This is a genomic window from Mesorhizobium sp. B2-4-18 (assembly GCF_006441385.1).
In the GTDB taxonomy this organism is placed as follows: Bacteria; Pseudomonadota; Alphaproteobacteria; order Rhizobiales; family Rhizobiaceae; genus Mesorhizobium; species Mesorhizobium australicum.
Genome location: NZ_VFUW01000003.1, coordinates 110,632 through 164,577, shown reverse-complemented (window position 1 = coordinate 164,577; position 53,946 = coordinate 110,632). Strand labels below are relative to the sequence as shown.

At 63.6% G+C, this 53,946-nt stretch carries 60 protein-coding genes (2 of these 60 cut by a window edge); 26 read left to right on the top strand and 34 right to left on the bottom strand.

Features of this window, described 5'->3' with window-relative positions; translation table 11 throughout:
• Positions 1 to 724, bottom strand: partial view of an RNA polymerase factor sigma-32 gene (locus FJ527_RS07910; protein ID WP_015315297.1) — the 5' portion only. Its footprint begins 140 nt before the window's first position; 724 of the gene's 864 nt are visible here — the first part of the coding sequence; its start codon is at positions 722 to 724; its stop codon lies beyond the left edge, outside the window.
• 301 nt (positions 725 to 1,025) lie between these two features.
• On the opposite strand from FJ527_RS07910, the gene FJ527_RS07905 reads away from it, so the two are divergent.
• From FJ527_RS07905 to FJ527_RS07895, 3 genes are all read left to right on the top strand, one after another.
• Positions 1,026 to 1,799 carry an amino acid ABC transporter substrate-binding protein gene (locus FJ527_RS07905; RefSeq protein ID WP_140822547.1) on the top strand — a complete coding sequence of 258 codons (774 nt, stop codon included), beginning with the start codon at positions 1,026 to 1,028 and terminating at the stop codon, positions 1,797 to 1,799.
• A gap of 138 nt (positions 1,800 to 1,937) precedes the next feature.
• On the top strand, positions 1,938 to 2,618 hold the full coding sequence (locus FJ527_RS07900) for an amino acid ABC transporter permease (RefSeq protein ID WP_023773921.1): 681 nt from the start codon (positions 1,938 to 1,940) through the stop codon (positions 2,616 to 2,618).
• On the top strand, positions 2,615 to 3,385 hold the full coding sequence (locus tag FJ527_RS07895; RefSeq protein WP_015315300.1) for an amino acid ABC transporter ATP-binding protein: 771 nt from the start codon (positions 2,615 to 2,617) through the stop codon (positions 3,383 to 3,385). The genes FJ527_RS07900 and FJ527_RS07895 overlap by 4 nt, the downstream gene beginning before the upstream one ends.
• A 78-nt stretch (positions 3,386 to 3,463) precedes the next feature.
• On the opposite strand, the gene FJ527_RS07890 is transcribed toward FJ527_RS07895, so the two are convergent.
• The 7 genes from FJ527_RS07890 to FJ527_RS07860 form a co-directional block, all read right to left on the bottom strand.
• Positions 3,464 to 4,045 carry a CarD family transcriptional regulator gene (locus FJ527_RS07890; RefSeq protein WP_015315301.1) on the bottom strand — a complete coding sequence of 194 codons (582 nt, stop codon included), beginning with the start codon at positions 4,043 to 4,045 and terminating at the stop codon, positions 3,464 to 3,466.
• Positions 4,046 to 4,413: 368 nt separating this feature from the next.
• On the bottom strand, positions 4,414 to 4,752 hold the full coding sequence (gene fdxA, locus FJ527_RS07885) for a ferredoxin FdxA (protein ID WP_015315302.1): 339 nt from the start codon (positions 4,750 to 4,752) through the stop codon (positions 4,414 to 4,416).
• A 229-nt stretch (positions 4,753 to 4,981) separates the two neighbouring features.
• Positions 4,982 to 5,368 (bottom strand): RNA-binding S4 domain-containing protein, encoded by a 387-nt coding sequence (locus tag FJ527_RS07880; RefSeq protein WP_140616658.1) that lies wholly within the window; start codon positions 5,366 to 5,368, stop codon positions 4,982 to 4,984.
• Between the two features lie 10 nt (positions 5,369 to 5,378).
• Positions 5,379 to 8,735 carry a helicase-related protein gene (locus FJ527_RS07875; protein WP_140822545.1) on the bottom strand — a complete coding sequence of 1,119 codons (3,357 nt, stop codon included), beginning with the start codon at positions 8,733 to 8,735 and terminating at the stop codon, positions 5,379 to 5,381.
• Positions 8,736 to 8,967: 232 nt separating this feature from the next.
• On the bottom strand, positions 8,968 to 9,270 hold the full coding sequence (locus FJ527_RS07870) for a hypothetical protein (protein WP_140822543.1): 303 nt from the start codon (positions 9,268 to 9,270) through the stop codon (positions 8,968 to 8,970).
• Positions 9,271 to 9,466: 196 nt separating this feature from the next.
• Entirely contained in the window at positions 9,467 to 10,192 is a 726-nt protein-coding gene (phbB, locus tag FJ527_RS07865; RefSeq protein WP_015315305.1) for an acetoacetyl-CoA reductase, read from the bottom strand.
• A 106-nt stretch (positions 10,193 to 10,298) separates the two neighbouring features.
• Entirely contained in the window at positions 10,299 to 11,477 is a 1,179-nt protein-coding gene (locus FJ527_RS07860; protein WP_015315306.1) for an acetyl-CoA C-acetyltransferase, read from the bottom strand.
• Between FJ527_RS07860 and FJ527_RS07855 the strand changes: the two genes are divergently transcribed.
• Entirely contained in the window at positions 11,464 to 11,691 is a 228-nt protein-coding gene (locus tag FJ527_RS07855) for a hypothetical protein (RefSeq protein ID WP_140616661.1), read from the top strand. The genes FJ527_RS07860 and FJ527_RS07855 overlap by 14 nt on opposite strands.
• An 81-nt stretch (positions 11,692 to 11,772) precedes the next feature.
• Positions 11,773 to 12,381 carry a polyhydroxyalkanoate synthesis repressor PhaR gene (phaR, locus tag FJ527_RS07850; RefSeq protein WP_140822541.1) on the top strand — a complete coding sequence of 203 codons (609 nt, stop codon included), beginning with the start codon at positions 11,773 to 11,775 and terminating at the stop codon, positions 12,379 to 12,381.
• A 20-nt stretch (positions 12,382 to 12,401) separates the two neighbouring features.
• On the opposite strand, the gene FJ527_RS07845 is transcribed toward phaR, so the two are convergent.
• Positions 12,402 to 13,544: a citrate synthase gene (locus FJ527_RS07845; protein WP_140822539.1), complete on the bottom strand. Its 1,143-nt coding sequence runs from the start codon at positions 13,542 to 13,544 to the stop codon at positions 12,402 to 12,404.
• A gap of 93 nt (positions 13,545 to 13,637) precedes the next feature.
• Here FJ527_RS07845 and FJ527_RS07840 point away from each other — a divergent pair, with 93 nt between their 5' ends.
• From FJ527_RS07840 to FJ527_RS07820, 5 genes are all read left to right on the top strand, one after another.
• Entirely contained in the window at positions 13,638 to 14,726 is a 1,089-nt protein-coding gene (locus tag FJ527_RS07840; protein ID WP_140822538.1) for a citrate synthase/methylcitrate synthase, read from the top strand.
• 218 nt (positions 14,727 to 14,944) lie between these two features.
• On the top strand, positions 14,945 to 16,075 hold the full coding sequence (locus FJ527_RS07835; RefSeq protein ID WP_140822536.1) for a patatin-like phospholipase family protein: 1,131 nt from the start codon (positions 14,945 to 14,947) through the stop codon (positions 16,073 to 16,075).
• A gap of 805 nt (positions 16,076 to 16,880) precedes the next feature.
• Entirely contained in the window at positions 16,881 to 18,056 is a 1,176-nt protein-coding gene (locus tag FJ527_RS07830; protein ID WP_140720041.1) for an efflux RND transporter periplasmic adaptor subunit, read from the top strand.
• Between the two features lie 80 nt (positions 18,057 to 18,136).
• On the top strand, positions 18,137 to 21,313 hold the full coding sequence (locus FJ527_RS07825) for an efflux RND transporter permease subunit (RefSeq protein ID WP_140822534.1): 3,177 nt from the start codon (positions 18,137 to 18,139) through the stop codon (positions 21,311 to 21,313).
• A gap of 95 nt (positions 21,314 to 21,408) precedes the next feature.
• Positions 21,409 to 21,567 carry a DUF3309 family protein gene (locus tag FJ527_RS07820; protein ID WP_015315312.1) on the top strand — a complete coding sequence of 53 codons (159 nt, stop codon included), beginning with the start codon at positions 21,409 to 21,411 and terminating at the stop codon, positions 21,565 to 21,567.
• A 64-nt stretch (positions 21,568 to 21,631) separates the two neighbouring features.
• Here the strand turns inward: FJ527_RS07820 and FJ527_RS07815 are convergent, their stop codons facing one another.
• Both FJ527_RS07815 and FJ527_RS07810 read right to left on the bottom strand, forming a co-directional pair.
• Complete coding sequence (locus FJ527_RS07815; protein WP_140822532.1) at positions 21,632 to 22,591, bottom strand: SDR family oxidoreductase; 960 nt, start codon at positions 22,589 to 22,591, stop codon at positions 21,632 to 21,634.
• An 89-nt stretch (positions 22,592 to 22,680) separates the two neighbouring features.
• Positions 22,681 to 22,890, bottom strand: a complete 210-nt coding sequence (locus FJ527_RS07810) for a DUF680 domain-containing protein (RefSeq protein WP_140720047.1) — start codon at positions 22,888 to 22,890, stop codon at positions 22,681 to 22,683.
• A 114-nt stretch (positions 22,891 to 23,004) separates the two neighbouring features.
• On the opposite strand from FJ527_RS07810, the gene FJ527_RS07805 reads away from it, so the two are divergent.
• The gene (locus FJ527_RS07805; RefSeq protein WP_140822530.1) at positions 23,005 to 23,919 is read left to right on the top strand and encodes a LysR family transcriptional regulator; all 915 of its coding nucleotides are present in this window, start codon (positions 23,005 to 23,007) and stop codon (positions 23,917 to 23,919) included.
• Here the strand turns inward: FJ527_RS07805 and FJ527_RS07800 are convergent.
• The 3 genes from FJ527_RS07800 to FJ527_RS07790 all read right to left on the bottom strand — a co-directional run bounded on the left by FJ527_RS07800 (position 23,877) and on the right by FJ527_RS07790 (position 26,274).
• Complete coding sequence (locus FJ527_RS07800; RefSeq protein ID WP_015315316.1) at positions 23,877 to 25,058, bottom strand: MFS transporter; 1,182 nt, start codon at positions 25,056 to 25,058, stop codon at positions 23,877 to 23,879. The genes FJ527_RS07805 and FJ527_RS07800 overlap by 43 nt on opposite strands.
• 98 nt (positions 25,059 to 25,156) lie before the next feature.
• Positions 25,157 to 25,465, bottom strand: a complete 309-nt coding sequence (locus FJ527_RS07795) for a DUF1244 domain-containing protein (RefSeq protein WP_140822528.1) — start codon at positions 25,463 to 25,465, stop codon at positions 25,157 to 25,159.
• 11 nt (positions 25,466 to 25,476) lie between these two features.
• Positions 25,477 to 26,274, bottom strand: coding sequence for an N-formylglutamate amidohydrolase (locus FJ527_RS07790; RefSeq protein WP_140662695.1), 798 nt, complete (start codon positions 26,272 to 26,274; stop codon positions 25,477 to 25,479).
• 244 nt (positions 26,275 to 26,518) lie between these two features.
• On the opposite strand from FJ527_RS07790, the gene FJ527_RS07785 reads away from it, so the two are divergent.
• The gene (locus tag FJ527_RS07785; protein ID WP_140822526.1) at positions 26,519 to 27,007 is read left to right on the top strand and encodes a DUF1036 domain-containing protein; all 489 of its coding nucleotides are present in this window, start codon (positions 26,519 to 26,521) and stop codon (positions 27,005 to 27,007) included.
• Positions 27,004 to 28,437 carry a pyruvate kinase gene (pyk, locus tag FJ527_RS07780; protein WP_140616672.1) on the top strand — a complete coding sequence of 478 codons (1,434 nt, stop codon included), beginning with the start codon at positions 27,004 to 27,006 and terminating at the stop codon, positions 28,435 to 28,437. The genes FJ527_RS07785 and pyk overlap by 4 nt, the downstream gene beginning before the upstream one ends.
• On the opposite strand, the gene FJ527_RS07775 is transcribed toward pyk, so the two are convergent.
• The 4 genes from FJ527_RS07775 to ykgO all read right to left on the bottom strand — a co-directional run bounded on the left by FJ527_RS07775 (position 28,352) and on the right by ykgO (position 31,004).
• Entirely contained in the window at positions 28,352 to 28,909 is a 558-nt protein-coding gene (locus tag FJ527_RS07775; protein ID WP_246677693.1) for a hypothetical protein, read from the bottom strand. The two genes, pyk and FJ527_RS07775, sit on opposite strands and share 86 nt — an antisense overlap.
• A 51-nt stretch (positions 28,910 to 28,960) precedes the next feature.
• Positions 28,961 to 30,028 carry an alpha/beta hydrolase gene (locus FJ527_RS07770; protein WP_140822524.1) on the bottom strand — a complete coding sequence of 356 codons (1,068 nt, stop codon included), beginning with the start codon at positions 30,026 to 30,028 and terminating at the stop codon, positions 28,961 to 28,963.
• A 92-nt stretch (positions 30,029 to 30,120) separates the two neighbouring features.
• The gene (locus tag FJ527_RS07765) at positions 30,121 to 30,768 is read right to left on the bottom strand and encodes a hypothetical protein (RefSeq protein WP_140822522.1); all 648 of its coding nucleotides are present in this window, start codon (positions 30,766 to 30,768) and stop codon (positions 30,121 to 30,123) included.
• A 110-nt stretch (positions 30,769 to 30,878) separates the two neighbouring features.
• Positions 30,879 to 31,004, bottom strand: coding sequence for a type B 50S ribosomal protein L36 (ykgO, locus tag FJ527_RS07760; RefSeq protein ID WP_006327841.1), 126 nt, complete (start codon positions 31,002 to 31,004; stop codon positions 30,879 to 30,881).
• Between the two features lie 242 nt (positions 31,005 to 31,246).
• On the opposite strand from ykgO, the gene FJ527_RS07755 reads away from it, so the two are divergent.
• On the top strand, positions 31,247 to 31,666 hold the full coding sequence (locus FJ527_RS07755) for a lysozyme inhibitor LprI family protein (protein ID WP_015315324.1): 420 nt from the start codon (positions 31,247 to 31,249) through the stop codon (positions 31,664 to 31,666).
• 12 nt (positions 31,667 to 31,678) lie between these two features.
• Here FJ527_RS07755 and FJ527_RS07750 read toward each other — a convergent pair whose 3' ends face one another.
• From FJ527_RS07750 to FJ527_RS07705, 10 genes are all read right to left on the bottom strand, one after another.
• A complete protein-coding gene (locus FJ527_RS07750; RefSeq protein WP_140822519.1) occupies positions 31,679 to 32,755 on the bottom strand; it encodes a 5-(carboxyamino)imidazole ribonucleotide synthase in 1,077 nt (358 codons plus the stop codon).
• Positions 32,752 to 33,249, bottom strand: coding sequence for a 5-(carboxyamino)imidazole ribonucleotide mutase (gene purE, locus FJ527_RS07745; protein ID WP_023773946.1), 498 nt, complete (start codon positions 33,247 to 33,249; stop codon positions 32,752 to 32,754). The genes FJ527_RS07750 and purE overlap by 4 nt, the downstream gene beginning before the upstream one ends.
• Positions 33,250 to 33,348: 99 nt before the next feature.
• On the bottom strand, positions 33,349 to 34,260 hold the full coding sequence (locus tag FJ527_RS07740) for an anti-sigma factor (protein ID WP_015315327.1): 912 nt from the start codon (positions 34,258 to 34,260) through the stop codon (positions 33,349 to 33,351).
• Positions 34,257 to 34,796 (bottom strand): sigma-70 family RNA polymerase sigma factor, encoded by a 540-nt coding sequence (locus FJ527_RS07735; RefSeq protein ID WP_041163301.1) that lies wholly within the window; start codon positions 34,794 to 34,796, stop codon positions 34,257 to 34,259. The genes FJ527_RS07740 and FJ527_RS07735 overlap by 4 nt, the downstream gene beginning before the upstream one ends.
• Positions 34,797 to 35,213: 417 nt before the next feature.
• Positions 35,214 to 36,419: an aminotransferase class V-fold PLP-dependent enzyme gene (locus FJ527_RS07730; protein ID WP_140822518.1), complete on the bottom strand. Its 1,206-nt coding sequence runs from the start codon at positions 36,417 to 36,419 to the stop codon at positions 35,214 to 35,216.
• A gap of 25 nt (positions 36,420 to 36,444) precedes the next feature.
• Positions 36,445 to 36,906, bottom strand: a complete 462-nt coding sequence (locus FJ527_RS07725) for a RidA family protein (protein ID WP_015315331.1) — start codon at positions 36,904 to 36,906, stop codon at positions 36,445 to 36,447.
• Between the two features lie 37 nt (positions 36,907 to 36,943).
• The gene (locus tag FJ527_RS07720; protein WP_140822516.1) at positions 36,944 to 37,738 is read right to left on the bottom strand and encodes an amino acid ABC transporter ATP-binding protein; all 795 of its coding nucleotides are present in this window, start codon (positions 37,736 to 37,738) and stop codon (positions 36,944 to 36,946) included.
• 5 nt (positions 37,739 to 37,743) lie between these two features.
• Positions 37,744 to 38,394, bottom strand: a complete 651-nt coding sequence (locus FJ527_RS07715; protein WP_140822514.1) for an amino acid ABC transporter permease — start codon at positions 38,392 to 38,394, stop codon at positions 37,744 to 37,746.
• A gap of 1 nt (position 38,395) precedes the next feature.
• Positions 38,396 to 39,061, bottom strand: coding sequence for an amino acid ABC transporter permease (locus FJ527_RS07710; protein ID WP_140822512.1), 666 nt, complete (start codon positions 39,059 to 39,061; stop codon positions 38,396 to 38,398).
• Positions 39,062 to 39,134: 73 nt separating this feature from the next.
• The gene (locus FJ527_RS07705) at positions 39,135 to 39,965 is read right to left on the bottom strand and encodes a transporter substrate-binding domain-containing protein (RefSeq protein WP_174361987.1); all 831 of its coding nucleotides are present in this window, start codon (positions 39,963 to 39,965) and stop codon (positions 39,135 to 39,137) included.
• A gap of 170 nt (positions 39,966 to 40,135) precedes the next feature.
• Between FJ527_RS07705 and FJ527_RS07700 the strand changes: the two genes are divergently transcribed.
• A complete protein-coding gene (locus FJ527_RS07700) occupies positions 40,136 to 40,924 on the top strand; it encodes an IclR family transcriptional regulator (RefSeq protein WP_140712663.1) in 789 nt (262 codons plus the stop codon).
• 29 nt (positions 40,925 to 40,953) lie between these two features.
• Here the strand turns inward: FJ527_RS07700 and FJ527_RS07695 are convergent, their stop codons facing one another.
• Positions 40,954 to 41,157, bottom strand: a complete 204-nt coding sequence (locus tag FJ527_RS07695; protein WP_015315337.1) for a YdcH family protein — start codon at positions 41,155 to 41,157, stop codon at positions 40,954 to 40,956.
• Positions 41,158 to 41,395: 238 nt separating this feature from the next.
• Here FJ527_RS07695 and FJ527_RS07690 point away from each other — a divergent pair, with 238 nt between their 5' ends.
• The 4 genes from FJ527_RS07690 (at position 41,396) to FJ527_RS07675 (ending at position 44,901) form a co-directional block, all read left to right on the top strand.
• Entirely contained in the window at positions 41,396 to 41,575 is a 180-nt protein-coding gene (locus FJ527_RS07690) for a YdcH family protein (protein ID WP_015315338.1), read from the top strand.
• A gap of 333 nt (positions 41,576 to 41,908) precedes the next feature.
• On the top strand, positions 41,909 to 43,162 hold the full coding sequence (ispG, locus tag FJ527_RS07685) for a flavodoxin-dependent (E)-4-hydroxy-3-methylbut-2-enyl-diphosphate synthase (protein ID WP_140616683.1): 1,254 nt from the start codon (positions 41,909 to 41,911) through the stop codon (positions 43,160 to 43,162).
• A gap of 5 nt (positions 43,163 to 43,167) precedes the next feature.
• Positions 43,168 to 44,022: a lytic transglycosylase domain-containing protein gene (locus tag FJ527_RS07680; protein WP_140792673.1), complete on the top strand. Its 855-nt coding sequence runs from the start codon at positions 43,168 to 43,170 to the stop codon at positions 44,020 to 44,022.
• A gap of 126 nt (positions 44,023 to 44,148) precedes the next feature.
• Entirely contained in the window at positions 44,149 to 44,901 is a 753-nt protein-coding gene (locus tag FJ527_RS07675; protein WP_015315341.1) for a Stf0 family sulfotransferase, read from the top strand.
• A 13-nt stretch (positions 44,902 to 44,914) separates the two neighbouring features.
• Here the strand turns inward: FJ527_RS07675 and FJ527_RS07670 are convergent, their stop codons facing one another.
• Both FJ527_RS07670 and FJ527_RS07665 read right to left on the bottom strand, forming a co-directional pair.
• Positions 44,915 to 47,254: a response regulator gene (locus FJ527_RS07670; protein WP_140822510.1), complete on the bottom strand. Its 2,340-nt coding sequence runs from the start codon at positions 47,252 to 47,254 to the stop codon at positions 44,915 to 44,917.
• A 111-nt stretch (positions 47,255 to 47,365) separates the two neighbouring features.
• Positions 47,366 to 48,283: a polyprenyl synthetase family protein gene (locus FJ527_RS07665; protein ID WP_140822508.1), complete on the bottom strand. Its 918-nt coding sequence runs from the start codon at positions 48,281 to 48,283 to the stop codon at positions 47,366 to 47,368.
• A gap of 222 nt (positions 48,284 to 48,505) precedes the next feature.
• On the opposite strand from FJ527_RS07665, the gene FJ527_RS07660 reads away from it, so the two are divergent.
• From FJ527_RS07660 to FJ527_RS07650, 3 genes are all read left to right on the top strand, one after another.
• Positions 48,506 to 49,267 (top strand): transglycosylase domain-containing protein, encoded by a 762-nt coding sequence (locus FJ527_RS07660; protein ID WP_140822505.1) that lies wholly within the window; start codon positions 48,506 to 48,508, stop codon positions 49,265 to 49,267.
• Positions 49,268 to 49,408: 141 nt separating this feature from the next.
• Positions 49,409 to 49,591 (top strand): 50S ribosomal protein L32, encoded by a 183-nt coding sequence (rpmF, locus tag FJ527_RS07655; protein ID WP_008834724.1) that lies wholly within the window; start codon positions 49,409 to 49,411, stop codon positions 49,589 to 49,591.
• A 251-nt stretch (positions 49,592 to 49,842) separates the two neighbouring features.
• Positions 49,843 to 50,244, top strand: coding sequence for a hypothetical protein (locus tag FJ527_RS07650; RefSeq protein WP_140822503.1), 402 nt, complete (start codon positions 49,843 to 49,845; stop codon positions 50,242 to 50,244).
• A gap of 9 nt (positions 50,245 to 50,253) precedes the next feature.
• Here FJ527_RS07650 and FJ527_RS07645 read toward each other — a convergent pair whose 3' ends face one another.
• The 3 genes from FJ527_RS07645 to FJ527_RS07635 form a co-directional block, all read right to left on the bottom strand.
• Positions 50,254 to 50,685 carry a heme-binding protein gene (locus FJ527_RS07645; RefSeq protein WP_015315346.1) on the bottom strand — a complete coding sequence of 144 codons (432 nt, stop codon included), beginning with the start codon at positions 50,683 to 50,685 and terminating at the stop codon, positions 50,254 to 50,256.
• A gap of 161 nt (positions 50,686 to 50,846) precedes the next feature.
• Positions 50,847 to 51,080, bottom strand: a complete 234-nt coding sequence (locus tag FJ527_RS07640; RefSeq protein ID WP_023773965.1) for a hypothetical protein — start codon at positions 51,078 to 51,080, stop codon at positions 50,847 to 50,849.
• 76 nt (positions 51,081 to 51,156) lie between these two features.
• Positions 51,157 to 51,678, bottom strand: a complete 522-nt coding sequence (locus FJ527_RS07635) for a helix-turn-helix domain-containing protein (protein ID WP_140822501.1) — start codon at positions 51,676 to 51,678, stop codon at positions 51,157 to 51,159.
• Positions 51,679 to 51,770: 92 nt separating this feature from the next.
• Here FJ527_RS07635 and FJ527_RS07630 point away from each other — a divergent pair, with 92 nt between their 5' ends.
• The 4 genes in view from FJ527_RS07630 to FJ527_RS07615 are tightly spaced (at most 45 nt apart) and all read left to right on the top strand, a layout consistent with a single transcriptional unit that may run on beyond the window.
• On the top strand, positions 51,771 to 52,649 hold the full coding sequence (locus FJ527_RS07630) for an alpha/beta hydrolase (protein WP_140822499.1): 879 nt from the start codon (positions 51,771 to 51,773) through the stop codon (positions 52,647 to 52,649).
• Positions 52,650 to 52,694: 45 nt separating this feature from the next.
• On the top strand, positions 52,695 to 53,351 hold the full coding sequence (locus FJ527_RS07625; RefSeq protein ID WP_140822497.1) for a glutathione S-transferase family protein: 657 nt from the start codon (positions 52,695 to 52,697) through the stop codon (positions 53,349 to 53,351).
• A gap of 5 nt (positions 53,352 to 53,356) precedes the next feature.
• Entirely contained in the window at positions 53,357 to 53,680 is a 324-nt protein-coding gene (locus tag FJ527_RS07620; protein ID WP_015315351.1) for a metalloregulator ArsR/SmtB family transcription factor, read from the top strand.
• A 13-nt stretch (positions 53,681 to 53,693) separates the two neighbouring features.
• Positions 53,694 to 53,946, top strand: partial view of a nuclear transport factor 2 family protein gene (locus tag FJ527_RS07615; RefSeq protein ID WP_140712677.1) — the 5' portion only. The gene runs 119 nt beyond the window's last position; 253 of the gene's 372 nt are visible here — the first part of the coding sequence; it begins with the start codon at positions 53,694 to 53,696; its stop codon lies beyond the right edge, outside the window.

The window sequence follows — 53,946 nt, the reverse complement described above, 5'->3', positions numbered from 1 at the left end:
CGTCATTCAGCCGGCGTTCCTCGATGATCCTGAGTTCACGCGCGTTGAGTGCGTGAAGCGCTTCCTTCAGCCAGAGCGAGCGGCGCGCGACATCGATCTTGTCGCCGACAATTTCGTCCGGCAAGGGATCGTCCGAGACCAGGAAATCCATCCGCTCGGTGCCGCCCGCATCGTCGGCCAGCGGCACGTTCAGCGAAGAATCCGGAGCCGACAGCCGTGAATCCATCATCGCCACATCAGCCTCGGATACACCAAGCGCAACCGAAACCTCGCGGTAGAGATTTGTGTTGGAGAGCGGCTCGGCGCCGTTCGCGAGACGCGCACGCAAGCGTCTGAGATTGAAGAACAGGGCCTTTTGCGCCGAACTGGTGCCACCACGCACAATCGACCAGTTGCGCAGGATGTAGTCCTGCATCGAGGCGCGGATCCACCACGTCGCGTAGGTCGAGAACCGCACCTCGCGCTCCGGTTCGAAACGGGCGGCGGCCTCGAGCAGTCCGACATGGCCCTCCTGAACCAGATCGCCGAGCGGCAGTCCGTAATGGCGGAATTTCGAGGCCATGGAAATGACCAGCCGCATGTGGGCGACGGTGATGCTGTGCAGCGCGTTCTGGTCGTTGTCTTCCTTCCAGAGCAATGCCAGCCGATGCTCCTCCTCGCGCTCGAGATAGGGTGCCTTCATTGCCGCGCGGACCATGATCCGTCCTGCCGTGTCTTCCATCATAAGGCGCTCCGTGGCTCGGCGAGGCAAATGGCAGACACCGGCTTGAAATGACGGCGGCGTGCCCTACAACAGCCAAAACTGTCATGCGCGAGAAAGGTTCCGCCGGTGCGGGCAGGGCGAGCGCTAGCGTCCGCGCAGCTGCCTGCAACTTCCGAGCCTGCGAATGAATTCCTTCCGGAGAATTTGATTTCTGGAAGACGCTCTCTTTGAAATTTCATTCCTTATTTTTTCGACCTGCATCTGTCATTTTCCAGCCCTCACAACATGCCGGGTTACCGGCCAAGGACGGGATCACAGAAAAATGAAATGGCTCAAGTCACTCATCATCGCCGGAACGTTGCAGGCCCTGGCCGTCGCATCGGGCCACGCCGGCGCCAATCTCGACCAGATCAAGCAGGCCGGAATCATCAAGGTCGGTACGGAGGGCACCTACGCTCCCTTCACCTACCATGACGCTTCCGGCGCGCTGGTTGGCTTCGATGTCGAGATCGCGAAGGCGATCGCCGATAAGCTCGGCGTCAAGGCTGAGTTCCTCGAAGGCAAGTGGGACGGGCTGATCGCCGGCCTCGACGTCAACCGTTATGATGCCGTCATCAACGAAGTCGGCATCACCGACGCCCGCAAGGCCAAGTACGACTTTTCCGATCCCTATATCGCCTCCAAGGCAGTGCTGATCGTGCGCGGCGACAACACCGACATCAAGACCTTCGCCGACCTCAAGGGCAAGAAGTCGGCGCAGTCGCTGACATCCAATTTCGGCAAGCTGGCCGAGTCCAATGGCGCCGAACTGGTCGGCACCGACGGCTTCGACCAGTCGATCCAGCTGCTTTTGACCGGCCGTGCGGACGCTACCATCAATGACAGCCTGTCGTTCCTCGACTTCAAGAAGCACAAGCCCGACGCCAATGTGAAGATCGCCGCCCAGGAAGAGAATGCCGATTACTCCGGCGTCATCGTGCGCAAGGGCGATCCGGAGCTGGTCGCGGCCATCAACAAGGCGCTGGCCGACATCAAGGCGGACGGCACCTACCAGAAGATCGCCGACACCTATTTCGGCCAGGACGTCTCGAAGTAATTCACCAAGCGGGGCCGGCTGTCGCCCTGTGACGTAACCAGCGGCGAGCCGTCTTTTGACGGCTCGCCGCTTTTGTCGTGATATGGCTGGCGCATTCGCGCTTCGATGACGTTCCCCGTCCATTCCGGAGGATCTTTCGTGCCGCACTGGCTGCAACTGATGCTGGACTCGCTGCCCTCGCTGCTGTGGGCAGCGTTGATCTTTACCGTGCCGCTGACGTTGCTGTCCTTCGTGCTCGGCCTGACGGTAGGGCTGGGCGCGGCGCTCGGCAGGCTGTTCGGCCCGAAGCCGCTGGTGGCGCTCGTGCGCTTCTATGTCTGGATCTTCCGCGGCACGCCGCTCCTGGTGCAGCTCTTCCTGATCTTCTACGGCCTGCCGTCGGTCGGCATCCTGCTTGACGCCTTCACGGCGGCGCTGATCGGCTTCACGCTCAACATCGGGGCCTACACGTCGGAAATCATCCGGGCGGCCATCGGCTCGGTGCCCAAGGGCCAGTGGGAGGCCGCCTATTCGATCGGGATGACCTGGGGGCAGGCGATGCGGCGCACCATTCTGCCGCAAGCCGGACGGGTGGCGGTGCCGCCGCTCTCCAACACCTTCATCTCGCTGGTCAAGGACACGTCGCTGGCCGCCGCCATCACCGTTCCAGAGATGTTCCAGGCGGCGCAACGCATCGTCGCCACCACCTATGAGCCGCTCATCCTCTATGTCGAGGCGGCGATCCTCTATCTGGCGATGAGTTCGGTACTGTCGGCCTTGCAGACGCGACTGGAGGAGCGGCTCAACCGCTATGGCGGCTTCCTGGAGGCACGCTCATGATCAGCCTCACCAACATCGAAAAGCGTTTCGGCGACAATCTCGTGCTGAAGGGGGTGACTGTCGCCATCGCCGAAGGCAGCGTCACCGCGCTTGTCGGCCCTTCCGGCGGGGGGAAAAGCACGCTGCTGCGCTGCATCAACCTGCTGGAGATCCCAACTTCGGGCACGGTGCGGATCGGCGACGAGACGCTTGAGTTCCGCCCGGGCGGGAAGGTGCCGGCGGCGGACATAAGGCGTCTGCGCCTGCAGACCGGCATGGTGTTCCAGAATTTCCAGTTGTTTCCGCATCGCACCGCCATCGAAAATGTCATGGAAGGCTTGGTTACGGTGCTCAAATGGTCGCCGCAGAAGGCACATGAGCGGGCACTCGCGCTGCTGGAGAAGGTCGGCATGGTGCATAAGGCCGATGCCTGGCCGGCGACGCTGTCGGGCGGCCAGCAGCAGCGCGTGGCGATCGCCCGTGCGCTGGCGCCGTCGCCGAAGGTGCTGCTGTGCGACGAACCGACTTCGGCGCTCGACCCGGAGCTGGCGCAGGAGGTGGTCGATGTGCTGGGTCAGCTCGCCAGCGAGGGAACGACCATGGTGATGGCGACGCATGATTTGCGCCTGGCCTCCAAGATCGCCCAGGAGGCGGTGTTCCTCGACGCCGGCGTCATCGTCGAGCAGGGGGCATCCGCCAAGCTGTTCGGCAATCCGGAGCGCGAACGCACCAAGCGGTTTATCGCCACGCTGAAGCAGGAGGCGGCGGAGGAAGAGGGAGGCGCATAGGCGCGACAATCGCGGCCTTCCCCAAAAACAAAAACCCGGCGCGAGGCCGGGTTTTCGTCAACTTGAATGCGAAAAAGCTCAGGCAGCTTCTTCCTGCTCGGCTTCCTCATTGTCGGCCTTGGCGCCACGCTTGGGGCCTTTGTTGAGGTTGACCTCGATCAGGCGCACGGCTTCGGTTTCCGACATGCGGTTGACGGCCGCGATCTCGCGGGCCATGCGGTCGAGTGCCGCCTCGTAGAGCTGGCGTTCGGAATAGGACTGCTCCGGCTGGTTGTCGGCGCGATAGAGGTCGCGCACGACTTCCGAGATCGAGATCAGGTCGCCCGAATTGATCTTGGCATCATATTCCTGGGCGCGGCGCGACCACATGGTGCGCTTGACGCGGGCGCGGCCCTGCACGACCTTCAGCGCGCGCTCGACATAATCCTCTTCCGACAGCTTACGCATGCCGATAGAGGTCGCCTTGGCGACCGGCACTTTCAGGCGCATCTTGTCCTTCTGGAAGTCGATGACGAACAGTTCCAGCTTGTGGCCGGCCACTTCCTGCTCGTCGATCGAGACGATCTGGCCGACGCCATGCGCCGGATAGACGATAAACTCGCCGGTCTTGAAACCGTGACGTGCAGCTGTGGACTTCTTCTGCGGGGTGATCGTTGCCATTACGCCCTGAACTCCTTGTTGTGGGCCGGCGGCGGTGCCGGCTGAACTCACGTGATCGGGGTCACCGATCATTAGCCGCACAACAGATGACCCACCGGAAAAGCCGGGACCGGCAAACCGCAAGAATTGCGACCGCCTGGCCCAGATCGCTCTGGTCCGGAATGGGATTTTCACCTTTCAGTGATTTGGGGCGTCTGCGCCATAAATCGACGTTGTGTCACCGGCATGTTTCGCTGATGTAACACAAAAAGTCGGAAGAATCAAGGTTTTGCTGCGTAAGCGAAGGCCACAACCAATCGCCGCCTGTCAAGGCGGTTAATCCGGCGTGCCTGTTACGCTGCGTCATACAAGCCTTTACAGCGGTGTTGTCAATCGCCTTCGCCGGGCTCGGCGGAGAAGTATTTCTCGAATTTGCCGGCCTCGCCGTCGAAGCTCTTGGCGTCGGCCGGCGGCTCCTTCTTGGCGGTGATGTTGGGCCATTTATCGGCATATTCGGTGTTGATCTGCAGCCATTTGTCGAGGCCGGACTCGGTGTCGGGCTTGATCGCGTCGGCCGGGCATTCCGGCTCGCAGACGCCGCAGTCGATGCACTCGTCGGGATGGATGACGAGCATGTTCTCGCCTTCGTAGAAACAGTCGACCGGACAGACCTCGATGCAGTCCATATATTTGCATTTGATGCAGTTGTCGGTCACGACATAGGTCATCGGTCGGCTCCGGGACGTCCCGTTTTTGTTGGCTTTTTCCGTGAGGTAACGCCTTTATGGGCTGCTTGCAAGGGTAGCCATTCCCGGCGGCGCCAGAGTTTGGGAAATTGAATTTCAGATCGGCGGTGCCAGGACGGTCCCACATCCCTTACCGACGTTGGTTTGCCGGTGCAAAATCTGTTTTGGTTGCCGTTGCCGCGGGAGAGCACATCCGCATTGATCGGCAGGCTCAATCTTCGTCGCGCAATCGGTCGGTCTGGCGACGCTCTTTTTTGGTCGGTCGGCCGCTGCCTGCTTGGCGCAGCGCCGGGATAGCATCGGGCGGGGCGTCGCCCTTCGGTGCGGGCGGAGGCGACATGTCTTGATAAAGAGTGCGGGCTTCCTCGGACGGGCCGCGCCGCGCGCCAGCGCCGAGCACCTTCCAGACGAAAATACGCCGGTCGAGCGTGATGGTCAGCACGTCGCCTGGCTTGACCAGATCGGAGGCCTGCGCTGCTTTGTCGCGATTGATGCGCACGCGGCCGGCGACCACCAATTTGGCCGCCAGCGAGCGCGATTTCACCGCGCGCGAGAAGAACAGCCATTTGTCGATGCGCTGACGGCCTTCAGCAACCATCGAAGCGAGTTTACTTCTTCAATTGGTCGCGCAAGGCGGCGAGCTTGGCGAAGGGCGAGTCCGGATCGAAACGCACCGGGCGCTCCTCCCGGGGCTTGGGCTGGAAAGCGGGCTTTCCGCCGCGATCGGCACCCTTGCCTTCCGGCCTGCCGCCCTTCCAGTCTGGCCGGCCTTCTCGGCGCTCGGGACGCTCGCCCTGCGGGCGGCCGTCGCGGCGCTCAGCGCCCTCAGCTTGCGGCTTGGGCTTGAACTTCGAGCGGTCGAAGCGCGGCTTTCCGGCGCCGTCGCGGCGCCCTTCGTGCGCGGGACGGTCCGCGGGCGCGGCTGCTGCCTGTTCGCCGCCGGCCGGCGCGTTGCTTCGGCCGCGCGCCTGTCCGTTTTGCGGCCGGTTGTTGCGGCCGTCGCGATGACGCGGACGCTGGTCGAAGCGACCTTGGCGCCACAGCAGGATCGGCTTTGGCGCTTCGGCTTCCGGCACGGGTTCGCCGGCGGCTTCCGCCACTGCAGCCGGTTCGGCGGCTTCCGTCGACGCGGAGGCTTCGACGGCGGGCTCCGCCGCTGCGGTTTCCTCGGTGGGCTCGGCAGTTTCAGGTTCGGCCCGCTGCTCAACCGGCGCCGGCTCGGCGGCTTCAACAGCGGCTTCGGCTACAGGTTCCTCCGCAACTTCAGCGGTGGCTTCCGCCTGCTCTTGCGCGACAGCTTCCACCGGCGCGTCGGCGGCGACTTCGGCTGGAACCTCCGTCTCCACGTCGGTTGCCGCATCCGGCACCAGTTCGGCTCCCTCGGCGGCCGACTCTTCCGCCGCCTTGGCTTGTTCCGCGCGGGCTGCTTCTTCGGCTGCCTGCCTGGCCGCGGCGGCTTCCCGCGCGGCATTGTCCTGCGCTTCCAGCCGTGCCTTGACTTCCGCGGCCGACTTCGGCTCGGCGCGATAGCCAAGCCCCTTGAGGATCTCTTCCATGTCGTCGGCGGTGGCGCCAAGGATCGACATCATCGGCGGCGTCACCATGAAGGACTGGCCGTCATAGGCGCCGTCCGGACGCTGGCCAAGGCCGGGCTTCCAGTTGGTCGCCGGGCGGATCAGGTCGGCCAGCCGCTCCAGAATGTCGATGCGCACGGCGCGGCGGCCGAGATTGCGGTAGCCAGCGAGCTTGTAGAAGGCCTTGTCGAAGGCCGGGTCGATGACAACAGAGGTGCGGCCCGACGCCAGCGCGTGGACGACGTCGCCGAAGCCTGGCTTGTCCTTGCCGTCGTTCTTCAACGCCCACAGCAGCGTCACCAGCCCGGCGGGTGCCGGCTTGATCAGCGCCGGCACGAACACGTGGTAGGCGCCGAAGCGGACGCCAAGCCGGCGCAGCGCCGCGCGGCCTTCCTGGTCCAAGGATTTCATCTCTTCGGCGATGTCACGACGGTTGATGAGGCCGAAATTCTCGACCAGCTGGAAAGCGATGCCACGGCCGATGCCGGAAATCTGCTCGGCGTTCTTCAGATCGACCAGCGGCTTCAACAACGACTCGATCTGGAAATTGACGAAGCGTTCGGCGCGCGCCGCGACCTTGTCGCGCGCCGGGCCCGTCAGCTGTTCGTCAGCCAGCAACACCAGGCGCGGCTTCAGCGCGTCTTCGCCCGAGACCAGCGTGCCTATCGGCGCGCCGATCCAGCGCAGCGTGCCGTCCGAACCGAGCGCGAGATCGCCATTGGCGCAGGCGCCGAAGCGCTCCGCGCGTGCCTCGAACTCGGCGGCAAGCGCCTTTTGCGCGGCAGTGCGCACGGCCTTGGCGTCTTCGCCGCCGGCGGTCTGGTCGGCGGTGAAGCGGAACCCTTGCAACTCGCCGACATGATGGCCTTCGACAAGGACGGTTCCGGTAGGACTGATTTCGGCTTCAGGCATGGTATTTTCTCTAAGGCGCCGCATGAGGACGGAAGTCCTGCGGTCTACGAAGCGTTTCGTCAACCGCTCATGCAGCGCATCCGACAATCTGTCTTCGATTTCGCGCGTCTTTTCCTGCCAGTGTGCCTGATCGGCCAGCCAGCCGGGCCGGTTCGACACGAATGTCCAGGTGCGGATCTGGGCGATGCGGTGCGACAGCGTGTCGATGTCGCCCTCGGTGGTGTCGGCGCGGCGCACCTGTTCGGCCATGTAGTTCTCGTCGACATGGCCCTGCCGGGCGAGGTCCATGTAGATCGAGGCGATGAGGTCGGCATGCTGGGCAGGCGCGATCTTGCGATAGTCGGGCAGGGCGCAGGCTTCCCACAGCAGCGCCACGCGCTTGGCGTTGGTGGCGAGCGCGCGGATGTCTTCGTCGCGGGAGAGATGTTCGAGCGCTTGCGCATCGACGGCCGGCAGCGCGCGTGTCAGACCCTCGACCGGGGCGTTGGTTTCGATCGAGCGCTTCAGCGCATCGAGGCTGGCGAAATCGAATTGGGCGGTGCGCCACTGCAGCACCTTCACCGGGTCGAAGTCATGGCCCTCGATCTTCTGGACGAGGTCCTCGTCCAGCGGATCGACCTGGCCGGTGACGCCGAACGTCCCGTCGCGCAGATGCCGGCCGGCGCGGCCGGCGATCTGGCCGAGTTCGGCCGCCGTCAGATTGCGGTACTGGTAGCCGTCGAACTTGCGGTTCTGGGCGAAGGCGACATGGTCGAGGTCGAGGTTGAGCCCCATGCCGATCGCGTCGGTGGCAATGAGATAGTCGACATCGCCCGACTGGAACAGCGCCACCTGGGCATTGCGGGTGCGGGGCGACAGCGCCCCGAGCACGACGGCCGCACCACCCTGCTGGCGGCGGATGAGTTCGGCGATGGCATAGACCTCGTCGGCGGAGAAGGCGACGATCGCGGTGCGCCGTGGCAGGCGGGTCAGTTTCTTGGAGCCGGCATAGGCCAGATGCGACAGCCGCGGCCGCGTCACCACGGAGATGCCTTTCAGCAGCCGCTGGAGAATGCCGTGCATGGTGGCCGCGCCAAGCAGCAGCGTCTCCTGGCGGCCGCGCAGATGCAGGATGCGGTCGGTGAAGATATGGCCGCGCTCGAGGTCGCCGGCCAGTTGCACCTCGTCGATGGCAACAAAGGCGGCGTCGGTTTCACGCGGCATGGCTTCGACGGTGCAGACCGAATATCTGGCGCCCGGCGGCTGGATCTTCTCCTCGCCGGTGATCAGCGCCACTTTGTTGGCACCGACCTTTTCGCAGACGCGCGTGTAGACCTCGCGGGCCAGCAGCCTCAGCGGCAGGCCGATGACACCGGTTTCGTGCGCCACCATGCGCTCGATGGCGAGATGGGTCTTGCCGGTGTTGGTCGGCCCAAGCACGGCGGTCACGTCGCGGCCCGACAGGATCAGCGGCTCGGTGTGTTTCGGCTGGATGTTCATCGGCTCGGAAATAAGGCTTTCTGGCCTCTCGTGGTCGGGAGCGTGCCAGGACGGCGCGTATGACAGCCGACACATAGGGATTTCGGGCGCGAAGCGAAAGCAGAATGTTCCGGCAGGGTTCCGGAGACGCCCGTCTCACTCCGCAAATCAGCCCCTGCTTAACAGTTGGAACGAGTCTGGAACGAATCAGCGACGAATCGGCGACTCCGTCAGATTCAGCTTTTGTTCACGGCTAGATATGGATTTTGTTTCCACGAGTCTCACCACATGCTGAATCGCCGAACTGGCCCGTTTTATGCTGGGCGGGTCCTTCCGTTAACTTTCGCCGGGAACGATGAGGGCGATACGGTGCGCGCCCCGTTAAACTTATGAAACTGTTAATCTTTCTAAACTCGACGTTAAAGAATAGCAGCTTATCGCGGCCATTAATCTTAACATTGGGCTCAAAGCCGGAACGAATCGGCGACAAAGCAGCGCCGGCCGTATTTTCTCTTTTTGTTCCCCCAATATCTTGTGTTGTGAACAGCTTATCCACCGAGAATCCACAGGCTTGATCACAGGGTTCGCACAGACGCGCTTATCGGCATTAAGCTTTGCGTGCCGGATTGGGGCATTGCGTCACAGCGATGTCTTCCAAGAGTCAGGCGCCATTTGGAAGCGGACCGATTTTCCGGTCCGCTTATCGCAGGGTACGCATGAATCCGCAGCGTTGGACTGCGCGAGCAGACGTCTCAGACGAAGTACTGGCCGCCATTGGCGGTGAGGGTCGAGCCGGTGATGAAACCGGCATCTTGCGAAGCGAGGAAGACCACGCAGCGCGCGATCTCTTCCGGTTCGCCAAGGCGACCCACGGGGATTTGCGGAATGATGCGCTCGTTGAGCACCTTTTCGTCGATTGCCTTGACCATCTCGGTGGCGATGTAGCCAGGGCAGATGACGTTGACGGTGATGCCCGCGCGGGCGCCTTCCTGGGCGAGCGCCTTCGAGAAGCCGATGTCGCCGGCCTTGGCGGCGGAGTAATTGACCTGACCGGCCTGGCCCTTCTGGCCGTTGATCGAGGAGATGGTGATGACGCGGCCGAACTTGCGGTCGCGCATGCCGCCCCACAGCGGATGGGTCATGTTGAAGACACCGGACAGATTGGTATCGATCACCTCTTTCCACTGCTCGCGGGTGATCTTGTGGAACATGGCGTCGCGGGTGATGCCGGCATTGTTGACCAGCACCGAGACAGGGCCGAGGTCGGCCTCGACTTGTTTGATACCGGCCGCGCAAGCGTCATAGTCGGCGACCGACCATTTGTAGACCGGAATGCCGGTCTGCGCCTTGAACTTCGCCGCCGCCTCGTCATTGCCGGCGTAGTTCGCGGCAACCGAATAGCCGGCGTTCTTCAAAGCGATCGAGATCGCCGCGCCGATGCCACGCGATCCACCCGTGACGATTGCAACCTTGGTCATGCATTTCCCCTTTTGAAATCGCCCTGTTGTCGGGCTTGGCAGGCACTGGATTTACGACAGGCACCACATGTGAAACGGGCGGCTTGCGCCGCCCGTCCAAAGTCTATCAGAAAGCCTCCACGCACATGGCGACGCCCATGCCGCCGCCGATGCATAGGGTGGCCAGCCCCTTCTTGGCGCCGCGTCGGCGCATTTCGAAGACCAGCGTGTTGAAGATGCGGGCGCCCGAGGCGCCGATCGGGTGGCCGATGGCGATGGCGCCGCCATTGACGTTGACGATCGAGGGATCCCAGCCCATGTCCTTGTTGACGGCGCAGGCCTGTGCGGCGAACGCCTCATTGGCCTCGACAAGGTCGAGATCCCCTGCCGACCAACCGGCCCGTTCCAAGGCCTTGCGTGAAGCGGGAATGGGTCCGGTGCCCATGATCGCCGGATCGACGCCGGCGGTCGCCCAGGAGGCGATGCGCGCCAGCGGGGTGATGCCACGCCTTGCGGCTTCCGCTTCGCTCATCAGCAGCGCGCCGGCGGCACCGTCATTGATGCCGGAGGCATTGGCGGCGGTCACCGTGCCATCCTTGTCGAAGGCCGGCTTCAGCTTGGTCATGGCATCGATCGTGGCGCCGTGGCGGATGTATTCGTCCTGATCGACAACCGTATCGCCCTTCTTGCCCTTGATGGTGAAGGCGACGATCTCGTCCTTGAACTTGCCCGCCTTCTGCGCGGCCTCGGCCTTGTTCTGCGAGGCCAGTGCGAACTGGTCCTGGTCGTCGCGGGTGATCTGGAACTGGCGGGCGACGTTCTCGGCGGTGTTGCCCATGTGGTAGCCATTGAAGGCGTCCCACAGCCCGTCCTTGATCATGGTGTCGATCATCTTGTAGTCGCCCATCTTGACGCCGGCGCGCAGGTGCTCGGCGTGCGGCGACAGCGACATCGATTCCTGGCCGCCGGCAATGATCACCTTGGCGTCGCCGGTGGCGATCTGCTGCATGCCGAGCGCGATGGCGCGCAGGCCCGAACCGCAAACCTGGTTGAGGCCCCAGGCGGTGGTCTCCTTGGGCAGTCCGGCAAGGATCGAGGCCTGGCGGGCCGGGTTCTGGCCTTGCGCCGCGGTCAGCACCTGGCCGAGGATGACCTCGTCGATCTCGGCCGGTTCGACCCCGGCACGCGCCAAAAGTTCCTGCACGACGACGGCGCCGAGCTCATGCGCGGGCGTGGCGGCGAAGGCGCCGTTGAAGGAGCCTACAGCCGTGCGCGCGGCGCTGGCAATGACGATGGAAGCGGACATTTTCTTCTCCAGACTTCAAGGGTGTTGTTGTGCCGTTGAGGACTTTTTTGCCCTTTCCCACCCCCAAGTCAAACCGGAAATCGGCATGGCGCCGATGCGCCGCAAGCGGGCCGCGCATCGCGGTGTCGGCGGTCCGGTCGCTGCCGCGCAGCATATTTTGCCTGCTATGCAGCATTATATGATCCCGCAGTGCACAAACTGCTTGGAATTGTAGGGCTTTTGCGCATATCCTCAAAAAGGGCGCAATCGTTACCGGCTGCTTACTCAGGCGTGCCGGTGTCCGGGGAGGATGCAGATGGCCGCAAAAGACGACCCTATCATTATCAAGAAATACGCCAATCGCCGCCTCTATAATACGGGGACGAGTACGTATGTGACGCTCGAGGATCTGGCCGAGATGGTCAAGAAGGGCGAGGAGTTCACCGTCCAGGACGCCAAGACCGGCGACGACATCACGCATCCGGTGCTGACCCAGATCATCTTCGAGCTGGAGAACAAGGACGGGCAGAACATGCTGCCGATCCCGTTCCTGCGCCAGCTGATAGCCTTCTACGGCGACCAGATGCAAATGATCGTGCCGAGTTTCCTCGAGCAATCGATGATCGCCTTTTCCAAGGAACAAGAGCGGTTCCGCGAGCAGATGAAGGGCGCCATCGGCAAGTCGCCACTGGACGTGATGAAGATGGCGACGCCGATCAAGGCGCTGGAAGAACAGACGCGCCGAAACATGGAAATGTTCCAGAACGCGATGCGGCTGTTCACGCCTTTTCCGCCCGCGGGCCCGGCACCGGCAGCGGCCCCCGCCGAGCCGGCCAGGAAGGAAGCGCCGGAGAAGTCCGACGATCTGCAGCAGTTGAAGGACCAGATCGCGGCCATGCAGCGCAAGCTCGACACGATGTCATGAGCGCATAGCGCTCACGCGATTTACGGCAGCAATCCCTCATAGCGGCCGCGCGGCCGGATGATGCTGCCGCTCACGATCTGTTCGACCAGATGTGCCGCCCAGCCGACGCTGCGTCCAAGCGCGAAGAGGTGGAACGGTGCATCGCGCGGCAAGCCAAGGCCGCGCGCCAGCACGGCCAAGGCAAAATCGATATTCGGTTGGGCGCCGGTCGCCGCCATGGCGGCGGTTTCCAGCGACCGCAATGTTTCATCGGTGTTGTCGAAGGCCGCCAGAAGCGCCGTGGCCCGGGGATCGCCCTCGGGATAGAGCTGGTGGCCGAATCCCGGCAGTGGCCGGTCGTGGCCAAGCCAGCGCCGGATCGCGGCATCGGCACCATGCCGTCCCGCGTCTTCGGCGAGTTGCATTACCGCTTCGCCGGCGCCGCCGTGGCGGGGACCTGACAGTGTCGCCAGGCCGGCCAGCAGACAAGCGGCGGGCGAGGCTCCGGTCGAGGCGGCGACGCGGGCCGCGAAGGTCGACGCGTTGAGTTCGTGATCGGCAAGCAGCACAAGCGCACGCCGGATCGCATCCGCGCCTTCATCGTCCACCGACCAGCCCCGCGCCAATCGCTGGTGCACCGGTTCCGGCCCTGCCTCGGCACCGAGAGCGCTGGCCAGCACACCGATCGCGCGTGCGGCATCAGTGCACAGCGAGGCAGCATTTCGTCCAAGCGAAGACCGCGCCTGGCCGGCAAGCAAAGCGAGTTGCACGAACGCCTGGGCGCGGCCGGTCGGGCGCGGCGCATCTGGTGGCGACGCTTCGAAATGGACCGGGCCGGACAGAGCCCAGAGCAGTCCAGCGGTTTCTTCCAGCGTGGCATGGTCGGACAGCGCAACGGCATCCCGGCCCCGATAGATGAGGTTGCCGTGCGAGATGGTCGAGATCGCGGTGACGAGCGACGGCTCGCCCCAGGCGATCGCGCTTTCGGCAATGGCCGAGGGGCTGCGCCCGCGCGCCCTTCGCGTTGCCAGCGCCGCGATGTCGTCGGCGCGGTACTGGCTGCGGCGCGGATCGGCCCGATCCGGGCGCATGCCGATGCGACCGCGGCTGACATAGGCATAGAGCGTCTGCGGCCTCACCCGGAGCCTTTCCAGCGCCTCTTCCCGCGACAACCATTCGGACATATCGAGCTCAGATATTGATTCTATTGATCAAGATTGATGCTTATGGCGCCCATCCTTATCTCCCACCGGGAAAAGCTTCAAGGAGACAAGACCATGGCGAATGGGCTCGATGATGTGGTGGCGGCCGAAACCGTGCTGTCCGACGTGGATGGCCTGGGCGGCCACCTGACGATCCGAGGCCATTCGCTTGGGGACTTGGCTGGACAATGGAGTTACGCCCGGGTCGTCCGCCTACTGCTGGACGGCTTCTTCGACGATCTGCCCGGTGACGCCGAACTGGCGGCAAGGTTGGGCGGGGCACGCACCGAGGTCTTCGACCGGCTCGCGCCTTCGCTGCGCCTGCTGGCGCCGCTCGAAATCTACAGCGCCATGCGCGCCGGCATGGCCTTGCTGCCGGATGGCGAAACGCTGGCGGACGCCTTGCGGCTGATCGCTGCGCCCGCTGTGCTGACGCCGGCCTTGCTGCGCCTGCGGCGCGGCGAGCAGCCGATCGCACCCGACGGCAAGGCGGATCATGCCACCGACATGTTGCGGATGCTCAGGGGATCGGTCCCGTCGCCGGCATTGGCAAACGCGCTCGACACGTATCTGGTGACCGTTTGCGATCATGGCCTCAATGCCTCGACCTTCGCCACCCGCGTCGTCGCTTCGACCCTGGCGGGCCTGACATCGTCGGTGCTAGCCGGGCTTGGCGCGCTCAAGGGGCCGCTGCATGGCGGCGCGCCCGGCCCGGTCATCGAGATGCTCGACGCCATCGCCGCGCATGGCGATGCGGCCACCTGGCTGCGCGACGAGATCGCGCATGGCGAACGCATCATGGGCTTCGGTCACCGCATCTACCGCGTGCGCGATCCGCGTGCCGATGTCCTGAAAGCGGTGGTGCGCAAGCTTGGCGGTGAGGGCGACACCGGCAGGCGGCTGGCTTTCGCCGAGACGGTCGAGCAAACCGCGCTCGACGTGCTCCGGGTCGTCAAGCCGCAGCGTTCGCTGCAGACCAATGTCGAATTCTACACCGCACTGGTGTTGGAAGCGGCAGGGTTTCAGCCCGAGGCGTTCAGCAATGTCTTCGCAGCCGGACGCGTCGCCGGCTGGGTCGCGCACGCGCGCGAGCAGCAGACCACCGGACGGCTGATCCGTCCGCAGTCACGCTATATCGGGCCTGTGCCGGACCTCGTCGCCTAGCTCCCATTTGCCTGGCTTCATGTCTGTTTCGAAAGCCGCGTCTCTCCCCGTGCAGCGGATTGGCTTTCGCATGACCGAAATTTCATGTGATCACGCGAGCGTGTTCGTGTTCTTGCCTTGGTCCATCCTTATATGCTGCACTGCAACATAAGCTGGCGATAGCTGCTTCCTTCGAACGATGTCGGGGCAGGCCGGCGAATCAGGATGACAGGAACGCCATGACGAAGAACGGCAAGGCGGAGGAAAAGAAGAAGATCAACATCGCTCTCCAGGGCGGCGGCTCGCATGGCGCCTTTTCCTGGGGCGTGCTCGACCGGCTGCTGGAGGATGGCAGGCTGGAGATATCGGCGGTGTCCGGTACTAGTGCCGGCGCGATGAATGCTGTGGCGCTGGCTGACGGTTTTGTCAGAGGCGGGGTCGAGGGCGCGCGCAAGAAGCTGGACGATTTCTGGCACGCGGTGGCGGCGAAGGGACGGTTCAGCCCGGTGCAACGCATGCCGTGGGATGTCGCCTGGGGCAATTGGTCGATCGAGAACACGCCGGGTTATGTCTTCTTCGACACCATGTCGCGGGTATTCTCGCCCTATGTCGCCAACCCGCTCGGCCTCAATCCGCTGCGCGACGTGGTCGCGCGGGAGATCGATTTCGGGAATGTCCATGCCTGCAAGCCGATGGAACTGTTCATCTCCGCCACCAATGTCGAGACAGGGCAGTTGCGAGTGTTTTCCGATGGCGAGATCGATCTCGACACAGTGATGGCCTCGGCCTGCCTGCCGCAACTGTTCCGTGCTGTCGAGATCAAGGGCGTGCCCTATTGGGATGGCGGCTATGGCGGCAACCCGGCGCTCTATCCGTTCTTCAAGACGGCGGCGACCGAGGACGTGCTTCTGGTGCAGATCAACCCGGTGGTGCGCGAGGGAACACCAAGAAGCGCCAACGAGATCCAGAACCGCATCGACGAGATCACCTTCAATGCCGGGCTGCTGCGCGAATTCCGCTCGATCGCCTTCGTCAAGGAACTGATCGCCGCCGGGCGTCTGCCGCATGGCGAATACCGGGACATCCGCATGCACCGCATCGATGCCGACGAGGCGTTCAAGGATCTGTCGGCATCCTCGAAGGTCAATGCCGAATGGGCCTTCCTGACCTATCTGCGCGACCTCGGCCGCACCGCCGCCAGCGACTGGCTTGAAGAGAATTACGATGCCGTCGGCAAGCATGCCACGCTCGACCTCTCGGGCGAACTCGACGACGGTTTCAAGCCGGTCCGCGGTCCGGCACCGGGCCGTCGCGTGAAGGAGTTTCTCGCCGTTCGCAAGAATCCGGAGGCAGAGCGCCGTCGGGCCTGAGCCCGCCGGCGGCACGGCGGGTCTCCGCAGCAGCGCGTAGTCCAGCGCTGCTGGCGTGACAGCAACCTTGGCGTGCGGAAGAGCCGTCATCATGCTGACGCCTGTTGCCACCAACGGTCAGATGACGCCGGGCGGAAGACGTCCGAAGGGATCGGGCGCAATGCTCGATCCCGAATTGCGAATGGGACGAAACACACCCGGTGTTCCCGCACCTGTCTCGCGCCGAGCCCTATGTCGCGCGTATCGCGACGCGATTGTCCAGGGCGTAAGAATGCGGGCGCGTCGAGTTTTTCAGCATCAGGTTCGACCTCGGGGCATTGGCGGCGGCAAGCCTGACCTGAAAGGTTGCCGTGCCTTTTTTCGAACAATTCCAGCCCTTTAGTCGAGTGTTATGGTGTCTCGACCATTGCCTCTCGCCGATCACACTGACGCGGATCGTCGGTTTGTGCCTGCACTTCGATGGGCGACGCAATGCGGATCGCGGCTATATTTCGGAGACGGCCGGACGGGCCTGTGGCGAGCCGCGCTGGTCTCCGGTGGACGATGTTTCAGAGCCGGATTGTGAGCCGGCGGCCGGCTTCACCAAGTAGCCTGGCAAGTGACGAAGTACCGTTTCATGGCGGCCACACCTTGTTCGGCTACGCAATGCTGCTGCAACTTTGGGGCTATATTGCGATGCAACTTTGATGTAGAAGCGCGCTCGCCGATCACGGCAATTTGAACACGGTCGAGCGCGCACCCATATCGGCGACGCGCACGCGTCATCAGACGCGGTGCTGGCCGAACCCGCAGTGGAAAAATGACGATGCCTAAAATCAGGTTTCACAAGCTTGCAGCCATTGTTGTGCTCATCGGTTTCGCGGCGTGGATGGCGACAGGCGAGTTCTCGTCGGTCGGCAGCGTAGCGGCGAACAAGGCCAAGGCAGCCGAAGCCGAGCAGGGCAAGACGCCGGACGCGAGCAAGCCGAAGACGGCGGAAGCCGAACCGAAGGCCCCGCTGCGTACCGTCGCTGTGGTGACGCCGCCGCGAAAGACCTATGCGCGCGCCATCCGCATTTCCGGGCTGACCGAAGCCGACAAGCGCGCGGTGCTGGCAACCCGCGTCGCCGGCGTCATCGACAAGCTGCCGGTCAAGCAGGGCGACCACGTCAAGACCGGCGACCTGGTGCTGATGCTCGCCGCCGAGGAAAAGATCTCGATGGTCGACAACGCCAAGCAGCTTGTGGCGCAGCGCAAGGCCGAACTCGACGCCGCCGAGCGTCTGGCCAAGACAGGCAATTTGCCGAAGCTGCAGCTCGACACCGCCCGCTCCAACCTGACCCAGGCGCAATCGCAGCTGGACACCGCACAGGCCGAGCTCGACCGCAACGAAGTGAAGGCGCCGTTCGACGGCGTCATCGACCGGGTGCCGGTGGAACTCGGCAGCTCCGTCATGCAGGGCGGCGAGGTGGCGACGATCCTCAAGCTCGATCCGGTGATCGCGCGCGGCGAAATCAGCGAGCGCGACCTCGGCTATCTCAAGATCGGCGACAAGGCCAGCGTTCGGCTGGTCAGCGGCCAGACCGTCGAAGGCACCGTGCGCTATATCAGCCGCGACGCCTCGTCGGCGACCCGCACCTTCCGAGTCGAGATTGCCATCCCCAATGCCGATGGCTCGGTGCCGGCCGGCATGACGGCCGAAATCCAGCTCAGCGCGCTGCCGACCGACGCGGTGCTTTTGCCGCGCTCGGTGGTGACGCTCGGCGACAAGGGCGACCTCGGCATCCGCGCCGTCGGAAAGGACAACAAGGTGGCGTTCTTCCCGATCGATCTGGTCGACGATACGCCGACCGGTCTCGTGCTTGGGGGCATCCCGGCCGATGCGCGCATCATCGTTGCCGGCCAGGAACTGGTGAAGGAAGGCGACGAGGTCCATCCGGTCGAGGCCGATCAGGCGACCATCAAAAAACTGATCGGCGAAGCCACCGCCGGGACGCAGTAGCGCATGGGCGCCGGCGCCGGGCCTTGTCCGGCGACAGCATGTCCGTTCGCCACTCCCGAAAGCAACAGCAGGCATAAGTCATGGATATCGTCAGACTCGCAATCAACAATGCCCGCCTGACCATCTCGGTCCTGGTCTTCCTGCTGATTGCAGGCTGGGTCGCCTATCAGTCGACACCGAAGGAAGCGGAACCCGATGTTCCGATTCCGATGATGTATGTCAGCCTGATCTATCAAGGCATTTCGCCGGAGGATTCCGAGCGTCTTCTGCTGCGGCCGATGGAAAGCAAGTTGAAAAGCCTGAAGGGCCTCAAGGAGATGCGCTCGGCCGCCTTCCAGGGCGGCGGCTACGTTCTGGTCGAGTTCCAGCCGCAGACGAACCTGGCGACGGCACTGCAGGACACACGCTCCAAGGTGCAGGACGGCAAGGCCGACCTGCCGCAGGCGGCCGAGGAGCCTGTCGTCACGGAGGTCAACATTTCCGAATTCCCGGTGCTCGTCGTCACGCTGTCCGGCGAATTGCCCGAACGCGTGCTGGCTGCCGCGGCGCGCGAACTGCGTGATCGCATCGAGGAAGTGCCCGGCGTGCTCGAAGGCTCGTTGCAGGGCTCGCGCGACGATCTGGTCGAGGTCGTCATCGATCCGATGAAGCTGTCGTCCTATGGCCTGCAGCTCGACCAGCTAATCGGCGCGGTCGGTGCTTCCAACAGCCTGGTCGCCGCCGGCAACATCGAGGGCTCGGAAGGCAAATATGCCGTCAAGGTGCCGTCGCTGATCGAGACACCCGAGGATGTGGCGGCACTTCCCGTGGTCGCCGGGCCCAATGCCGTGGTGCAGGCCAAGGACATCGCGACGATACGCTCGACCTTCGCCGACGCGACAACAATCACGCGCCTCAACGGCAAGCCGGCCATCGCCATCGAAGTCAAAAAGCGCATCGGCGCCAATCTGATCGATACGCTGACCAAGGTCAGGGAGGTGTCCGATGCCTTCGTCAAGACCATGCCCGAGGGCATGCACGTCACCTACACGCAGGACAAGTCGGTCTTCGTCAACCAGCTGCTGGGGGACTTGCAGAACCATGTGATGATCGCCGTCATCCTGGTGTTCATCGTCATCCTCTACGCGCTGTCCGGCCGTGCCTCGCTGCTGATTGGCCTGGCCATTCCGTCGTCCTTCCTAATCGGTATCCTGCTGCTTGCCATGATGGGCTACACGATCAACATGATCGTGCTGTTCAGCCTCATCCTGGCGGTCGGCATGCTGGTCGACGACGCCATCATCGTCACCGAGTTCGCCGAACGAAGGATGAGCGAAGGCATGCCGAAGCAGGAAGCCTTCGCGCTTGCCGCCAAGCGCATGGCCGGCCCGGTCATCGCCGCGACGATGACGCGTATCGCCGCCTTCTCGCCGCTGTTGTTCTGGCCCGGCATCATCGGCGATTTCATGAAGTACATGCCGATCACGCTGATCGTCACGCTGTCGGCCTCGATGCTCTATGCGCTGGTCTTCGCGCCGACGCTGGGCGCTATATTCGCCAAGGCGCCGCAGCATCACGAGGATGGCAATCGCGACGGCTGGTACATGGCTGTCGTCAAGCAGGCGGTGCGCTTTCCCATCACCGTGATGGTGCTCACCGTCGTCTTGCTGACCGGTATTTTCGTTGGCTATTCAAAGTACGGTGCCGGCGTCGAGTTTTTCCCGAGCGTCGAACCTGACTACGGCCTGCTTTACGTGCATGCCCGCGGCAACCTTTCGCTGGCCGAAATGGATACGGCGACCAAGATCGCCGAGAGCCGGTTGCTCGGGTGGCCTGGCGTGAAGTCGGTCTACACCCGCGTCGGCAAGACGCAGGGCGGCGGCCAGGACGTGCCCGAGGACGTCGTCGGCGTCATCCAGTACGAATTCATCGACTGGCGCGAACGCAAGTCCGCCAACCAGATCCTAAGCGATCTGCGCGGCGTGATGGCCGGCATTCCCGGGGTCGACGTGGAGGTGCGCGTGCCGGAAGCCGGTCCGCCGACCGGCAAACCGATCCAGATCAGGCTATCGGCCGTCGATCCAGCCGGCCTCGACGACAAGGCGCGCGCCGTCGCGGCGCGTATCGCCAAGGTGCCGGGCGTCATCGATATTTCCGATGGCCTGCCGCCGCCCGGCGTCGACTGGGCTCTCGAGGTCGACCGCGCCAAGGCCGCGCAATACGGCATCAGCCCGACTTCGGTCGGCACCGTGGTGCAGCTGGTGACGAACGGACTGAAGCTCTCCGAATACCGGCCTGCTGGTGCCGATGACGCCGTCGACATCCGCCTGCGTCTTCCGGAAGACCGGCGCACGCTGTCGACGCTGGACGAGCTCAGGGTGCAGACCTCGCAAGGGTCGGTGCCGATCTCAAACTTCGTCGTGCGCAAACCCGAGCCGACGGTCGGCATCCTCAACCGCATCGACGGTGCCCGAACCGTGGTGGTGCAGGCCAATGTCGCCGCCGGCCAACAGGTCGCGGCAGTCCAGCAGCAGGTCACTCAGGCCGTCACCGATATGAATCTGGGCAGCGGAATACGCTGGAAGCTCGCCGGATCGAATGAGGACAGCGCGGAAGCCAGCGCCTTCCTCAGCAAGGCCTTCGGCGCGGCGATCTTCCTGATCTTCCTGGTGCTGCTGGCGCAGTTCAACAAGTTTACCAGCGTATGGCTGGTGCTGTCCTGCGTGGTCATGGCGACAATCGGCGTGTTCCTTGGACTGCTGATCACGGGCGAGACGTTCGGCATCGTCATGTCGGGCATTGGCGTCATCGCGCTGGCCGGCGTGGTGGTGAACAACAACATCGTGTTGATCGACACCTACGACCGGTTGCGTGAGGAGGGCTGGGACAAGATGGACGCGGTGCTGCAGACCTGCCGCGAGCGTGCGCGACCGGTTGTGCTGACGGCGGTGTCGGCGATTCTCGGCGTGCTGCCGATCGCCTTCGGCCTTGGGCTCGAAATCTTCCATCACGAGACGACGATCAATGCGCCGTCGACGCAATGGTGGATTTCGCTGTCCTCGGCGATCGTCTTCGGCCTGTCCTTCGCCACCATTCTGACGCTGGTCGTGACGCCGTCGATGCTGATGGTGTTCACCCGCGCCAAGATCAAACCCGGCGCGCGACGCGGCTTAATCAGCCGTCTCTTCCGGCGCGGCAAGGGCGAGATCTCGTCCCAAGGGCCTCTGGCAGATGTCGGCGCCGAGCCGGCAGTCAGCTTCCCGAAGGCGGCGGAATAGAGCGTTTCGCAGGCCAAGCAACAAAGGCCGTCCGGAACAACCGGGCGGCCTTTTGCATTGTTCCCTCGAATGCAACCAGACGGCGAGGGCTCAAAATGACGATCAGCACACTTCTCGTTATCATCCTGATCCTGATCCTGATCGGCGCTGTGCCGGCATGGCCGCATTCGCGCTCCTGGGGCTACGGACCATCGGGCATTGTCGGCGTCATCCTGGTCGTGGTGCTGATCCTGCTTGTGCTGGGCAGGATCTGACCGGCAACGATCCGCCGCCGGACCCTTACCGAGCGCAGCCGTTCTCACCTGCCAGCAAGCTCGATCAGGCGGCCTGGCGACGGGTGGGCGCGACGGCGATGCCGATATCCTGCAAGGCTTCGTTCACCGCCTGATCGAGCGGCGTATGCGGGATTTCGCCGATGATGCCTGCCAGCCGCGTCGAGGCCAGCCGGTGCGGCTCGAAGCGCAGGTATGACATCGAGACGATCTCTCGCCACATCGCCACGAACGGGCTGCCGGCGCGCAGCACCCACCAAGGCATGGAAGTCATCTTGAGTTGATGGCCGATGGCGTTCTCGGCGGCCACCTTGATCTCGAGATCGGTGACGGCATGGCCTGGAAAGTTCAGCGCCTCATAGAAGCCGAGCTTGTCGAGATTGCGGGCCAGCGCGACGAAACCGACGGCGAAATCCGGCAAATAGGCCCATTCATGCACGAGGTCGGCCGGACCGGGCGCGGTGTAGATGCCCTTGTTGATCTTGGCGGCGACGATCAGGTCAAACCAGGAGCCGCTGCCGGTGCCGCCGAAGAAATCGCCGGCCCGCAGAACAATGGTGCGCACCCGTCTGGCCTCGGCCTCACGGCGGAACAGATCCTCCATGGCACAGCGGATGCGGCCCTTCTCGGTCGTCGGATGGAACGGCGTGTCTTCCGTGATCACCGCCGGCATGGGCGAGCCGTAATTGTAGACGGTGCCGGGGAAGAGATGCTGCGCATCGTTGGCATGGCAGGCGGCCATGACATTTTCGGCCATTGGCAGGCATTTGCCCCAGTCGGTGTAGATCGGGTTGAGGCCGTTGAAGATGATGTCGACACCCTCGGTGGCCTGGATCAGCGATTGACTGTCCAGCGCATCGCCGGCAACCGCCGTGGCGCCCTCAAGCTCGGCCGGCACCATGCCGGTACGGGTGACGGCGCGGACGTCGAAGCCGGCGTCGATGAAGGCCTTGGCAACCACGCGACCGAGCCGGCCATTGGCGCCGAGAATTGCGATCTTGGTCATTCTTCGTCTCCTTATTCGTTTTCAAGTGCGGGGTTTGCCTAGAAGCGACGGGACAAGCCCGCCGCTTCTGGATTTTCGGGGGCCGCCGTTCAGCGGCTGCCGAAGAGGTCGCGGTTGCTACCCTGGACGGCTGGCTTCTGATTGGTCGCCTCGGATTTGCTGATCGACGTGGTGGTCACATTGTCGGTGGTGACGACGGTTGGCTGGCTGGCATTGTCCGAGCCGAACTTGTCGCTGCCGGCGAAAGCCGTGTTGGCGGCGATGAGGAGGGCGGCGGTTGCGATTGCGATCTTGGTCATTGTATTACTCCTGATTGGTTGTTGCAGTCGGTATCGGTGTTTGCAGGGTGAATATGATCGCTTCATCGATGAATTAAAATTGACTACGACTGCAGTTTTGATATTCATTATTGAATGGAAGACATTGACTGGAACCTGATCAAGAGCTTTGTCACCGTGGCGGAAACCGGCAGCCTGTCGGCCGCGGCGCGAAAGCTGTCGGTAAGCCAGCCGACGCTTGGCCGTCACATCGGCGAGTTGGAACAGGCGCTCGGCGTCACGCTTTTCCGGCGCGGCCGAAGCGGCTATGCGCTGACCGAAGCGGGAGCCACGCTGTTCGAGCGCGGCAAGACGGTGAGCGAGCAGGCAAGCGCCTTTTCACGGCTCGCTCTGGGTTCGGTCGAGGCGATCGAAGGCACGGTGCGCATCGCGGCCAGTGAGGTGGTAGCGGCCTATGTGCTGCCCGACATGATGGCGCGGCTCGGCGTCGACGAGCCCAGCATCGAGGTCGAGATCGCTGCCTCGAACCAGGTCGAGAACCTGCTGCGCAGGGATGCCGACATTGCCATCCGCATGGTCAAGCCGGCGCAGAACGAACTGGTGGCGCGCAAGGTCTGCGATATCGCACTCTGCGCCTGCGCGGCCATATCCTATCTCGACAGGCGCGGGCGCCCGGTGGGGCCGGCCGACCTCGTCAATCACGCCCTGATCGGCTTCGATCGCAGCGACGAGATGATCCGGGCCTTTTCCCAGTATGGCATCCCGGTCACCCGAAACAGCTTTCGTTTCAGGGCCGACAATCAGATCGTGCTTTGGGAAGCCGTGCGGGCGGGAAACGGCGTTGGTCTTGGCCAGGAGCCGCTGGCAGACCGCGATCCGCTGGTCGAAAAAGTGTTGCCCGGCCTGCCCTTGCCTGCCCTGCCGGTATGGCTGGCCATGCATCGCGACGTGCGCACCAGCGTGCGCATCCGCCGCGTGGCTGATTTTCTCCACGAGGAATTGAAACGTTATTCGGCGGGGGCGGCATCCGGAGCGAATTCGGCGCGGTGAGCCAATCCGGCCATCAGCAAGACGACGATCAGCAGAGCCGACATGGCGATGAAGATCGGGCCGAAGCTGGAATGCTCGGCGACGAAGCCGATCGCCGACGGCGCCACCAGAATGCCGGAATAGCCCATGGTGGTGACGACGCTCATGCCGGTGCCCGAGGACATGCCCTCCTGGTTGCCGCCGGCGGAAAAGATGATCGGCACCATGTTGGCGATGCCGAAGCCGCAAAGCGCAAAGGCTGATATGGCGAGCCAAGGCGAAGGCGACAGGCCGGCGATCAGCATGCCGGCGGCCGCGACGATGGCCGAACCGCGCAGTGTCATCACCGCGCCGAAGCGGTTGCGGACGCCATCGCCGAAAAAGCGCATGATCGCCATGACGCCGGAGAAGGCGGCATAGGCAAGACCGGCGACGGCGAGGTCGGCGCCGAGTTCCTGCCGCAGATACAGCGCCGCCCAATCGAGCACCGCGCCCTCTGAAATCATCGTCAACAGGGCCATCAGGCCGATGAGGTAGACCAATGGGTTTGCCGGCAGAGCGAATTTATGATGCTCGACCGCCTGCGGTTTGTTTTCGGCCACGATGTGGGGCACCGCCGCCGCGATTGCCGCGAAGGCAAGCACGGTCACCACCGCGGCATGGGCGAGGTGGCCATAGGTCTGGATGGCGAAGCCGCCGAGGGCGCCGCCGGCGAAACCGCCGAGGCTCCAGAAGCCGTGCGACGAGGACATGATGGCGCGCCCCAGCCGCCGTTCCACCACCACCGCATTCGCATTCATGGCGACATCCATGCCGCCGATGGAGCCGCCGAATATGAACATGGCGATGGCCGCCAGCGGCACGTCGGGTGCCAGCGCCACGACCAGCAGGCCGAGGCTGCCGCACAGGCCGAACCAGCGCAGCACGGTGCGCGAGCCGTGTTTGGAGATCAGGTGGCCGCACCATGTCATGGCGGTGACCGCGCCGGCGCCGAACAAAAGGATCAGCAGGCCGAGCGTGAATTTCGAGATGTCCAGCCGGGTCAGGAAGACAGGAATCTGCGGCGCCCAGCTGCCGGTCAGGAAACCATTGGCGAGGAAAATGGCCGCCACGGCCCATCGCCCGCGAATGGCAGTCTGCATGGCGTTCGAAGCGTTCATGGCACGAATCCGGTCAGAAAATGGCTTTGCGCGGCAAATTAGATCGATTCAATTTTCAGTCAAGCGCTGTTGTGGGAAAGCATTTGGGCTAAACGGGCTCAGTGGTCCTTGGGGCGCCGTGCTTCGAATTCCGCCTTCTTGGCGTCCGAAGCCTCTATCTGGTTGAGCGCCTGCCATTGCGCATAGGGCATGCCGTAGACGATCTCGCGCGATTGCTCTTTGCCGAGCTCGACGCCTTCGGCATTGGCTGCTTCGCGGTACCAGTTCGACAGGCAGTTGCGGCAGAAGCCGGCGAGGTTCATCAGATCGATGTTCTGCACGTCGCCCCGTTCACGCAAATGCTCGACCAGTCGCCGAAAGGCGGCGGCCTCGAAGTCGCGCTTCTGTTCGTCGCTGAGTTCGGTCATCGAAACCTCCGTCATAGCGGCCCGGTCCGCGAGCCGAACATCTTTACCGCATGTATATCGGGACGGCGGTCGATCGCGTCAACGATCGGTGCGAGCCGCCCTGCCCAGGCGACAATGCCCTTCTGGTCCGCTATCAGATCCTGGCGGATTTCGATCAGCGCGTGGGCATAGCCATTGACGATGGCGTGCCTGAACATGGTGTCGCCGCGCAACGCGCCATCATACGGTTCGTTGTCGCCAACCACGAGTTGTTTGTCCTCAGCCAGCATATCGATCAGCGGTCGCGCCACCCGGTCGTCCTTGTCCCACAGGATACCGACATGCCACGGACGTTGCTTGCCCTGCATGGCAGGGGTGAAGGAATGCACCGAGAAGATGAAAGGCGCTTGCCCTGAAGCCTGCGCGACCGACGCAATCATGGCGCCGACCGCGTCGTGATAAGGGCGGTAGAAGCGATCGAGCCGCCTTTCGCGTTCCTCCTGCGCCAGGGGATAATTTCCGGGAATGATGGTGCCGTCGTAAAGCTGGCGAATGAGTGTTGGATCGTCCTCGCCTCGGTTGGGGTCGATCAGCAGCCGCGAGAAATTGGCGAGCACCGCCGGCGCATCGAGCAGGGCCGCCAGTTCGCGCGTCACCGCTTCGACGCCAATGTCATAGGCGATATGGCGGTCGAATTCGGCCGCCGGCAGCCCCAGGCTGCCATATTCTTCCGGCAGGTCGCGGCGGGCGTGATCGGCCAGAAGCACGATGCCTCGCTTGCGGTCGCCCTCGACGATGTCGAAGGGCGCGAAAACTGTGGATCGGGTCATTGGCGGAAAATGGTCGTTCGCTGGCCTTCGGGGAGGATGCTATCGTCATTCCACGAAGACGACGTGTACGCAATGCCGTTGTTTAGCCAAGGTTTCCCGGGAAATCTGGCACGGGGCGACGGTCGTGCGCCGGGAGCCTTCCTAAATCGATTGGAATTGGTCAAAACGGCGCGTTGACATGCGCCCGGACTTTTCCGAAAAGGGGCGCAGAGAGATGCTGATGTGGTTCTTGAGGGGTTTTAGGATGGGTTCCGACGGCGGGCAGCGCGCGCGCTTTGCCTTAGCCATGCCGCTCCTGGCGCTCGCCGTGGGACTGTCAGCGATGGTCACAGCTTCACCGGCGCGCGCCGACTTCCGCGTCTGCAACGCCACGCAGAACCTGGTCGGCGTCGGAATCGGCTATCGGGCCAAGGCCGGCTGGATCACCGAGGGCTGGTGGCACATCGAGGGATCGAGTTGCAAGACGTTGATCGAAGGACCGCTGTCATCAAGGTTTTACTATCTTTATGCAGAAGACGCCGAGCGCGGTGGACGCTGGGACGGCCCGATCAACATGTGCGTGGCTGAAAAAGAGTTCAAGATTGCCGGCGTAAGCGACTGCGTCGCCAGGGGCTTCCAGCGCGCCGGATTCCAGGAATATGACACGGGCGAGCAGGCAAGCTGGATGGTCCAGCTCACCGACGAGCCCGCAACGGGAGGCGCTCCAGCCGCCCCGGGAACGAATAGTCAATGAGACGTAGCCGCAAGGTCAAGATCCTAGCCACAATCGGTCCGGCATCTTCCTCCGAGGAGATGCTGAAAAAGCTGTTCGAAGCCGGCGCCGATGTGTTCCGCATCAATATGAGCCATACCGATCATGAGCTGATGCGCACGCTGGTCGCCCGCATCCGCGCGGTCGAGGAAAGAGTTGGCAGGCCGATCGGCATCCTGGCCGACCTGCAAGGCCCGAAGCTGCGCGTCGGCAAGTTCGCCAATGGCAAGGAAGTCCTGACGCTGGGCCAGACATTCACCCTCGACGACAATCCCGAGCCCGGCACCTCGACAAGGGTCTACCTGCCGCATCCTGAAATCCTGAGCTCGGTCGAGGCTGGCCATCGCCTCCTGATCGACGACGGCAAGCTCGAACTGAAGGCGGTAAAGAGCGACGGCAAGTCGATCGTCTGCACCGTCATTGCCGGCACCACCATTTCCGACAAGAAGGGCGTCAGCCTGCCAGATACCGACCTGCCCGTCGGCGCGCTGACCGAGAAGGACCGCAAGGATCTCGACGCGGTGCTCGCCACCGGCGTCGACTGGGTCGCGCTATCCTTCGTGCAGCGGCCGGAAGATCTGGCCGAGGCGCGCAAGATCGCCCGTGGCCGCGCGCTGATCATGGCCAAGATCGAAAAGCCGCAGGCCGTGGCCCGGCTGGCCGAGATCATCGAACTGTCCGACGCGCTGATGGTCGCCCGCGGCGATCTCGGCGTCGAAATGCCGCTGGAAGCGGTGCCCGGCATCCAGAAGCAGATCACGCGCGCCGCGCGCCGCGCCGGCAAGCCGGTGGTGGTCGCCACGCAGATGCTGGAATCGATGATCACCGCCCCTGTGCCGACCCGCGCCGAAGTGTCCGACGTTTCGATTGCCGTCTTCGAAGGCGCCGACGCGATCATGCTGTCGGCGGAATCGGCGGCGGGTGCTTATCCGGTCGAGGCGGTGGCGATGATGAACCGCATCGCCGCCAAGGTCGAAACCGATCCGACGTATGCCGGCATCATCAACGCGCAACGCTCCGAGCCGGAAGCGACCGGCGCCGATGCCATTTCGCTGGCCGCCCGCGAGATCGCCGAAACGCTGAAACTGTCGGCGATCATCACCTACACGGCATCGGGCACCACCGGCCTGCGCGCCGCGCGCGAGCGTCCGCAGGTGCCGATCATCGCGCTGTCGCCGATCCTCAACACGGCGCGACGGCTGTCGCTTTTGTGGGGCACGCATTGCGTCGTTTCGCCCGATGCCACCGATCTCGACGACATGGTCAACCGCGCCTGCCGCATCGCGCTGGAAGAAGACTTCGGCAAGCCGGGCGACCGGGTCATCATCACCGCAGGCGTGCCGCTGCGGACCCCGGGATCGACCAACATGCTGCGCATCGCCTATGTCGGATCGGAAACAGCCGGCCGGTAGTCGGCCGCCAGCGTCGTTGCAGGCCCGAGCGCTCTTGCCGCGGCTTCCGCGTGGTTTCTTCGCTGGAGAAACCACGCGCGCGGGGTATGGGATCTTGCAGATACTGATCCGGGCCGAGCATCTTTCGCCGGTTGAGCTCGGTCTTATCGAGCAGATCGAAATCGACCTTCGCAATCATGCAATGCCATCCGGCGTTGCGCGAAGCCCAGCTTCTTTCATGGTGTTCGAGCAACCGCTCTCGGGCGCAATAGCCATGATAGTCGAAAGCGATCAGGCCGTTCGTCACATAGATATGGTTTCCTGAAAAACCTTCGTCAGGAATGATCCGTTCGCCGTAAAATCCCTCCAAAGGCGGATGCTTGAGGAAGGTGCCGGCGAGAATGGCGCATGCGCCGTGACCGAAGAAGATGCGATCCGGCAGCGCCCATCGCCTTTCCGGATTTCTCTTTATGCCGTGTTTCAGGACGTACATGCCGATATGGCCCGATACCGTTTTTCGACGACCGTTTTCGGAAGACGCACATCAGATCGGCGCCAACTCCGTTTCGGGTTCCTTGAGCTCGGCGCATTTGCCTGTGCCATATGTGTCGCCGGCAATCCGAGCCTCCACCGTCCTGGCGATTGCTTCCAGATCGATGTCCTTGCCGCCGACTTTCTCGATGGCGCCGACGACGAGGTCGGAAGCGATCCAGTCCGGCTTATGACCGAGATTATGCACCCAGACGAGCTCGGCGCCTGGGATGTCGCGCACCAGGCCGACGGAGTGGATCCGGGCATAGACAACCTTGTCGCGGTCGCCGGAGATGACCACGGTCGGGGCCGTGATCTCTTTGTAGTGCGGTGCGGCGGCGAGCGCATAGCGATAGAGGCCGGCAACGTCGGTGGCGTTGGCGCGAAAGGCCGACGGCCTCAGCACCAGCGGGATCGAGGTTGCGGCGAGATAATTGTCGGGCACCTTGTTGGGTGAGAAGACGCAGGTCGTGGCGTCCGCCATCCACAGCGTCCCGGCAGGATAGGTCAGCGTCTCGGAAAACAGCCGGCCGATCACCGGGATGGTGGTCAGGTCGTAGTACCAGGACGTCGCGCCGCCCGGCCAGGGATGGGTCGCCGGCGCCAGGAAGACCAGCCCGAGCGTCTTGTCCGCATGCTCGCGGCCGAAAGCCGCCGTCACCACGCCGCCGAAGGAATGGCCGACGATGATTGCCTTCTTGATGCCGAGACGGTCCATCAGGGCGGCGATGATTGCGGCTTGCGCCGATGGGTCCTCATTGTTGCCTGGACCGCGGCCGGACCAGCCAAAACCAGGCCGGTCGAAGAACAGCATTTCGGCGCGGCCTTCAAGCAGCGGCCTGAGTGGCAGCATCTGGTCTTTCAAATTGGCGCTGGCGCCATGGATGAAGACGATCGGCGGCAGATCCGCACTGGCTGGGGCGGGGAGGTGGACGTAGTGGATGCGGGCACCGTCGATGTCGGCGAACGCCCCGACCGAAGGACCGCGGCGCTCGATCAGCCACGAGCCGGCGCGGGTGACGCCGACCAGGGCAAGGACAAGCGCCATCAGGAAGGCGAGCGCGGCATAGATCAGGTTCATGCAGGGATATACGGGGATGGAGGGGGATAAGTTGTGGGGTAGGCAGTAGGGCTGGCTCCAGCGCCAGCGCCTAATGGCTATTTCCTGATCTATCAAATGCCTTCGCCGGCAAGCTCTTCCGACAGGGTCGCGACCTGGTTCTGGGCGCTGCGCATCATCGGGTAGATGGCCAGCACCTTCTGCCAGGCCTCGAGCGCCGATTGCTTGTGGCCGGTCTCGGCCATGATCTGGGCCAGGCCCGACAGCGCGCCAAAATGGCGTGGCTCGAGCTGCAGCGTGCGGTCGATGTCGGCCATCGACTTGCCGTAGTTCTTCATCATGAAATGCACGGTGGCGCGACGGTTCCAGCCTTCGGCGTAGCTAGGCTGCAAGGTCACCACCTGGTCCAGGAAATCGAGCGCGACGTCGAATTTCTGATCATTCATCGCTTTTTGCGACCACTGCATCATCAGGTCGATCGAGGCGCTGCCGGACTGGAACCATTCGTTCCAGATGCTGCCGGCAATGCGCTCGGCGGCCTTTTCGTTGCGCTCGCGCTTCAGGTCGGAGAACAATTTGTCGAGCCGGGCCTGTTTCGTCATGGGCGTAACCGGAGTGTCCGGAGCCGCTGGCTGGGCATCGGCGGGCGCCGGCTGACCATCCGCGGCCGCCACCGCGATCGGCCGATCACCGGCTTGGGCCGGCAGGGAGACGACGCCGGAAACCAGCAAAGTCGTCAAGGATACAAAAAGAATCCGCATCGCCCGAGTTTAATCCCGGGCGGCGGAACATCAAAGTGATTTTAGCGTGGGAAGGTCGGCTGGCCGACAAGCATCAGTGGGCGGAGACGAAAAAGCCTCCGGCCGAAAACTCAACCCTGGCGCGCCTTGTAGCGCGGGGCGGTCTTGTTGATGATGTAAACGCGGCCCTTGCGGCGAACCAGCTGGTTGTCGCGGTGACGCGCCTTCAACGCCTTGAGCGAATTCTTGATCTTCATGGTCTTGCCTGTCGGTCTGGACCCGGTTCGGGGTCGAATTTTTAAGGCGCGCCAGAAGACGCGCCTTTTGAACGGTGGGTGGCTCATAAACGAGGAGACTTGCCCATGTCAACCGTAAGTCAACCGCAAGCGTGCTCCGCGTCCCGATATCATCAAATATCCGCCATGTCGGCCCCGTGGCATTGCGCGGCCATGGGCCGGCTGGGATGATGTCGTCCATCGCAAGCGATTTGGGGACGACCATGCGCCGAATATTCCTCTCCTCCTGCCTCGTCATCCTGGCGGCGAGCTCGGCTGCCCGAGGGCAAGAATGCGACCGCTCCGACGACAGCCAGCAGATGATGAATATCTGTGCCGGCGAGGACTATCAGGCGGCCGACGCCAGGCTCAATGCGGCCTATCAGGCGTTGATCGGCTCCGATGATGCCGATGGCAAGAGATTGCTTCAGGTGGCACAACGCGCCTGGATCAGCTTCCGGGATGCCGAATGCGCGCATAACACCGCCGCCAGCCAAGGCGGGTCCATCCATGCGATGGAGGTCTCGCAATGCCTGACCAGGCTGACCAATGATCGCATCAAGCAGCTCGCCGCCTCCGCCAATTGCGAGGAAGGCGATGCAAGTTGCGCCAGCCCCGACGCGGACAGCGACGAGGTGCAATAGGCGTGTCTGGTATCAGACGCGGCGGCTGATGCGGGTGAAATGACCCATCTTGCGACCGGGCCGGGCCTCGGCCTTGCCGTAGAGGTGCAGCATCAGGTCGGGCTCGGCGAGCAAGGCGGGAACGCGCAGCACGTCGTCGCCGATCAGGTTCTCCATCACGCAATCGGAATGACGGTTCGAGCTTCCCAATGGCAGGCCGGCAATGGCGCGGATATGCTGCTCGAACTGCGAAACGATGCAGGCGGCTTCGGCCCAATGGCCGGAATTGTGGACGCGGGGCGCGATCTCGTTGGCCAGTAGGGAGCCGTCGGCCAGTACGAAGAACTCGACACCGATGACGCCGACATAGTCGAGCGCCGACAGGATTTTCGTCGCCGCGTCTTTCGCGTCCCGCGCGGTCGCCGGCGCAACGCCGGCCGGCAAGGTCGATGTGTGCAGAATACCGTCGCGGTGCACATTCCAGGCTGGATCGTAGGCGGCGACAGTGCCGTCCAGCCCTCGCGCGGCGATGACGGAAATCTCGCGCTCGAACTGCACGAAGCTTTCCAGGATCAGCGGCACATTGCCCATCCCCTCGCAGGTGCCGGCGAAACCGCCGGCTTCCATGTTGCGGAAGACGCGCTGGCCCTTGCCGTCGTAACCCATTCGCCGCGTCTTCAGGATGCCGCTGCCGCCGAAGGCCTTCAGCGCCGCCGCCAGCTCGTCGTCGGTGTCGACTTGATGGAACGCGGCGGTGGCGATGCCGATGCCGTTGAGGAATGTCTTTTCGCTCACCCGGTCCTGCGCCACGTCAAGCGCCCGCGGCGGCGGATAGACCGGCACTTTGGCGGCAAGCGCGGTTGCGGCGGCGACCGGCACGTTCTCGAACTCGTAGGTGACGACGGCGCTTGCAGCCGCCAGTTCGGCAAGTGCTGCCGGATCGTGATAGGCAGCCGTAATCTGCCGGTTGGCGACCTGTGCCGCCGGGCAATCCGGTTGAGGCTCCAGCACGATGGTGCGGTAGCCGAGCCGGGCGGCGGCCATTGCCAGCATGCGGCCAAGCTGGCCGCCGCCAATGATGCCGATGGTCGATCCGGCGGGCAGGCTCACGGCGTATCCGTCGGTTCGGCCGCGACCTTGGCGGTCTGTGAGGCGCGCCAGGCATCGAGGCGCTGGGCAAGCTTGTCGTCGTTGAGCGCCAGCACGGCGGCGGCCAGCAGGGCGGCGTTGGCCGCACCAGCCTTGCCGATGGCCAGCGTTCCCACAGGAATGCCGGCCGGCATCTGGACGATCGAGAGCAGCGAATCCTGGCCCGACAGCGCCTTCGATTCCACCGGCACGCCGAACACCGGCAGTGGTGTCATCGCCGCCGTCATGCCGGGCAGATGCGCGGCACCGCCGGCGCCGGCGATGATGACCTTGTAGCCGGCGGCCTTGGCGCCTTTGGCGAATTCGTAAAGCCGGTCGGGCGTGCGGTGCGCCGAGATGATCAGCCGTTTGTGGGGCACACCAAGCGCCTCCAGCGTCTCCGCTGCCTGGCGCATCGTCGCCCAATCGGATTGGCTGCCCATGATGATGGCGACGTCGGCGCGTTGATCGTCCAAGCTTCTGCTCCCCGGCGACAAAGGCGCGCCTTAGCGGAATTCGCGCGGGGCCGCAAGGATTTCAGGCCATCGGCGAGATGCCGACGGCCATATTCCGGCTCATGCCGCCGCCTTGCGGAAGCGAGCGACGAAGTCGTCGAGCTCGGGGCGCTCCATGTCGGAGATCGCCCAATAGGAGAAGGCGCCGTCGCTCCAGTGCACCATCGAAAAGCCGCCGGAGGAAAGATCGTCCGGCTGGGTGGTCTTGCCGCCCTGCTGCGGTTCGGCGACCAGGGTGATCAGGTGCTCGCGGTGGCGGTAGACCAGTGCCGGTACCGGCCGGCCCGATATCACCTCGACCCGGCCGCCGATAAGAGCGAAACCCTCCTGGGCAAGATCCGGCGCCGGCGGCGAGACGCCGATGCGGGCGTCCAGCCACGGTTTGACCGTATGGCGGTCGGAGGAGACGATGTCGATCGGGCTCGCGGCGAGCAGGCTGCGGCGATGGCCGCTGGCGACGGCCGCGGCCAAGCCGTCTTCGGCGCCGTTGAACATTACCCATTGCGTTGCGCCGCTGGCCAGCACCGCGCTGATCATGATCGATGCCGCCATGGCGCGCCAGTCGAACGAGCCGAAGCGGCTTGCCCTCGGCGATCTCCGCGCCAGCGAAGGACGCGTCCCGGCTTCACGCCGCTGGCCGACGCCAGCGCCGGCAATCAAGCCCGGCAGCGCCGACGGCGTGCCGCGCTGCGGCTCTGCTGCCTCGGCTGTCGCCGGCTGCTCGGTGCTGGCCATGCCGATCGCCGCGATGCGGGCCCGAAAGGCGTCGCTCACGTCGGGGCGCGGCAAGCGGCTGACCGCGCCTCGCAAGGCAAGGATGCGGGCATGTTCGGCGGCAAGCCGGGGATCGGCGGCGATGCGACGCTCCACCGCAAGGGCCGCCGCCGCATCAAGCTCGCCATCAACAAGGGCGTGGATCATCAGTCTGACACCTTCGGGATCATTGGGCAGTCCATCGTCATGGCCGGTCATGGCGCTCTCCCCAGTTCGGACGCCAGCAGGCCGCGGGCGCGGGCCAGCCTGGACATCACCGTACCCATCGGCACGTCGAGCATGGCCGCTATCTCGCGATAGCTGAGGCCGTTGATGTCGCGCAGCACCAGCGTTTCGCGAAACGGCTGCGGCAGGGCAGCGATCGCAGCCTCCAGTGCCGCCGTGTCGGCCCTGGCGATCAGGCTCGCTTCCGGACCATCCTCGTCCGGCAGGCTGGTGCCATGGGCGGCCGCCATGTCGTCGAGATCGCCGAGGTCGCCGACGGCCATCATGCCGCGCGGCCGGTTGCGCGCCATCCAGGTGTAGGAGGTGTTGCGCACGATGGTGAGCAGCCAGGCACGCGCATTGCCGCCGGCGTAGCCTGATATGCCGGCATGCGCCTTGATGCAGGCGTCCTGAACGACATCCTCGGCGTCGGCGGCATTGCCGGTCAGCCAGCGGGCAAGCGCCAGCGCGTCGCCGAGATGCGGCAGCACTACGTCGTTGAAACGCTCTGCCAGGGCCCTGTCGCTCAAAGCAGCACCATGATCCTCTCCGGAGCGGACAGGCCGTGCCGCCTCAAGATGCGACAGCGATTTTGCCTGGCTTGCAGGAGCAAAGCCCCCGGAAACGGGCAAAGTCGTCTGCCTTGCTGAAAGTGAATTCATCTGCGTCACCAGTGTCAAGCGCTATGAAAGGAGGGGCGCTATGAAAAGGAGGGGCGCCATGGAGAAGGGATTGATGACGATCATGCTCGGCAGCGCATGACGGCGGCTGACGCCGCAGCCGTGTTCGCTGTGCTCGCGATGATGGGGCATGCCAGTCTCCTCAACGCCAGCCGTGGCGTATGTCGAGGAGACTTGTTGAAGAGAGGATTTATTCCCGCGTGGGCAAATTCCGGCTGTTCACAGTCGCGTGATCAGCCGATGCCTTCGGCATGGTCGGTTTAGCGATCAATCCGGCCAGCGCAAGACGCCTGACGAATCCTTGCGGGCGACCTTCATCGCGTCGGCCGGGCGCTCCTTCGCGGTCAGCACGGCGCGCAGACGTTCGGCGACAATCTCCGCCTCGCCGGGGTGAAGGTTGCAGGGGTCGAGGAAAAAATGGCCGCGCTCGACCTCGTGATTGCGCACGATGATCGGCGGCGAGCCGGCGGCAAGGGCCGAGGCAAGACCGGCGGCGGTGAAGCGGCTCTCTGGGGAGACGAATATCTGCAGCCGGTCGAGTGGATTGGCGGTGGGGTCGGGAATGATGATGGCGACGATGCCGGGCAGTCCCTGCAGCGCGTCCTTCCACAGGTTCAGCGCTGCTTCCTCGCGCCGGCGGATTCCGGCATGGTCGCGCTTCTCCCAGGCTTCGAGCGCCGCCATGGTGCCGGCGATGCTTTCCTTGCCGACCTTCATGGCGCGCGCGACGCCGCGGTTCTGCAGATAGGCGGCCCGCACCAGATCCTTGCGGCCGGTGACGATGCCGCTGGTCGGCCCGCTCAGGAATTTATGGCCGCTGTAGATGACGACATCGGCGCCGCGCGCCAGAAAACCGCGCAGATCATACTCGGACGCGGCGTCGACGATCACCGGCACGCCCTTGGCGTGGCAGATATCGCAGAATTCCTCCAGCGACAGCATGCCGTATTGCACCGTGTGGTGGGCCACGACGTAGAGGGCCGCCGCCGTGCGCTCGTTGATCGCCTCGCTTACATGATAGTCCTGGGTCACGCTGACCGTGCCGGCGGGCACCACCCTGGCGCCGGCGACGCGGACCGACTGGTCGATCGGGGCGCCGTAATTGACGATGTGGCCGAGCTGGATGACGACCTCCGACTTGAGGTCGCCAGTGTCGTCGGGCAGGCGCTCGATGGCGAGCAGGCTGGTTCCGGTCATCGCACCGGCGACCGCCATGGTGATGCCGCTGGCGCAGCAGGCGGTGATGAAGCCGACCTCGCCGCCGGTGAGGCGTGCGACGACCGTGCTCGCGGCGCGTTGCAGATCGTCCATTTCCACCCATTGCGAGGCCATTTCAGCCATGGCGGAGATCGCTTCCGGGACGATGATCGAGGCGCCGAGCGCGGTCATGGTGCCCGAGACGTTGATGATCGGCCGCAATCCCAGCCGTTCGCGGATGGTGGTGTTGGAGCCGGTGTCGGAAGAGGTTTTCATGTGAGCTAATCCCGTGGGTGGCAGGTCAGGCGGCGATCTCGACGACCGCTTCGATTTCGACGGTGATGTTTCCAGGCAGCGAGCCGACGCCGATCGCCGAGCGGGCATGGCCGCCGATCTTGTCGAAGACATCGGCGAACAGGTCCGAGCAGCCATTGACCACTTTCGGGTGATCGCTGAAGGTCGGCGTCGCGTTGACGAAGCCGAGCAGCTTGACGACGCGCACGATACGGCCGAGATCGCCGGCGGCGGCATGCATGACGGCAAGCAGATTGAGCCCGGTCAGCCGGGCATGCTGATAGGCCTGCTCGACCGTCACGTCCTCGCCCACCTTGCCGGTGCAGAGCGTGCCGTCGGCGCGCAGGGGCCCTTGGCCGGAGAGGAAGATCAGCCGCCCGCTCTCGGCATGGGTGACGAAGTTGGCGATCGGCGTCGGCGGCTCGGGCAGCGTCAGGCCGAGTTCGGCGAGCCTGATATAAGGCGTCATGGATGAAGGCTCCTTGGGCGGCTTTGGCCGCCTGAGTTTAGAAATGCGAGGCTCGGAAGCGCGCCAGGAAAGTGCGGAGGCGTTCGTTGCTGGTCTCCGCCGCGAGGATCTCCTTCGGCGGCCCGACGGCGCTGACGCCGCCATCGGCCATGAAGACGATGCGGCTAGAAGCGTCGCGGGCAAAGGCCATTTCGTGGGTTACCATCAGCATGGTCATGCCATCCTCGGCGAGGCTGCGCACCACGGCCAGCACCTCGCCGACGAGTTCGGGATCGAGCGCGGAGGTGATCTCGTCGAGCAGCAGGATCTTCGGTTCCATGGCCACGGCGCGGGCTATGCCGACGCGCTGCTGCTGGCCGCCGGAGAGTTCGGCCGGCAGGCTGTCGGCCTTGTGGCCAAGGCCGACGCGCCCGAGCCAGTGTTCGGCAATCGATCGCGCCTCGGCTTCGTTCTTTCCCCTCACCTTGGTCAGACCCAGCATGATGTTGCCGGCCGCCGTCAGGTGAGGGAAGAGGTTGAAGCTCTGGAACACCATGCCGGTCTCGGCGCGCATGGCGGCAAGATCGCGTTCGCTACGGCGCTGACGCGTTCCGGCTTCGCGAAAACCGACCTCCTTGCCGTCGATGCGGATCGAGCCGCTGTCGTAGCTCTCCAGGAAGTTGACGCAGCGCAGCAGCGTGGTCTTGCCGCTGCCGGAAGGGCCGATGACGGTCACCACTTCGCCGCGCTTCACCTGAAGGCTGACGGAGCGCAACACGTCGACGGCGCCGAAGGCCTTGGAGACATCGCGCACGTCGAGCAGCGCGGGACTGGCGTTTGGGGCTTCGGACATCGTTGCTATTCCCGGATGAAGGAGAAACGCCGCTCGAGCCGCCGGCTGGCGAGCGAGAGTGCGTAGTTGACCGCGAAATAGATGAGCGCTCCCAATATATAGAGCGGCATCGCTTCATAGGTGCGGCCGATGACCTGGTTGATGGCCTGCATCAAATCGGTGATGCCGAGCAGCGACACCAGCGCGCTGCCCTTGACCGCGTCGGTGACGCCATTGATCCAGGGCGGCAGGAAGCGCCTGAAGGCCTGCGGAAAGATGACGTAGGTGAGCCTCTGGCGAAAGGTCAACCCGATCGCCATCGCGGCTTCGGACTGTCCCTTCGGGATCGAGCCGACCGCGCCCCTGAGGTATTCGATGACCTGCGCCGTCTTGAACAGGGTGAGCGCGGACACCGCGGCCCAGAACGATGGCAGATGCAGCCCGATCGCCGGCAGGCCGTAATAGACGAAGAACATCAGCACCAGGATCGGAATGCCGCGAATGGTGTCCGAGAAGATGCGCACCGCCCAGCGCAAAGGGGCGGGACCATAGATCAGGCCGACGCCCAGCAGGACGCCGGCGATAAGCGACAGCACCACCACCAGCAGCGAGACCCACAAGGTCACGGCGAAGCCCTGGGCAAGGAAGGGCAGTGCGTAGAGGATCTGGCTCAGCATGTCAGCGCGCCGCCCTGAACCGGCGCTCGACGAGCCGCAGCCCGAAAAGCAGCGCATAGCCGGTTACCAGATACATCGCCGTCGTGACCAGGTAGACCTCGACGATGCGGAATGTGTTGAAGTTGATCCATTGGGCGCCGAAGGTGAGTTCGGGCACCGAGATGACCGAGGCGATCGAGGTGTCCTTGAACAGCGAGATGAAGGTGTTGGAGAGCGCCGGCAGCGTGATGCGCAGCATGGTCGGCAGGCGCACGTGCAACAGCCTTTGCCACGGCGTCAGGCCGATCGCCTTGCCGGCGTCGAGCTGGCCGCGCGGGACAGCCTCGATCCCGGAGCGAAACACCTCGACCAGATAGGCGCCGCTATAGATCGACAGGGTCAATACAAACGAGGTTGGTGCGCTGTAGGCCAGGTCGACCACGGTGGGCAGGCCATAGAAAACGAGATAGACCAGCAGGATCAGCGGCACATTGCGGATGAATTCGACATAGGCGGCGATCACCGCCCGCACGACGCGTCCGGCCGAGACGTACCAGACCGCGAGCACCAGCCCGATGACAACGCCGATGGCGATCGAGATCACGGCAAGCTCGAGGCTGAGCAGCAGGCCGCCCCAGAGCTTGTCGAAATGCCGCCAGATCAGGTTGAAATTAAGGGCATAGCCCATGCATCCGCCTCTGTGTGAAGGACGTAGAGTCGATTACGGAAGGGCGACAACGCCACCCTTCCGTAATCCGGGATCAGATGACCGGGAAGCCGGGGTGACGCGCCGGCGGCTCCTGGCCGAAATAGTCCTTGAAGGCGGCGTCATAGAGCGCCGATTCATGGCCGAACATGGCGATGGTGAAAGTCTGGTTGACGAAGGTCAGCCAGTCCAAATCGCCTTGCCGCAGTGCGGCGCCGTAAAGCATCGAATACCAGCTCTTCCCGGCATCGAAATACTTGTCGGGATTGCGCGAGGCGAGCCAGCGCACGGTGGACAGGTCGACCGCGGCGGCGTCGGCGCGCTTGGACTCCAACGCCTGCAGCACGTTCGCCTGGGTGTCGATCTGCAACACCTGGGCCTGCGGCAGAGCGTAGTGGACGGAACTTTCGGCGTCGACATTCTGCAGGATGGAAATGCGTGTCGCCGAACCGCCGGCCAGCAGCTTGTCGAAAGTCTTGTTCTCGGCGGTCGGCAGGGTCAGCAAGGCAACGCCTTCGACATAGTAGGGCCGGGAGAAATTGATCAGCTGCGAGCGCTGCGCCGTCATGGTCATGAACTGAATGGTAATATCGACCTTGTTGGTGGTCACGTTGGGAATGCGCTGGGCCGGATCCTGCATGACGAACTCGACCTTGGTCGGGTCGTCGAAAAGGCCCTTGGCGAGAATGCGGCCCATGGTGATATCCATGCCGACCAGTTCGCCGGCATCGTTCTCGAAATGCCAGGGCGCGTTGGTGCTGCCGGTCCCGACAATCAGCTTGCCTCTGTCGAGCACGGTGCGCAGCAGGCTGTCGGATGCGGCCTGTGCGGCGGCCTTCTGCGCATCGACGGCTGCCAGCACGCCGGCCGTGGCAAGTCCCGCCATTCCCAATTTCAGAAAATCACGTCTTCCGGATGTGTCGTTCACGGCGACCTCCTTTCGTGTTGTGTTCCCCTATGCACAGGCCATACACGCGGCAGTGATTATCAAAGATTGTCCCTTACAAGAGACGCATGTATCCTGTACAAGACAGATACTAGCACCGGGAATCGACAATGCAAGATGGTAGTGTTTTGGCTGCTTCGGCCGACGAGAAGGCGCCAGGCTCCCGTGAAAAGGGCCTCAACCGGGTCCTGGAAATCCTAGAGTTCCTTCACATGACGCAGCGTGCGATCGGCATTGGCGATCTCGCCAAGGGCGTCAATGCGCCGCGTTCGACCACCTACACGCTGGTGCGGTCTCTGGTCGATGCCGGCCTCCTTGAAATGGCCGGCGACGGCAATCGCGTCTATTTCGGCAAGAAGCTCTACCTCTACGGAATGGACTATGTGCGCGGCAACGACCTGTTGCGGCGCGGGCGCCAGGAGGTCGACCATCTGTCGCGCGAGACGGGCGAGACCTCGGAATTGTGCATGCTGCAGAGCGGCCGCTACACGATCGTCCATTCCAGCCCCGGCACCAGGCCGTTCCGCATCAGTTCGGCCACCGGCCTGCAGATACCGCTGCCCTGGACCGCGTCTGGCCGGCTATTGCTTGCGGGGCTGGATAGAGTTGCGATCGAAGCCATGGTGTCTGATGACGATCTCGTGCTGCCTGACGGGCGCAAGCTGCGGCTCGACGATTTCATCGCCGACATCGCAAAGGCAGGGGTGACCGGCTACTGCGTCACCTCGGGCCTGGTCGACGCCTATACGAAATGCCTCGCCGTGCCGGTCTTTTCAGCGCCAGGCAAGGTGGAGGCGACGATGTGCCTGGTGGTTCCGATCGATACGTCGGAGGAGCGGACCGCCGATCTCATCGGCCTGCTGCGCGGCCGCGCCGCCGGGCTCTCGATCGGCGCATAGGCGGAAAGTGCCGGCGGCGCGATTCCGTCTCAGGCGATGATGTCTGGAATGATCCTGTCTTCCAGCTTCATCAGTCGGTCCTTGAGGAACAGCTTCTTCTTTTTCATGCGCTGGATCTGCAGCGGGTCGCAATTCATGGCGATCATCGCGTTGATCGCGGCATCGAAATCGGCGTGTTCCTGCTTCAGCCGGGAAAATTCGAGGCGAGTATCGGCCTGTTCCTGATCGGACATTCTCTACCGTCTGCACGTCTGCGGCGCCCAAAACTGGGCCTGGTTGGGCGGGGGCGGCAATTTCTGCCACCGGCGCGCAGCCCATATCACATTTCACGTTGTCGTGGAATGCTACCACGCAGCATTCGACATCGCTGCTCGATGGTGGCACACTGTCATTGTGCCGTCACAGATACGACCTGCGGTGGACGTGCCTTGGCGGCTGCAATCGAGGAAACCATGAAAGGGAGAACCAATCATGTCTCTTGCATCCCATCTTGATGAGTTGCAGCGGAAACACGGCGACATCGAACGCGAAATCGATGACGCGATGAATCACCCGTCGGTTGACGACCTCGAAATCGGGAATCTCAAGCGACGCAAGCTGGCACTCAAGGATGCGATTGAGAAACTGAGGGCGCAACCAACCACGCATTGATCCTCACCTGACATAGCCGCCCACCACTGGCGGTCTTCCTTGCCGGCGGCGCCAGCCGCCGGTGCAGTGATTGCGATTTTCAGCGCTGCACCATAAGCGGAAACTAATATCCTTCGGACCCATCTTGCCCGCTTGGCCGCTGCCAGCTCGTGGGCTGTTTCAGGTCCCGGCCGGGACCAATTGCTGCCAGTGGCGACCTGTCGCCATTGACAAGCCATCTTTGCTCCTCCACCTCATGCCGGACTTCAACGCATCGGCCCCGGCTTGTGCGTCCGGGTGGACGCACGCGCTTCAGAGAGACGCATAGCGCTCCAGAGACAAAAGGCTGCCGGCATGACCGGATATTTTTCTTCTCCCTTCCCCCGCCGCACCTCGGTCGGCGTCGATGTCGGCGGCGTGGTCGTCGGCGGCGGCGCGCCGGTGGTCGTTCAGTCGATGACCAACACCGACACGGCCGATATCGACCAGACAGTCGCGCAGGTCGCGGCGCTGCACCGCGCCGGCTCCGAGATCGTGCGCATCACCGTCGACCGCGACGAAAGTGCCGCCGCCGTGCCGCGCATTCATGAGCGGCTGCAGCGGCTTGGCATCAACGTGCCGCTGGTCGGCGATTTCCACTATATCGGACATAAGCTCCTGGCCGATCATCCGGCTTGCGCCGAGGCGCTGGCCAAGTACCGCATCAATCCCGGCAATGTCGGCTTCAAGGATAAGAAGGACCGGCAGTTCGCGGCGATCGTCGAGATGGCGATCAAACATGACAAACCGGTGCGCATCGGCGTCAACTGGGGCTCGCTTGACCAGGAGCTTCTGACGCGGCTGATGGACGACAACCAGGACAAGGGTTTCCCGCTGACGGCGCAGGAAGTGACGCGCGAGGCAATCGTGCAGTCGGCGATCCTGTCGGCCGAGATGGCCGAGGAAATTGGTCTTGGCCGCGAAAAAATCATCCTGTCGGCCAAGGTCAGCGGCGTGCAGGACCTGATCGCCGTCTACACCGAGCTTGCGACCCGTTCCAACCATGCGCTGCATCTCGGCCTCACCGAGGCCGGCATGGGCTCCAAAGGCATCGTCGCGTCTTCCGCGGCCATGGGCATCCTCTTGCAGCAAGGCATTGGCGATACCATCCGCATCTCGCTGACGCCGGAGCCCAATGGCGATCGCACCCGCGAGGTGCAGGTGTCGCAGGAACTGCTGCAGACCATGGGTTTCCGGCAGTTCGTGCCGATCGTCGCGGCTTGCCCGGGCTGCGGCCGCACCACCTCCACCGTGTTCCAGGAACTGGCGCAGAACATCCAGGCGGACCTGCGCAAGAACATGCCGGTGTGGCGGGAGAAATACCCGGGCGTCGAGAACCTCAAGGTCGCGGTGATGGGCTGCATCGTCAACGGTCCCGGTGAATCCAAGCATGCCGATATCGGCATTTCGCTGCCCGGCACCGGAGAAACGCCGACCGCGCCGGTCTTCGTCGACGGCAAGAAGGCGGCGACGCTGCGCGGGCCGTCGATCGCGGCGGATTTCGAGAAAATGGTCGCCGACTATATTGACCAGCGCTTCGGTCGGGGCGGCAAGGCCGCGGCAGAGTAAGCCAGATGCGGCGTTTCCCGTGGGTGGCGCTGATTTTCCTGTGTGGCATGGGCTGGTCGACGCTTGCCCAGGCGGATCCACCGCAATCGGCCAAGCAGCGGCTGATCGACAAGGTCTGTAACCTGATCCAGGCGCATGCCGATCAGAACGGCCTGCCTCGGGATTTCTTCGCCCGCCTGATCTGGAAGGAAAGCCGGTTCGATCCCAACGCCGTGAGCCCTGTCGGCGCCGAAGGCATTGCCCAGTTCATGCCGGGCACCGCCAAGATGCGGGGGCTTGAAAATTCCTTCGACATCAACCAGGCGATTCCGGCGTCGGCCAGATATCTCGCCGAAATGAAGGCCGGCTATGGCAATCTCGGTTTGGCGGCCGCTGCCTACAATGCCGGCGAGAGCCGGGTGTCGCGCTGGCTGAATTCCGGTGGCTTCCTGCCGATGGAGACGGAAAGCTATGTCTTCGACGTGATGGGCGAGCCGGTCGACAAGTTCACCGACCGGGCCTATGCCGGCAAAGTCGAGCCACTCGACGCCAAGCTGGATTTCGCGGTCGCCTGCCGCAAGCTGCCGGTGATCATGTCCAGAACCGTGGCGATGGCCTCAATCAACATCAAGCCATGGGGCATTCAGGTGGCGGGCAATTTCCGCCGCAGCGCCGCGATCAGCCAATGGCTCAGGGTACGGGGCCGTTTTCCGGCCCTGCTTGCCGGGCATGATCCGGTGGTCAGCCGAGTGCGTACGCCGATCGGCCGGCGCGGCATCTACGCGGTCCGGATCGGCGTCGACGACCGCGCCGCCGCCAATGTCATCTGCCAGAAACTGCAAAGCATCGGTGGCGCCTGCGTGGTGGTGCGCAACCGGTAGCCGAGGAGGGTTGGGCTGCACGGGGCACACGCCGTTGGAATGTGCCCATCGTATCCAGCAACGATTTCAGCTATAGCGGCGCCGGACCGGTGGGCTGGTCCGCCTTCGGCAGCTACAGGGACAGCGATGTTCGACGCGTACATTATCTGCGGCACGCCCAGAACCGGCAGCACCTTGCTGTGCAAACTGCTGGCGGCCACCAGAACGACCGGCGATCCACACTCATTCTATCGGCGGCAGGATGTGTCGGAGTGGGCCGAAGAATGGAACCTGCCGCCTCGCGACACGATGGGCGAGCTTGAATTCCAGCTTGCCTATCTCAATGCGGCGATCGATGCCGGCAAGGGTGGTACGGAAATCTTCGGTCTGCGCCTGATGCGAGAAAACCTGGACGAGCTTTCAGCGATCCTCGACCGGATTTTTCCGGGGCTTGTGTCGGACAAAGCGCGTTTCGAAAGGGCTTTCGGTCGCGTTCTCTACGTGCATCTGTCGCGTGAGAACAAGCTTGCGCAGGCTGTCTCCCTGGTCAAGGCGGAGCAGACCGGCCTTTGGCACGTCGCTCCCGATGGAACGGAGATCGAAAGGGTCGGATCGCCAGGAGAACCGCGGTACGATTTCCAGCGTATCAGGGACGAAGTCGCCGAGCTTGAGGCCTATGACGCAGCGTGGAACACATGGTTCGCCGAGCAAGACATAACGCCACTGCGGATTGGCTACGAGCGGCTTTCAAGCAGCCCGGCGGCGACACTGATTTCCATCTGTCAGGCCTTGGGCGTACAGTCGCCGAACGCCGGGGATGTGAAACCGGGTGTCGCGAAGCTCGCCGACGCGACAAGCCTCGACTGGATGCGCCGCTACCATCTGGACGCAACCGTCTGACGCCGGACGGAGTTCAGGCCGTCTTGGCCACCACCGTTTCGCTGAGCCAGGTGCCTATCTTGGCGCCGAGGCGATCGGGCGAAACGGGCTTGGGCAGATAGTCGTCCATGCCGGCCTCGATGCACTTGTCGCGGTCGCCCTTCAGCGCATGCGCGGTGACGCCGATGATCGGAATGTGGCCGCCCGACGACGCCTCGATCGCCCGAATGGCGCGTGTCGCCTCGTAGCCGTTCATTTCCGGCATCGAGACGTCCATCAGAACCAGCCTCGGATGCAGCGACCGGTACATCTCGACCGCGGTGCGGCCATTGCCTGCGATGCGGTAGCTCAAGCCCAGCCCATTGAGGATTTGGCCGAACACCATCTGGTTCACGTCATTGTCCTCGGCGATGAGGATGTCGATCGGGCTGTTCGGCGCGGCATTCGATTCCGGCACTGCCGCGATCGGCATGGCGGGGCCGCGGATAACCGTGAAGGCCGGCGGAGCCGGCTGAGGCATCGGTTGGATCGGTTCGCGAATGAAGTGCGCCTTGCCGACCTGCGAGCGCGCCTTCTGGATGACCGAGATGACGGTGCCGAGCAGGACCGCCGAGCGCGCCGGCTTGGTCAGATGCGCCGATATACCGAAGTCGATGATCATCTTGCCGAAATCGACCTGGTCGACCGAGGTCAGGATAACGACTGGGATGGTGGACAGCCGGCTGTCGGCGGCGATGGCCCGGGCGACATCGGCGCCGTTCATGCCGGGCATCTGATAATCGAGGATGATGCAGTCGACGCTGGCGCCGAGCTGGCAGGCGCGATCGAGGAAGGCGAGGCCAACCGCGCCGCTTTCGGCGGCGGCGCAGTCGAAGCTCCAGCTTCTGAGCTGTTCTAGCAGGATCTCGCGGTTGACCGGATTGTCGTCGATGACCAGCACACGCGCGCCGGTGACGTCGACCGGCACGATGGCGTCGCGCGCCTCGGCACGGTGGACCGGCAGCGGCACGGCGAACCAGAAGACGGAGCCACGGCCGATCTCGCTCTCGACGCCGATCTTGCCGGCCATCAGATCGACGAGGCGGGCGGCGATGGCCAGCCCAAGACCGGTGCCTTCGTGACGGCGGGTCGAGGAGCCATCGACTTGGGCGAACTTCTCGAACACGTTCTGCAATTTCTCGGCCGGGATGCCGATGCCGGTGTCCTCGACGCGCAGCTTGAGCTGGACGACGTCGTTGACGGTTTCGCCGCCGACATCGATCAGCACATGGCCCTTCTCGGTGAATTTCACCGCATTGCCGACCAGGTTGGTGACGATCTGCCGGAAGCGGCCGGCGTCGCCGACGACATAGGCCGGCAGCCTGGGGTCGACGCGCACGATGAGTTCCAGGTTCTTCTCGGCGACGCGCGCCGAGACAAGCGTCGCCACGTCCTCCACCGCTTCCGAGAGGCGGAAGGGGGCGGGGTCGAGCGTCAACTGCCCGGCATTGATCTTCGAGAAGTCGAGGATGTCGTTGATGATGGTGAGCAGCGCGTTGCCCGACTTGACGATAACGTCGGTGAACGTCTTCTGGCGCGGGTTGAGCTCGGTCTTGGCCAGCAATTCGGCCATGCCGAGCACGCCGTTCATCGGTGTGCGGATCTCGTGGCTCATATTGGCCAGGAATTCCGACTTGGCACGGTCGGCGGCCTCTGCCTTGAACAAGGATTCGGCCGACTGGGCAAAGGCGCGACGGATCGCCTGTTCCATCGGGCGGAAGATCCAGAAAGCGACGATGCCCAGGACGGCAAACAACAAGCCGCTTGCCCACAAAAGCAGCCGGTCGCTGGACGCGTCCGCCTGATGGCGTTCGTCGTCCATCGCGGTGCGGACACGCACCAGCATGGGCTGAACGAACAGGTCGTTCTGGTTGCGGATCTCGCGAGTGCTCCATTCATCGGTCTTTTGCGCCACCGACATCAGGTTGAAGTTGCGAACCATGTCACGCGGCGACCAGAACAGGTCGCCATTGACCGAAGCGGCCGCGAGCTCGCTGACGGTCTTGGCCGACAGGCGCGGGCGGATCGCGGCGAGCTGGGCGGTCAGTGTCTCGATCTCGCCGGTCAGCCGCTCGGAATGGTCGCGCGCCGAAGCCGTCAGCGCATCGCGCGTCTCGATCCGCCAGGCGGAACTGGTTGTCTCGGCGAAGCTGGTGGCGTTGCGCAGATCGCGGGTGAAAATAACGAGATTGCTGCTCAGCCCATCGATTTCATGGCGCAAGGAATTGACGCGATTGAGCGCAACCATGATGGCGGCTGAAGCCAGCGCGAAAACCAACAATCCTGAAAGATAACGTATCCGGACGGACCGGATGAAGGAAGAATATTCCGGCATGCGCAACCCCAACACATACGCATCATTCTAAGGATTGGGATTACGCTTCATTTACATTAAGATTTCGTTGGCACAACCGCAGGTGCACTGCTCAACGATATGAGCCTGCCGTCAGCTGTTACGGGTTGCGACGAAGATCGCTGCGGCTTTCAGCAGGGCAGCCTTTTCGCCATAGGGTTCGAGCAGCGCGTGCGCCTGGCCGACGAGGCCGTCGAGCTGCTTGCGTGCCCAATCCGCGCCGTGCAAGGCCACCAGCGTACCCTTGCCCGCGGCGGCATCCTTGCCGGTCGCCTTGCCCATCTGCTCGGCGTCGGCCGTCAGATCCAGCAGGTCGTCGGCGAGCTGGAAGGCCAGGCCGATCGCCGAACCGAACTCGGCAAGCCTTTCCAGGTCATCCGACTGTGCGCCGGCCAGGATCGCACCCGCCTCGCAGGCGAAGCGGATCAGCGCGCCGGTCTTCATCGCCTGCAGTGTTATGATGCCGGCCTCGTCCGGTCGCACTTGCTCGGCTTCGAGGTCTAGCTTCTGGCCGCCGACCATGCCACCGGCTCCTGCGGCGCGGGCGAGCGCCAGCACCAGGGATGCGCGCCGTTCGGCCGGGAGCGCCGTCGCTTCGCCGGCGATAATGTCGAAGGCCAGAGTCAGCAAGGCGTCGCCCGCCAAGATGGCGGTGGCTTCGTCAAAGGCCTTGTGCACGGTCGGCTGGCCGCGGCGGAGGTCATCGTCGTCCATCGCCGGCAGGTCATCGTGGATCAGCGAATAGCAATGCACGCATTCGAGCGCCGCCGCGACGCGCAACGCCGCTTCGCCATCGGCGGAAAAAAGGGCGGCACTTTCCATGACCAGGAAGGGGCGCAGGCGCTTGCCGCCGTTCAACACGCCATGGCGCATCGCCGCCATCAGACGATCGGGCCGAGCGATCTCACCCGAAAGCGGGCGGTCGTCGAGCAAGCGACGCAGCATCACCTCGACGGCGGCCGCGCGCCTGATGAGCGCCATTTCGAACGCCATTTCGTCGTCATTCGTCATGGCCAGGACCGGTAGCCGACACTCAGACGTTGCGCAAGAAGGCAAGCGCCATTATGCCGGGGCGGTAAGAGCCCGTTTGGAAACTCATCTCCTGCGGTCATCTGAAGGCGTTTTCCGCGCTTCCGGTGTTCACGTACTCGAATGTACGCTCCGCTCCGGTTCTCGAAAACACCCTCACATGACTCCCAGGAGCGAGTTTCAAAGCGAGTTCTCTGGAATGGGTTGGGCGGCTTGGCGGAACCGATCGTCGATCATGAGACCGAAAAGCTGGACATGGCGACGAGATTGCGAGGCGTGAGCCGCCGCAGTCTCAGGCGCTGGGTCCGGCGCGGCATCGTCGTGGCCGCCGTGCTGGCGCTCATCCCGGTGGTGCTGACCTTTCTCTACCTGCCGTCCTTCGTGCATCCAGTGTCGACGCTGATGCTGAAGGATCTCGCGACATTCTCCGGCTACGACCGGCGCTGGGTGTCGATCGATGATGTCGCGCCTGTGCTCGCCCATTCGGTCATCATGTCGGAGGACGGGCAGTTCTGCTTTCATCGCGGCGTCGATCTTGGCGAGCTCAGGGGGGTCGTCGATGATGCGCTGGCCGGCGAGGCGACGCGTGGTGCCTCGACCATCACCATGCAGACGGTGAAGAACCTCTTCCTGTGGTCGCGGCCGCTGGGCTCGGTGCGCAAGGTCGTCGAACTGCCGCTGGCCGTCTATTTCGACGCGGTGATGTCGAAGCGGCGCATTATGGAGATCTATCTCAACATCGCCGAGTGGGGGCCCGGCATCTACGGCATCGAGGCGGCGGCGCGGCACCATTTCGGCATTTCGGCAAAGCAGCTGTCCAGACGGCAGGCGGCCCTTCTCGCCGTCACGCTGCCCAATCCGATCGCCCGCAATCCGGCAAAACCAGGGCCGGGCTTGAGAAGGCTCGCCAATCTGATCGAGCGGCGCGCCGGCCGCTCCGGCGCCTATGTCGGTTGCCTGGACTAGCCGGTATAAAAAAGATTCACCACAGTGCTGGCCAAAACGGTGTCAGGCGTGTATAGGCACCCGACTTTCTCAGATTTAGGCCCCGACATGGCCCTTTCACGAGGGCGGGCGGGGCTTTTGACCATGTAGTGGAGCATATCCATGGCCGTTCCGAAACGCAAAACCTCTCCGTCCAAGCGCGGCATGCGCCGCTCGGCCGACGCCCTCAAGGCCCCGACCTATGTCGAGGACAAGAACTCCGGCGAAATGCGCCGCCCGCACCACATCGACCTGAAGACCGGCATGTATCGCGGTCGCCAGGTGCTGACGCCCAAGGAAAGTTGAGACCAGCTTTTCCCAAGCAACCGAGTTACAAAAGACCGGCTTCTGGCCGGTCTTTTTGCGTTTTGGCCTTGCCGTGCGCGCCGGCTACTTCAAGCGCTGAGCTTTTTGTCTCGTCTTTCACGTCGGCCGGGCAACCGGCTGACATGGTTGTTGCATCCGGTATTCGACCGTGTTTGCGGCCGCGCACGAAAAATCTTGACGCCGTGCCTGTGGAGCATTCTACAGAAGGTGCCCCCATATGGAGACGCCAGATGTTCGGTGCCGTCCCGCTTTTGATCGTGCCTTTCGTGCTCTACAATCTCGGCCTGCTCGGTATATTCGGCGGCGGCGACGATCCGTGGGCGAGCGAGATGTTCTCGTTCCGCATGATGTCGGGCGGGGTGTTCTCGATGACGCTCGGCGACCTGGTCGTGCTGATCGGGCTGATTTTTCTGTTCCTTGAGATGGTGAAGTCGGCGCGCACGACCACCGCCTCGATCATGGACCATCTGTTGTCGACGCTTGTCTTCGTTGCTTTCCTGGTCGAGTTTCTGCTGGTGAAGGGTGCCGCGCACTCCATCTTCTTCACGCTGCTGATCATCGCGCTGTTCGACGTGCTGGCCGGGTTCGCGGTGTCGATGCGGTCGGCCAGCCGCGACATCAATTTGAATTAGACCGGAACCTCAGCCCGGATCGGCGGCGAAGCCGGCGGCTTCGATGCCGGCAATCGCGGCCGCCTCGTCATTGTCAGACGTGTCGCCGGAAATGCCGACAGCGCCGATGACACTGCCTGCCTTGTCGCGGATCAGCACACCGCCGACGACCGGCAGCACGCGTCCACCCGACACGTCGGAAATGCCGGCAACCAGATGCGGGCGCTCCTTGGCGAAGGCCTCGACCCTGCGCGAGCCCATGCCGATCGCCAGCGCGCCATAAGCCTTGCCGGCCGACATTTGCGGGCGCAGGAACGAGGCGCCGTCCTGGCGCTGGAAGGCGACCAGGTGCCCGCCGGCGTCGAGCACCGAGACGCCGAGCGGCTTGAGCTTGAGATCGGCGCCCCTGGCGAAGGCGGCATTGATGATCTCTACGGCCTTTTCGAGCGACAGCGCGGTCATGGCAATCTCCTGTTGAACAGCCCAATCATCGCCGGCCAGCCGGACCAGGCAATCCCGCTTTCGGTTGAAATTGCTTCCCGCGAAGCAGCGGGACGAAGGCGTGCCTGTCGGATGCGTTACGACCGCTCGATCCAGGACGAGGCATTGGCGGAGAGACGGGGCTATTTTTTCTTGGCGCGGGCCGGCTTCTTGGCAGGTGCGGCAGGCGCGTTGGCTAGATCTTCGGCTTCCTTGGCCAGCCGCAGCGCCCGCAGCTTGTCGGTCTTGGCCTTGCGGGCATCGCTCTCGGCGACGTATTCGGCCATGGCTTTCTGCCGGACCGTCGCCGCCTCTTCCTGCTTCTTGAAGCGCAGATCGGCACGCGCGCGGGCAGTGTCCCTAGAGTTCTCAACCAAGAGCGTATCCAATCCCGTGAAGTGTGATTTCCGTCCTTTGTAGCAGAGCCGGCCTTTCAACGGGGAAAATAGTTGGTCAGACGGCCGGGCTGGCGTTGCGGGCCTTTTCAGCAACCACCGCTTCATAGGCGGCCTGCAGCATCGCGCGGACAGAGGAGCCGGGCGCTGTGTCGAGGGGGGTGCCGAGATGCTCATGGCGCAATTCGTCCATGAATTTCTTCCACATTGGAGGTCCGCCCTTTTCCAGGAGTTCGGCGCGGATCGAGAGTTCCTCGCTTGTCGGCAGCCAGACGCGGCCCCAGGCGCCGAGATGGGCCAGGATGGGCACCAGCGTGATGGCCATCTCGGTCAGGCTGTAGATCGCCTTCTGCTTATGACTGGGGTCGTCCGCCTTGGTCAGCATGCCGAGCTCCATCAGCCGCTTCAAACGGTCGGCGAGGATGTTGGAGGCGATACCCTCCATCGAGCCGTTGAGCAGCTCGCGAAAATGGCGCCTGCCGCCGAAAATCATGTCGCGCAGGATGATCAGGCTCCAGCGGTCGCCGAACACCTCGAGTGAAAGGTTGATCGGGCAGCCGGACCGGCGATCGAGGGTCATTCCATTTTCTCCGCAAAACCGGTTGCATTATCGTATCGGTTTTACTATCGTGCAACCGATTGCAAAATGCAAGCAGATGAGGAGGCCATGAAATGACGAGCAAAGACCGTCCCGAGATCATATCGGAAGCGTTTGGCGATCCGGCGGATCCGACGCTGCTGCTGATCATGGGCGCGATGGCCTCGATGCTGTGGTGGCCGGAGGCGTTTTGCCGGAAGCTCGCGGACGCCGGCCTTTACGTGATCCGCTACGACAATCGCGATACCGGCCGGTCGACCAAATATCTGGTGGGACAGCCGCCCTACACTTTCGACGACATGGCTGACGACGCGATAGCCGTTCTCGACAGTTACGGCATCGGCAAGGCGCATGTCGCGGGCATGTCGATGGGCGGCATGATCGCGCAGCTCGTCGCGCTCCGGCACCCTTCGCGCGTCGCTTCGCTGACCGTGATCAGCAGTTCGCCCGTGGGGACCGACACGTCGCATCTGCCGCAAACGACCGACGCCTATATGGAGCATTCGGCCGATGGGGCCAAAGTCGACTGGGCGGACCGCCGCCAGGTCATCGACTTCATGGTCAGCGATGCACGCGCGATCGCCAGCACCGCGCATCCGTTCGACGAGGCCGGGATGAGGGCGTTCATCGAGCGGGATTATACCAGGTCCGGCGGCTTGCTCAGTGCCACCAATCATTTCATGCTCAAGGGCAATGACCAATGGAAGGGTCGCCTGCACGAACTGGCAGTGCCGCTTCTGGTCATCCACGGCACGTCGGATCCGATATTTCCGGTCGAGCATGGCGAGGCCTTGGCCCAAGCAGTTGCCGGCGCGAAACTCCTTCGTGTCGAAGGCGGCGGTCACGAACTGCATCCGGATGACTGGCCTGATATAGAAGCCGCCATTGTCGAGCATGTCGATCCAGCTGAGACTTCGTGGGCGAGCCTTGACGAGCGAGGCCTGCCGCAATAGTTAAGTAAATGCTTCAGTGTTTCCACAGAACAGATGAGCACAAGAATGTCCCTGACGCTGCATTTCCATCCGCTGGCCTCCTTTTGCTGGAAGCCGCTGATCGCGCTCTACGAGAACGCCACGCCTTTTGCGCCCGTCATCGTCGACCTAGGCGATGAGCAATCGCGCGCGGCCTTTCTGAAGGTTTCGCCGACCGGCAAGATGCCGGCGCTGCGCGACGACGCGCGTGACCGGACGGTGCTGGAATCGACCATCGTCGTGGAATATCTGGCCGCGCACTATCCGGGACCGATTGACCTCGTTCCCGAAGGCATCGACCTGGCGCTGGCGGTCCGCCAGGCCGACCGCTTCTATGATTTCTATGTGCAGGAGCCGATGCAGAAGATCGTCGGCGACAGGTTGCGGCCGCAGGACAAGACCGATCCATTCGGTGTCGAGCAGGCGCGGAGCCAGCTGCGCAATTCCTACGCCATCATCGAACGGGAGATGCTGTCGAGGGAATGGGCTGTGGGCGATATCTTCACCATGGCCGATTGCGCGGCGTCTCCGGCGCTCTTCTATGCCAACAAGGTCGAGCCGTTCGGCGACAGCTATCCCGCCGTGAAGCGCTATCACGACCGCCTGCTGCAGCGCGCCGCCTTCACCAGGGTGATCGAGGAGGCGCAGCCTTACTTCAAGTTCTTTCCCTACAACAACGGCTGATCGCGATGCTGCACGATCCCGCCCAACTCGACCTGATGTTCCAGGCGCTCGCCGATCCGGCGCGGCGGCAGATGGTCGACCGGCTATCACGCGGCCCGGCGTCGGTGAGCCAGTTGGCCGAGCCGCTGGCGATGTCGCTATCGGCGGTCGTCCAGCACCTCAATCTCCTGGAGGCGAGCGGCCTCGTGCGCACGCAAAAGGTCGGACGGGTGCGCACCTGTCAGATCGAGCCGAAGGCGCTGCGCGCGGCCGAACACTGGATCAATGAGCGGCGCCTCTCATGGGAACGCCGGCTGGATCGGCTCGGCGATTTTCTTGCGGAGAACTGAAGAGGAGCATGCCATGTCAAAGAGAAAATCCGATCTGGTCCGCGGCTATTTCGCGGCCTTTCAGGCCGGCGACCGCGCCGTCATGGAGGCGACCCTTGCCGACGATTTCACCTTCACCAGCCCCTATGACGACGCCATCGATCGCACGACCTATTTCGAGCGCTGCTGGCCGAATGGCAAGCTGTTCCGGTCGATGACGATCGAGCGGATTTGCGAAGACGGCAATGACGTGTTCGTCCGATACAGCTGCGAGACGCTTGAAGGAA

What these genes read in the sequence shown, in the direction of transcription:
- FJ527_RS07905 (WP_140822547.1), top strand. Translation starts at nt 1,026, where the DNA reads ATGAAATGGCTCAAGTCACTCATCATCGCCGGAACGTTGCAGGCCCTG.
- FJ527_RS07895 (WP_015315300.1), top strand. Translation starts at nt 2,615, where the DNA reads ATGATCAGCCTCACCAACATCGAAAAGCGTTTCGGCGACAATCTCGTG.
- FJ527_RS07890 (WP_015315301.1), bottom strand. Translation starts at nt 4,045, where the DNA reads ATGGCAACGATCACCCCGCAGAAGAAGTCCACAGCTGCACGTCACGGT.
- fdxA (WP_015315302.1), bottom strand. Translation starts at nt 4,752, where the DNA reads ATGACCTATGTCGTGACCGACAACTGCATCAAATGCAAATATATGGAC.
- FJ527_RS07880 (WP_140616658.1), bottom strand. Translation starts at nt 5,368, where the DNA reads ATGGTTGCTGAAGGCCGTCAGCGCATCGACAAATGGCTGTTCTTCTCG.
- FJ527_RS07875 (WP_140822545.1), bottom strand. Translation starts at nt 8,735, where the DNA reads ATGAACATCCAGCCGAAACACACCGAGCCGCTGATCCTGTCGGGCCGC.
- phbB (WP_015315305.1), bottom strand. Translation starts at nt 10,192, where the DNA reads ATGACCAAGGTTGCAATCGTCACGGGTGGATCGCGTGGCATCGGCGCG.
- FJ527_RS07855 (WP_140616661.1), top strand. Translation starts at nt 11,464, where the DNA reads ATGGAAGCGGACATTTTCTTCTCCAGACTTCAAGGGTGTTGTTGTGCC.
- FJ527_RS07860 (WP_015315306.1), bottom strand. Translation starts at nt 11,477, where the DNA reads ATGTCCGCTTCCATCGTCATTGCCAGCGCCGCGCGCACGGCTGTAGGC.
- phaR (WP_140822541.1), top strand. Translation starts at nt 11,773, where the DNA reads ATGGCCGCAAAAGACGACCCTATCATTATCAAGAAATACGCCAATCGC.
- FJ527_RS07845 (WP_140822539.1), bottom strand. Translation starts at nt 13,544, where the DNA reads ATGTCCGAATGGTTGTCGCGGGAAGAGGCGCTGGAAAGGCTCCGGGTG.
- FJ527_RS07840 (WP_140822538.1), top strand. Translation starts at nt 13,638, where the DNA reads ATGGCGAATGGGCTCGATGATGTGGTGGCGGCCGAAACCGTGCTGTCC.
- FJ527_RS07835 (WP_140822536.1), top strand. Translation starts at nt 14,945, where the DNA reads ATGACGAAGAACGGCAAGGCGGAGGAAAAGAAGAAGATCAACATCGCT.
- FJ527_RS07830 (WP_140720041.1), top strand. Translation starts at nt 16,881, where the DNA reads ATGCCTAAAATCAGGTTTCACAAGCTTGCAGCCATTGTTGTGCTCATC.
- FJ527_RS07825 (WP_140822534.1), top strand. Translation starts at nt 18,137, where the DNA reads ATGGATATCGTCAGACTCGCAATCAACAATGCCCGCCTGACCATCTCG.
- FJ527_RS07820 (WP_015315312.1), top strand. Translation starts at nt 21,409, where the DNA reads ATGACGATCAGCACACTTCTCGTTATCATCCTGATCCTGATCCTGATC.
- FJ527_RS07815 (WP_140822532.1), bottom strand. Translation starts at nt 22,591, where the DNA reads ATGACCAAGATCGCAATTCTCGGCGCCAATGGCCGGCTCGGTCGCGTG.
- FJ527_RS07810 (WP_140720047.1), bottom strand. Translation starts at nt 22,890, where the DNA reads ATGACCAAGATCGCAATCGCAACCGCCGCCCTCCTCATCGCCGCCAAC.
- FJ527_RS07805 (WP_140822530.1), top strand. Translation starts at nt 23,005, where the DNA reads ATGGAAGACATTGACTGGAACCTGATCAAGAGCTTTGTCACCGTGGCG.
- FJ527_RS07800 (WP_015315316.1), bottom strand. Translation starts at nt 25,058, where the DNA reads ATGAACGCTTCGAACGCCATGCAGACTGCCATTCGCGGGCGATGGGCC.
- FJ527_RS07795 (WP_140822528.1), bottom strand. Translation starts at nt 25,465, where the DNA reads ATGACCGAACTCAGCGACGAACAGAAGCGCGACTTCGAGGCCGCCGCC.
- FJ527_RS07790 (WP_140662695.1), bottom strand. Translation starts at nt 26,274, where the DNA reads ATGACCCGATCCACAGTTTTCGCGCCCTTCGACATCGTCGAGGGCGAC.
- FJ527_RS07785 (WP_140822526.1), top strand. Translation starts at nt 26,519, where the DNA reads ATGGGTTCCGACGGCGGGCAGCGCGCGCGCTTTGCCTTAGCCATGCCG.
- pyk (WP_140616672.1), top strand. Translation starts at nt 27,004, where the DNA reads ATGAGACGTAGCCGCAAGGTCAAGATCCTAGCCACAATCGGTCCGGCA.
- FJ527_RS07775 (WP_246677693.1), bottom strand. Translation starts at nt 28,909, where the DNA reads ATGTACGTCCTGAAACACGGCATAAAGAGAAATCCGGAAAGGCGATGG.
- FJ527_RS07770 (WP_140822524.1), bottom strand. Translation starts at nt 30,028, where the DNA reads ATGAACCTGATCTATGCCGCGCTCGCCTTCCTGATGGCGCTTGTCCTT.
- FJ527_RS07765 (WP_140822522.1), bottom strand. Translation starts at nt 30,768, where the DNA reads ATGCGGATTCTTTTTGTATCCTTGACGACTTTGCTGGTTTCCGGCGTC.
- ykgO (WP_006327841.1), bottom strand. Translation starts at nt 31,004, where the DNA reads ATGAAGATCAAGAATTCGCTCAAGGCGTTGAAGGCGCGTCACCGCGAC.
- FJ527_RS07755 (WP_015315324.1), top strand. Translation starts at nt 31,247, where the DNA reads ATGCGCCGAATATTCCTCTCCTCCTGCCTCGTCATCCTGGCGGCGAGC.
- FJ527_RS07740 (WP_015315327.1), bottom strand. Translation starts at nt 34,260, where the DNA reads ATGACCGGCCATGACGATGGACTGCCCAATGATCCCGAAGGTGTCAGA.
- FJ527_RS07730 (WP_140822518.1), bottom strand. Translation starts at nt 36,419, where the DNA reads ATGAAAACCTCTTCCGACACCGGCTCCAACACCACCATCCGCGAACGG.
- FJ527_RS07725 (WP_015315331.1), bottom strand. Translation starts at nt 36,906, where the DNA reads ATGACGCCTTATATCAGGCTCGCCGAACTCGGCCTGACGCTGCCCGAG.
- FJ527_RS07720 (WP_140822516.1), bottom strand. Translation starts at nt 37,738, where the DNA reads ATGTCCGAAGCCCCAAACGCCAGTCCCGCGCTGCTCGACGTGCGCGAT.
- FJ527_RS07715 (WP_140822514.1), bottom strand. Translation starts at nt 38,394, where the DNA reads ATGCTGAGCCAGATCCTCTACGCACTGCCCTTCCTTGCCCAGGGCTTC.
- FJ527_RS07710 (WP_140822512.1), bottom strand. Translation starts at nt 39,061, where the DNA reads ATGGGCTATGCCCTTAATTTCAACCTGATCTGGCGGCATTTCGACAAG.
- FJ527_RS07705 (WP_174361987.1), bottom strand. Translation starts at nt 39,965, where the DNA reads ATGGCGGGACTTGCCACGGCCGGCGTGCTGGCAGCCGTCGATGCGCAG.
- FJ527_RS07700 (WP_140712663.1), top strand. Translation starts at nt 40,136, where the DNA reads ATGCAAGATGGTAGTGTTTTGGCTGCTTCGGCCGACGAGAAGGCGCCA.
- FJ527_RS07695 (WP_015315337.1), bottom strand. Translation starts at nt 41,157, where the DNA reads ATGTCCGATCAGGAACAGGCCGATACTCGCCTCGAATTTTCCCGGCTG.
- FJ527_RS07690 (WP_015315338.1), top strand. Translation starts at nt 41,396, where the DNA reads ATGTCTCTTGCATCCCATCTTGATGAGTTGCAGCGGAAACACGGCGAC.
- ispG (WP_140616683.1), top strand. Translation starts at nt 41,909, where the DNA reads ATGACCGGATATTTTTCTTCTCCCTTCCCCCGCCGCACCTCGGTCGGC.
- FJ527_RS07680 (WP_140792673.1), top strand. Translation starts at nt 43,168, where the DNA reads ATGCGGCGTTTCCCGTGGGTGGCGCTGATTTTCCTGTGTGGCATGGGC.
- FJ527_RS07675 (WP_015315341.1), top strand. Translation starts at nt 44,149, where the DNA reads ATGTTCGACGCGTACATTATCTGCGGCACGCCCAGAACCGGCAGCACC.
- FJ527_RS07670 (WP_140822510.1), bottom strand. Translation starts at nt 47,254, where the DNA reads ATGCCGGAATATTCTTCCTTCATCCGGTCCGTCCGGATACGTTATCTT.
- FJ527_RS07665 (WP_140822508.1), bottom strand. Translation starts at nt 48,283, where the DNA reads ATGACGAATGACGACGAAATGGCGTTCGAAATGGCGCTCATCAGGCGC.
- rpmF (WP_008834724.1), top strand. Translation starts at nt 49,409, where the DNA reads ATGGCCGTTCCGAAACGCAAAACCTCTCCGTCCAAGCGCGGCATGCGC.
- FJ527_RS07650 (WP_140822503.1), top strand. Translation starts at nt 49,843, where the DNA reads ATGTTCGGTGCCGTCCCGCTTTTGATCGTGCCTTTCGTGCTCTACAAT.
- FJ527_RS07645 (WP_015315346.1), bottom strand. Translation starts at nt 50,685, where the DNA reads ATGACCGCGCTGTCGCTCGAAAAGGCCGTAGAGATCATCAATGCCGCC.
- FJ527_RS07635 (WP_140822501.1), bottom strand. Translation starts at nt 51,678, where the DNA reads ATGACCCTCGATCGCCGGTCCGGCTGCCCGATCAACCTTTCACTCGAG.
- FJ527_RS07630 (WP_140822499.1), top strand. Translation starts at nt 51,771, where the DNA reads ATGACGAGCAAAGACCGTCCCGAGATCATATCGGAAGCGTTTGGCGAT.
- FJ527_RS07625 (WP_140822497.1), top strand. Translation starts at nt 52,695, where the DNA reads ATGTCCCTGACGCTGCATTTCCATCCGCTGGCCTCCTTTTGCTGGAAG.
- FJ527_RS07620 (WP_015315351.1), top strand. Translation starts at nt 53,357, where the DNA reads ATGCTGCACGATCCCGCCCAACTCGACCTGATGTTCCAGGCGCTCGCC.